The sequence below is a fragment of the Pseudomonas sp. GW821-FHT03E01 genome, assembly GCF_059420765.1.
Map to the genome: position 1 here is coordinate 113,211 of NZ_JBWKUI010000015.1, position 57,130 is coordinate 170,340.

The 57,130-nt window shown below is 59.4% G+C and carries 49 protein-coding genes (2 of these 49 only partly in view); 22 read left to right on the top strand and 27 right to left on the bottom strand.

Features of this window, described 5'->3' with window-relative positions:
• The 3 genes from preA to hydA all read right to left on the bottom strand — a co-directional run.
• Positions 1-918, bottom strand: the 5' portion of a protein-coding gene (gene preA / locus AC07VO_RS24225; RefSeq protein WP_086946242.1) for an NAD-dependent dihydropyrimidine dehydrogenase subunit PreA. It extends 357 nt beyond the left edge of the window; the window shows 918 of its 1,275 coding nt (coding positions 1-918); the start codon lies at positions 916-918; the stop codon falls past the left edge of the window.
• Entirely contained in the window at positions 919-2,286 is a 1,368-nt protein-coding gene (locus tag AC07VO_RS24230) for an NAD(P)-dependent oxidoreductase (RefSeq protein WP_086946253.1), read from the bottom strand.
• Between the two features lie 206 nt (positions 2,287-2,492).
• Positions 2,493-3,932 carry a dihydropyrimidinase gene (hydA, locus tag AC07VO_RS24235; RefSeq protein WP_086946243.1) on the bottom strand — a complete coding sequence of 480 codons (1,440 nt, stop codon included), beginning with the start codon at positions 3,930-3,932 and terminating at the stop codon, positions 2,493-2,495.
• A 621-nt stretch (positions 3,933-4,553) separates the two neighbouring features.
• Here hydA and AC07VO_RS24240 point away from each other — a divergent pair.
• Positions 4,554-6,038 (top strand): NCS1 family nucleobase:cation symporter-1, encoded by a 1,485-nt coding sequence (locus tag AC07VO_RS24240; protein WP_018929683.1) that lies wholly within the window; start codon positions 4,554-4,556, stop codon positions 6,036-6,038.
• A gap of 147 nt (positions 6,039-6,185) precedes the next feature.
• Complete coding sequence (locus AC07VO_RS24245) at positions 6,186-7,469, top strand: Zn-dependent hydrolase (protein WP_064618282.1); 1,284 nt, start codon at positions 6,186-6,188, stop codon at positions 7,467-7,469.
• 21 nt (positions 7,470-7,490) lie between these two features.
• Here the strand turns inward: AC07VO_RS24245 and AC07VO_RS24250 are convergent, their stop codons facing one another.
• Together AC07VO_RS24250 and AC07VO_RS24255 are read right to left on the bottom strand one after the other, a co-directional pair.
• Positions 7,491-7,904: a DUF6691 family protein gene (locus tag AC07VO_RS24250; protein WP_018929681.1), complete on the bottom strand. Its 414-nt coding sequence runs from the start codon at positions 7,902-7,904 to the stop codon at positions 7,491-7,493.
• A gap of 2 nt (positions 7,905-7,906) precedes the next feature.
• On the bottom strand, positions 7,907-8,341 hold the full coding sequence (locus AC07VO_RS24255) for a YeeE/YedE family protein (protein ID WP_064618280.1): 435 nt from the start codon (positions 8,339-8,341) through the stop codon (positions 7,907-7,909).
• Positions 8,342-8,512: 171 nt separating this feature from the next.
• Between AC07VO_RS24255 and AC07VO_RS24260 the strand changes: the two genes are divergently transcribed.
• Both AC07VO_RS24260 and AC07VO_RS24265 read left to right on the top strand, forming a co-directional pair.
• The gene (locus AC07VO_RS24260; protein WP_086946244.1) at positions 8,513-10,009 is read left to right on the top strand and encodes a helix-turn-helix transcriptional regulator; all 1,497 of its coding nucleotides are present in this window, start codon (positions 8,513-8,515) and stop codon (positions 10,007-10,009) included.
• Positions 10,010-10,203: 194 nt separating this feature from the next.
• On the top strand, positions 10,204-10,452 hold the full coding sequence (locus AC07VO_RS24265) for a DUF1652 domain-containing protein (RefSeq protein WP_064618276.1): 249 nt from the start codon (positions 10,204-10,206) through the stop codon (positions 10,450-10,452).
• Positions 10,453-10,906: 454 nt separating this feature from the next.
• On the opposite strand, the gene AC07VO_RS24270 is transcribed toward AC07VO_RS24265, so the two are convergent.
• A complete protein-coding gene (locus tag AC07VO_RS24270) occupies positions 10,907-12,022 on the bottom strand; it encodes a Gfo/Idh/MocA family protein (protein ID WP_086946246.1) in 1,116 nt (371 codons plus the stop codon).
• 542 nt (positions 12,023-12,564) lie between these two features.
• Here AC07VO_RS24270 and AC07VO_RS24275 point away from each other — a divergent pair.
• The 4 genes from AC07VO_RS24275 (at position 12,565) to tnpC (ending at position 15,234) form a co-directional block, all read left to right on the top strand.
• Entirely contained in the window at positions 12,565-12,873 is a 309-nt protein-coding gene (locus AC07VO_RS24275; protein WP_225609325.1) for a DUF2268 domain-containing putative Zn-dependent protease, read from the top strand.
• A gap of 99 nt (positions 12,874-12,972) precedes the next feature.
• A complete protein-coding gene (gene tnpA / locus AC07VO_RS24280) occupies positions 12,973-13,305 on the top strand; it encodes an IS66-like element accessory protein TnpA (RefSeq protein ID WP_086944210.1) in 333 nt (110 codons plus the stop codon).
• Positions 13,302-13,637, top strand: coding sequence for an IS66 family insertion sequence element accessory protein TnpB (tnpB, locus tag AC07VO_RS24285; RefSeq protein ID WP_140393644.1), 336 nt, complete (start codon positions 13,302-13,304; stop codon positions 13,635-13,637). Before tnpA ends, tnpB begins: the two co-directional genes overlap by 4 nt.
• 61 nt (positions 13,638-13,698) lie before the next feature.
• Positions 13,699-15,234 (top strand): IS66 family transposase, encoded by a 1,536-nt coding sequence (gene tnpC / locus AC07VO_RS24290; protein WP_086946247.1) that lies wholly within the window; start codon positions 13,699-13,701, stop codon positions 15,232-15,234.
• 195 nt (positions 15,235-15,429) lie between these two features.
• On the opposite strand, the gene AC07VO_RS24295 is transcribed toward tnpC, so the two are convergent.
• From AC07VO_RS24295 to choX, 3 genes are all read right to left on the bottom strand, one after another.
• A complete protein-coding gene (locus tag AC07VO_RS24295) occupies positions 15,430-16,014 on the bottom strand; it encodes an HD domain-containing protein (RefSeq protein ID WP_086946248.1) in 585 nt (194 codons plus the stop codon).
• A gap of 1 nt (position 16,015) precedes the next feature.
• The gene (locus AC07VO_RS24300) at positions 16,016-17,143 is read right to left on the bottom strand and encodes a TauD/TfdA family dioxygenase (RefSeq protein ID WP_245846328.1); all 1,128 of its coding nucleotides are present in this window, start codon (positions 17,141-17,143) and stop codon (positions 16,016-16,018) included.
• A gap of 107 nt (positions 17,144-17,250) precedes the next feature.
• Positions 17,251-18,195, bottom strand: a complete 945-nt coding sequence (gene choX, locus AC07VO_RS24305; protein ID WP_086946432.1) for a choline ABC transporter substrate-binding protein — start codon at positions 18,193-18,195, stop codon at positions 17,251-17,253.
• 178 nt (positions 18,196-18,373) lie between these two features.
• On the opposite strand from choX, the gene AC07VO_RS24310 reads away from it, so the two are divergent.
• On the top strand, positions 18,374-19,294 hold the full coding sequence (locus AC07VO_RS24310; RefSeq protein WP_086946431.1) for a LysR family transcriptional regulator: 921 nt from the start codon (positions 18,374-18,376) through the stop codon (positions 19,292-19,294).
• A gap of 171 nt (positions 19,295-19,465) precedes the next feature.
• Here the strand turns inward: AC07VO_RS24310 and AC07VO_RS24315 are convergent, their stop codons facing one another.
• Complete coding sequence (locus tag AC07VO_RS24315; protein ID WP_086946032.1) at positions 19,466-20,152, bottom strand: hypothetical protein; 687 nt, start codon at positions 20,150-20,152, stop codon at positions 19,466-19,468.
• A gap of 827 nt (positions 20,153-20,979) precedes the next feature.
• Here AC07VO_RS24315 and AC07VO_RS24320 point away from each other — a divergent pair.
• Positions 20,980-21,636 (top strand): VOC family protein, encoded by a 657-nt coding sequence (locus AC07VO_RS24320; RefSeq protein WP_086946034.1) that lies wholly within the window; start codon positions 20,980-20,982, stop codon positions 21,634-21,636.
• Positions 21,637-21,901: 265 nt separating this feature from the next.
• Positions 21,902-22,309, top strand: coding sequence for a DUF3224 domain-containing protein (locus AC07VO_RS24325; protein WP_086946035.1), 408 nt, complete (start codon positions 21,902-21,904; stop codon positions 22,307-22,309).
• Between the two features lie 279 nt (positions 22,310-22,588).
• Here the strand turns inward: AC07VO_RS24325 and AC07VO_RS24330 are convergent, their stop codons facing one another.
• Positions 22,589-23,356 (bottom strand): SDR family oxidoreductase, encoded by a 768-nt coding sequence (locus AC07VO_RS24330; protein ID WP_018929676.1) that lies wholly within the window; start codon positions 23,354-23,356, stop codon positions 22,589-22,591.
• A gap of 25 nt (positions 23,357-23,381) precedes the next feature.
• Positions 23,382-24,449 carry a phosphotransferase family protein gene (locus AC07VO_RS24335; RefSeq protein WP_086946036.1) on the bottom strand — a complete coding sequence of 356 codons (1,068 nt, stop codon included), beginning with the start codon at positions 24,447-24,449 and terminating at the stop codon, positions 23,382-23,384.
• Positions 24,450-24,637: 188 nt separating this feature from the next.
• Here AC07VO_RS24335 and AC07VO_RS24340 point away from each other — a divergent pair, with 188 nt between their 5' ends.
• Entirely contained in the window at positions 24,638-25,033 is a 396-nt protein-coding gene (locus AC07VO_RS24340; RefSeq protein WP_018929674.1) for a DUF4280 domain-containing protein, read from the top strand.
• A gap of 194 nt (positions 25,034-25,227) precedes the next feature.
• Here AC07VO_RS24340 and AC07VO_RS24345 read toward each other — a convergent pair whose 3' ends face one another.
• The 10 genes from AC07VO_RS24345 to tssB form a co-directional block, all read right to left on the bottom strand.
• Entirely contained in the window at positions 25,228-25,770 is a 543-nt protein-coding gene (locus tag AC07VO_RS24345) for a toxin-antitoxin system YwqK family antitoxin (protein ID WP_086946037.1), read from the bottom strand.
• A 12-nt stretch (positions 25,771-25,782) separates the two neighbouring features.
• Positions 25,783-27,792: a type VI secretion system Vgr family protein gene (locus tag AC07VO_RS24350; protein WP_086946038.1), complete on the bottom strand. Its 2,010-nt coding sequence runs from the start codon at positions 27,790-27,792 to the stop codon at positions 25,783-25,785.
• Positions 27,793-27,853: 61 nt separating this feature from the next.
• Complete coding sequence (locus AC07VO_RS24355) at positions 27,854-29,305, bottom strand: hypothetical protein (protein WP_064618264.1); 1,452 nt, start codon at positions 29,303-29,305, stop codon at positions 27,854-27,856.
• A 140-nt stretch (positions 29,306-29,445) separates the two neighbouring features.
• Positions 29,446-31,989 carry a type VI secretion system ATPase TssH gene (gene tssH, locus AC07VO_RS24360; RefSeq protein ID WP_086946040.1) on the bottom strand — a complete coding sequence of 848 codons (2,544 nt, stop codon included), beginning with the start codon at positions 31,987-31,989 and terminating at the stop codon, positions 29,446-29,448.
• 2 nt (positions 31,990-31,991) lie between these two features.
• On the bottom strand, positions 31,992-33,017 hold the full coding sequence (gene tssG / locus AC07VO_RS24365) for a type VI secretion system baseplate subunit TssG (protein ID WP_086946041.1): 1,026 nt from the start codon (positions 33,015-33,017) through the stop codon (positions 31,992-31,994).
• Positions 32,981-34,774: a type VI secretion system baseplate subunit TssF gene (tssF, locus tag AC07VO_RS24370; RefSeq protein WP_086946042.1), complete on the bottom strand. Its 1,794-nt coding sequence runs from the start codon at positions 34,772-34,774 to the stop codon at positions 32,981-32,983. Before tssF ends, tssG begins: the two co-directional genes overlap by 37 nt.
• The gene (gene tssE / locus AC07VO_RS24375; protein WP_086946043.1) at positions 34,758-35,201 is read right to left on the bottom strand and encodes a type VI secretion system baseplate subunit TssE; all 444 of its coding nucleotides are present in this window, start codon (positions 35,199-35,201) and stop codon (positions 34,758-34,760) included. Before tssE ends, tssF begins: the two co-directional genes overlap by 17 nt.
• A 15-nt stretch (positions 35,202-35,216) precedes the next feature.
• Complete coding sequence (locus AC07VO_RS24380) at positions 35,217-35,714, bottom strand: Hcp family type VI secretion system effector (protein ID WP_495007674.1); 498 nt, start codon at positions 35,712-35,714, stop codon at positions 35,217-35,219.
• Positions 35,715-35,789: 75 nt separating this feature from the next.
• Positions 35,790-37,277, bottom strand: a complete 1,488-nt coding sequence (tssC, locus tag AC07VO_RS24385; RefSeq protein WP_019648924.1) for a type VI secretion system contractile sheath large subunit — start codon at positions 37,275-37,277, stop codon at positions 35,790-35,792.
• Positions 37,278-37,306: 29 nt separating this feature from the next.
• Positions 37,307-37,855 carry a type VI secretion system contractile sheath small subunit gene (tssB, locus tag AC07VO_RS24390; protein WP_026331704.1) on the bottom strand — a complete coding sequence of 183 codons (549 nt, stop codon included), beginning with the start codon at positions 37,853-37,855 and terminating at the stop codon, positions 37,307-37,309.
• Positions 37,856-38,083: 228 nt separating this feature from the next.
• Here tssB and AC07VO_RS24395 point away from each other — a divergent pair, with 228 nt between their 5' ends.
• The 5 genes from AC07VO_RS24395 to tssA all read left to right on the top strand — a co-directional run bounded on the left by AC07VO_RS24395 (position 38,084) and on the right by tssA (position 45,714).
• Positions 38,084-38,533: a hypothetical protein gene (locus AC07VO_RS24395; protein WP_007937709.1), complete on the top strand. Its 450-nt coding sequence runs from the start codon at positions 38,084-38,086 to the stop codon at positions 38,531-38,533.
• A gap of 154 nt (positions 38,534-38,687) precedes the next feature.
• Positions 38,688-40,019: a type VI secretion system baseplate subunit TssK gene (gene tssK, locus AC07VO_RS24400; protein WP_086946044.1), complete on the top strand. Its 1,332-nt coding sequence runs from the start codon at positions 38,688-38,690 to the stop codon at positions 40,017-40,019.
• 18 nt (positions 40,020-40,037) lie between these two features.
• A complete protein-coding gene (locus AC07VO_RS24405) occupies positions 40,038-40,805 on the top strand; it encodes a DotU family type IV/VI secretion system protein (protein ID WP_086946045.1) in 768 nt (255 codons plus the stop codon).
• Positions 40,802-44,620: a type VI secretion system protein gene (locus AC07VO_RS24410; protein ID WP_192351779.1), complete on the top strand. Its 3,819-nt coding sequence runs from the start codon at positions 40,802-40,804 to the stop codon at positions 44,618-44,620. The genes AC07VO_RS24405 and AC07VO_RS24410 overlap by 4 nt, the downstream gene beginning before the upstream one ends.
• Positions 44,617-45,714 carry a type VI secretion system protein TssA gene (tssA, locus tag AC07VO_RS24415; protein WP_086946047.1) on the top strand — a complete coding sequence of 366 codons (1,098 nt, stop codon included), beginning with the start codon at positions 44,617-44,619 and terminating at the stop codon, positions 45,712-45,714. The genes AC07VO_RS24410 and tssA overlap by 4 nt, the downstream gene beginning before the upstream one ends.
• On the opposite strand, the gene AC07VO_RS24420 is transcribed toward tssA, so the two are convergent.
• Positions 45,711-46,682: a 2-hydroxyacid dehydrogenase gene (locus AC07VO_RS24420; RefSeq protein ID WP_018929656.1), complete on the bottom strand. Its 972-nt coding sequence runs from the start codon at positions 46,680-46,682 to the stop codon at positions 45,711-45,713. The genes tssA and AC07VO_RS24420 overlap by 4 nt on opposite strands.
• A gap of 520 nt (positions 46,683-47,202) precedes the next feature.
• Here AC07VO_RS24420 and AC07VO_RS24425 point away from each other — a divergent pair.
• Positions 47,203-48,483 (top strand): serine/threonine transporter, encoded by a 1,281-nt coding sequence (locus AC07VO_RS24425; RefSeq protein WP_064618247.1) that lies wholly within the window; start codon positions 47,203-47,205, stop codon positions 48,481-48,483.
• Between the two features lie 12 nt (positions 48,484-48,495).
• Here the strand turns inward: AC07VO_RS24425 and AC07VO_RS24430 are convergent, their stop codons facing one another.
• Both AC07VO_RS24430 and acnB read right to left on the bottom strand, forming a co-directional pair.
• Complete coding sequence (locus AC07VO_RS24430; protein WP_158245534.1) at positions 48,496-49,176, bottom strand: glycosyltransferase; 681 nt, start codon at positions 49,174-49,176, stop codon at positions 48,496-48,498.
• A gap of 148 nt (positions 49,177-49,324) precedes the next feature.
• Positions 49,325-51,934 carry a bifunctional aconitate hydratase 2/2-methylisocitrate dehydratase gene (gene acnB / locus AC07VO_RS24435; protein WP_018929654.1) on the bottom strand — a complete coding sequence of 870 codons (2,610 nt, stop codon included), beginning with the start codon at positions 51,932-51,934 and terminating at the stop codon, positions 49,325-49,327.
• 409 nt (positions 51,935-52,343) lie between these two features.
• Here acnB and AC07VO_RS24440 point away from each other — a divergent pair, with 409 nt between their 5' ends.
• Positions 52,344-52,814 (top strand): DUF1289 domain-containing protein, encoded by a 471-nt coding sequence (locus AC07VO_RS24440; RefSeq protein WP_007937731.1) that lies wholly within the window; start codon positions 52,344-52,346, stop codon positions 52,812-52,814.
• A gap of 110 nt (positions 52,815-52,924) precedes the next feature.
• On the opposite strand, the gene AC07VO_RS24445 is transcribed toward AC07VO_RS24440, so the two are convergent.
• Positions 52,925-53,788: a universal stress protein gene (locus AC07VO_RS24445; protein WP_064618244.1), complete on the bottom strand. Its 864-nt coding sequence runs from the start codon at positions 53,786-53,788 to the stop codon at positions 52,925-52,927.
• 159 nt (positions 53,789-53,947) lie between these two features.
• On the opposite strand from AC07VO_RS24445, the gene AC07VO_RS24450 reads away from it, so the two are divergent.
• From AC07VO_RS24450 to AC07VO_RS24460, 3 genes are all read left to right on the top strand, one after another.
• Complete coding sequence (locus AC07VO_RS24450) at positions 53,948-54,556, top strand: MiaE family protein (RefSeq protein WP_018929651.1); 609 nt, start codon at positions 53,948-53,950, stop codon at positions 54,554-54,556.
• Between the two features lie 160 nt (positions 54,557-54,716).
• Positions 54,717-55,424: a winged helix-turn-helix domain-containing protein gene (locus tag AC07VO_RS24455; protein WP_086946098.1), complete on the top strand. Its 708-nt coding sequence runs from the start codon at positions 54,717-54,719 to the stop codon at positions 55,422-55,424.
• Complete coding sequence (locus tag AC07VO_RS24460) at positions 55,425-56,711, top strand: ATP-binding protein (RefSeq protein WP_086946049.1); 1,287 nt, start codon at positions 55,425-55,427, stop codon at positions 56,709-56,711.
• Here the strand turns inward: AC07VO_RS24460 and AC07VO_RS24465 are convergent.
• Positions 56,708-57,130, bottom strand: partial view of a GFA family protein gene (locus AC07VO_RS24465; protein WP_086946050.1) — the 3' portion only. The gene runs 66 nt beyond the window's last position; only the last 423 of its 489 coding nucleotides appear in the window; the start codon falls outside the window, past its right edge; its stop codon occupies positions 56,708-56,710. The two genes, AC07VO_RS24460 and AC07VO_RS24465, sit on opposite strands and share 4 nt — an antisense overlap.

A 57,130-nucleotide genomic window follows, 5' to 3' on the forward strand; every position in this document is an offset into this window, starting at 1 on the left:
GTCCATCCAGCGTGACAAGCCGTCTTTCATCTCCTCGACAATCCGGAAGCCATGCAGCATCGCCGCCGTGCACACCTGCACCGAGCCGCTGCCCAGGGCAATGAATTCCGCCGCATCGCGCCAACTGCCGATGCCGCCAATGCCGCTGATCGGCAAGCCCTGGGTCTGCGGGTCGCGGGCGATCTCGGCGACCATGTTCAATGCAATCGGCTTCACCGCCGAGCCGCAATAACCGCCGTGGGTGCTTTGGCTGCCGACGGCGGGATTGGCGACCATGCGCTCCAGATTGACGCTGGTGATCGAGTTGATGGTGTTGATCAACGACACCGCATCGGCGCCACCACGGTATGCGGCACGAGCGGCGACGCGGATGTCGGTGATGTTCGGCGTGAGCTTGACGATTACCGGCAACGAGCAATAGGTCTTGCACCAGCGGGTGACCTGTTCGACGTATTCCGGCACCTGGCCGACCGCCGCGCCCATGCCCCGTTCCGGCATGCCGTGGGGGCAACCGAAATTCAGCTCGATGCCATCGGCGCCGGTGGCTTCCACCAGCGGCAGGATGTTTTTCCACGACTCCTCGACGCAGGGCACCATCAGCGACACGATCAGTGCGCGGTCCGGCCAGTCCTTTTTGACCTGGGTGATTTCCCGCAGGTTGATCTCCAGCGAACGGTCGGTGATCAACTCGATGTTGTTGAAGCCCATCACTTCACGGTTAGCCCCGAAGTGCGCCGAGTAGCGTGACGACACGTTGACCGCCGCCGGGTCTTCCCCCAGGGTTTTCCAGACTACGCCACCCCAGCCGGCCTCGAACGCACGGACCACGTTGTAGGCTTTGTCGGTCGGCGGCGCGGAAGCGAGCCAGAACGGATTGGGGGCCTTGATGCCGGCGAAGACAATCGAGAGATCGGCCATTTACGCAGCCTCCACATTGAGCATGAGTTGAGCGTTGATGGCCTCGGCGGCCAGCTTGCCGTGCTGCACGGCTTGCACGGTGAGGTCCTGATCGAGGCTGGTGCAGTCGCCACCGGCATACACGCCGGGAATGCTGGTGCGCAGCTGCTCGTCGACGAGGATGCGATCGCCCTGACGCTTGAGTTCACGGGCCAGCGGATCGGCGAGGGCGGAAGTGTCGAAGGTCTGGCCGATGGCTTTGAAGATCGCGTCGGCAGCCAGTTCAAAGGTTTCTCCGGTGGTTTGCAGGCGACCTTCCACCAATCGGGTACGGGCGAAGCGCATGCCGCGCACATTGCCCTGATCGTCGAGCAGCACCTCTTCGGGTTGCGCCCAGGTCAACAGCCGCACCTGATTGGCCTTGGCGATGTCCTGTTCGTGAGCGGTAGCGCCCATGTCCGCGACACCACGGCGGTACACCAGGTTCACGTCCCGGGCACCGAGGCGGGCCATTTGCACGGCCATGTCGATGGCGGTGTTGCCGGCACCGAGGACGATGCAGCGTTCGGCCAGCGGCAGTTGCGTCAGGTCATCGGCCTGGCGCAGTTCGCGGATGTAGTCGGTGGCGGGGAGCAGGCCGGGGGCATCCTCGTTGGGCAGGCCCAGTTGTTTGCTGGCGGCCAGGCCGAGGCCGAGGAACACCGCATCGAATTGCTGATGCAGTTCGCTGAGGGTCAGGTTGTCGCCGAGTTTCTGCCCGTGACGAATCTCGATCCCGCCAATCCCCATCAGGAACTCAAGCTCCTTCTGCGCGTAGTCGTCCACCAGCTTGTACTTGGCGATCCCGTATTCGTTGAGGCCGCCGGCCTTTTCCCGGGCCTCGAAAATCACTACGTCATGGCCGTGCATGGCGCTGCGGTGCGCGCAGGACAAACCGGCCGGGCCTGCCCCCACCACGGCAATGCGCTTGCCGGTTGCGGCGGCGCGCTGGAACGGGTGTTCGCTGAAGTGTGCGTTGTCCACGGCATAGCGTTGCAACAGGCCGATCAGTACCGGCGCGCATTCCTGGGCGTTGTTGCGCACGCAGGCTTGCTCGCAGAGGATTTCCGTCGGACAGACCCGGGCACAACTGCCGCCGAGGATGTTGGCCGAGAGGATTTTCTGCGCCGCACCCTGCACGTTGTCCTGATGGATATTGCGGATGAACGATGGAATGTCGATGTCGCTTGGGCACGCGTTCACGCACGGCGCGTCGTAGCAATACAGGCAGCGCGAGGCTTCCAGATGCGCCTGACGCTCGTTGAGCGGCGGCGCCAGGTCGGTGAAATGGCCGGCGAGGGCGGCCGCGTCCTCATGGGGATGCGGGAGGTGGTTCAAAGTCTTGATCACGGTGTTGGCCTCACGGTTAATTGAGGTACTGCCTCTGGTGGGCATTGGTTTTTTCGCATCATCCTGTGGCGAGGGAGCCTGCTCCCGCTGGGTGGCGAAGCCGCCCCACATCCTGCCAAATCGGTTGTCCTGACCCCCCGAGTCGACTGGCTTTGGGCCTGCTGCGCAGTCCAGCGGGAGCAAGCTCCCTCGCCACAGAGGGCAGATCAGCGTTTCACTGCGGTCGGCTTGTGCAACTCGGCCCGCTTGCTCAGCAAATCAAACACCGCCGGATACGCCGGCCGTTCGATATACCGGCCCGCGCCACGCTCGGCGCGCAAATCACCATCGGCCCACACCACTCGGCCCTGGCTGACGGTGTGGCTCGGTACGCCACGCACGGTCTTGCCTTCGAAGATGTTGAAGTCGACCTGCTGGTGGTGAGTCTTGGCTGAAATCGTCCGCGTGCCTTCCGGGTCCCACAGCACCAGATCGGCATCGGCACCGACACGGATCGAACCTTTGCGTGGGTAGAGGTTGAAGATCTTCGCGGTGTTGGTGGAGGTGAGCGCTACGAAGTGCTGCATCGACAAACGCCCGGTGTTCACCCCTTCATCCCAAAGCACTGCCATGCGGTCTTCGATACCGGCGGTGCCGTTGGGGATCTTGCTGAAGTCGTCACGGCCGGCGGCTTTTTGCTCGGCGCAGAAGCAGCAGTGGTCGGTGGCGGTGGTGTGCAGGTTGCCCGCTTGCAGGCCGTGCCAAAGGGCTTCTTGATGACCGCGCGGGCGGAAGGGTGGGCTCATCACGTAACCGGCGGCGGTCTGCCAGTCCGGGTGTTGGTAAACGCTGTCGTCCAGCAGCAGATGCCCGGCCAGCACTTCGCCGTACACCGGTTGGCCCTTGGCGCGGGCGTAGGTGATTTCGTCGAGGGCTTCCTTGGTCGAGACGTGGACCAGGTACAGCGGCGTGCCCAACGTTTCGGCAATGCGGATCGCCCGGCTCGCGGCTTCACCTTCCACCTGCGAAGGTCGTGATAGCGGATGCGCTTCCGGCCCGGTGATGCCCTGGGCCATCAACTTGCGTTGCAGGTGATAGACCAGCTCGCCGTTTTCCGCGTGCACGGTCGGCACCGCGCCCAATTCCAGGCAGCGCTCGAAACTCGCCACCAGCGTATCGTCGGCGGCCATGATCGCGTTCTTGTAGGCCATGAAATGCTTGAAGCTGTTGACCCCGTGCTGGCTGACCAGCTCGGCCATTTCCTCGCGGACTTGCTCGCTCCACCAGGTGATGGCGACGTGAAAGCCGTAGTCAGACGCCGACTTCTCGGCCCAGCCACGCCATTGATGAAAGGCCTCCATCAATGATTGCTGTGGGTTGGGTATCACGAAGTCGATGATCGACGTGGTGCCACCGGCCAATCCCGCTGCGGTGCCGCTGAAAAAATCTTCGCTGGCCACCGTGCCCATGAAGGGCAGTTGCATGTGCGTGTGCGGATCGATGCCGCCGGGCATCAGGTATTGGCCGCTGCCGTCGAGCACTTGAGCATCGGCGGGAACATCGAGGTTTTCACCGATGGCTTTGATCACGCCGTCGGCGCAATACACGTCGGCGCGATAACTTTCATCATGGGTAATAACGGTGGCGCCACGGATCAACAGAGACATTCCGAGTTCCTCGCAGGCATGACCGACTATTGCCGGTTCTAGATGTTTTATATGAAGCAGACGCCAATCGGTGTATTCCTGTCAGCGCTGTCAAGAATAGACGCTAGCTGCAGTTTGTGGATTGAGCAAGAATATTTTTTATAAGCTTATTATTGTTTTAACTGTTTGATAAATAACGATAAAAAATGAAAATCACCAAAATGGTGAGACCGCTCACCATTTTGACGCACTTGACAGGTTGGAAATATGGTCAAGATTTTCTATGTGAAATCAGCCGGTTGAGGATGGTCTATGGTTGATGCGCAACCTTACAAAAAAGATCGACGCACCAGATTGAGTCCTGACTGTTCGGACAACTTGCCTGGCATTCGGCCTGAGTGACAGGGCAACTGACCGGGGACTCGCTAGTTGGATAAATAAAGCTGATTAACATCAGTTGGTTAGCAAAGTTTTATGGCACTGCCCGAGGCGCAAGCGGGGCACCCGGCACGTTTATTGATGCCGCCGCTGACACCGTGGCCGGTCCGTAAAAGTTGTCAGTTTCTCCGGCCATCGTCCGGCTCGCGCGCATTGCGCCAGCCTCTGATGAGCAAAAATAATCAAAAGAACAGTGGAGCGGCCATGCAACAGATCAGATCGCAAGTGACCGAGCGCGACGGCTTGTTTGAGCTCGAAGCCGGCAGCGATGTCCTCGACAGTCCCCGATACAACCACGACATGGCACCGACCAAGGTGCGCGAACGAACCTGGAACAAATGGCACATCACTGCGCTGTGGGTCGGCATGGCGATCTGCGTGCCGACTTACACCCTCGGCGGTGTGCTCACGGCCTACTTCGGCCTGACCGTGGGCGAAGCGCTGCTGGCGATTCTGTTCGCCAATATCATCGTGCTGATCCCGCTGACCCTGAACGCCTTCCCCGGCACCAAGTACGGCATTCCGTTTCCGGTATTGCTGCGCTCGTCCTTCGGCATTCTCGGTTCCAACATCCCGTGCCTGATCCGCGCCCTGGTGGCGTGTGGCTGGTTCGGCATCCAGACCATGTTCGGTGGGCTGGCGATTCACCTGTTTCTCGGCTCGGTGTTCGATGGCTGGAAGGCCCTCGGCGGTACCGGCGAGGTGATCGGCTTCATGCTGTTCTGGGCCTTGAACCTGTGGGTGGTGATTCGCGGCGCGGACTCGATCAAGTGGCTGGAAACCCTCTCGGCGCCGTTGTTGGTACTGGTGGGCGTGGGCCTGCTGGTGTGGGCTATGCCAAACGTGTCGATGACCGAGTTGCTGGCGATCCCGGCCAAGCGTCCGGAAGGGGCCGGCGTGGCCAGTTATTTTGCCGCCGGGCTGACCGCCATGGTCGGCTTCTGGGCCACTTTGTCGCTGAATATTCCAGACTTCAGCCGCTACGCGAAAAGCCAGAAGGACCAGATCGTCGGGCAGATCATCGGTTTACCCCTGACCATGTTCCTGTTCGCCTCCCTCGGCGTGGTGATGACGGCCGCGTCGGTCAAACTGGTGGGTGTCACCGTCTCTGATCCGGTCACCCTGATCGGCCATATCCAGAGCCCGGTCTGGGTCGCACTGGCCATGGCGCTGATCATCATCGCCACCTTGTCCACCAACACTGCGGCCAACATCGTGTCGCCAACCAACGATTTCCAGAACGTCGCGCCCAAGTACATCAACCGCACCACAGCGGTGATGCTCACGGGGTTGGTCGGGTTGGCGCTGATGGCCCATGAACTGCTGAAAAAGCTCGGGCTGATTGTCTCGGATCTGAGCCTGGAGACGGTGTATTCCAACTGGTTGCTCGGCTATTCGAGCCTGCTGGGGCCGATCGCCGGGATCATGGTGGTGGACTATTTCCTGATCAAGAAACAGCAACTGGATCTGGCCGGCCTCTATCGTGATGACGTGTACCCGGCGTGGAACGGGTTTGGCTTCATCGCGTTCGGCGTGCCGGTGGTGTTGACGCTGCTGTCGCTGGGCAGCGATGCCTTCAGCTGGTTCTACAGCTACGGCTGGTTCACCGGCTCGGCCTTGGGAGGGCTGATTTATTACGGGTTGAGTTCGATGCGGCCGAGTCCGACTGTCGTGAAATCTCCGGTGTGATGAGTGATCGTTCCCACGCTCTGCGTGGGAACGCAGCCAGGGACGCTCCGCGTTCCAGGAGCGGACGCAGAGCGTCCAGGGATGAATTCCCATGCGGGGCGTGGGAACTAGCGAAGAAACCGATAACAACTGCCTGAGGAGATCACCATGAACGCTGCTGTAGACGTTCTGCAATCCACCCATCAGCACATCAATCGCGACCGTCTGTGGCAGTCGCTCATGGACCTGGCCAAGCTCGGCGCGACGGTCAAGGGCGGTGTCTGCCGGCTGGCCCTGACCGACCTCGACCGCCAGGCGCGCGATATCTTCGTCAAGTGGTGCGAGGAGGCCGGTTGCACGGTCAGCATCGACGCCGTCGGCAACATCTTCGCCCGTCGTCCGGGACGCAATCCGAATCTGCCACCGGTAATGACCGGCAGCCACATCGACACTCAGCCCACCGGCGGCAAGTTCGACGGTTGCTTCGGCGTGCTGGCCGGGGTCGAAGTCTTACGTACCCTCAACGACCTCGGCGTGGAAACCGAAGCGCCGCTGGAAGTGGTGGTCTGGACCAACGAGGAAGGCTCACGCTTCGCCCCGTGCATGATGGGCTCCGGCGTGTTCGCGGAAAAATTCACCCTCGAGGAAACCCTGGCCAAGGTCGATGCCGAGGGCGTGACTGTCGGCGAAGCCTTGAACGCCATCGGTTACGCCGGGCCGCGCCAGGTCAGCGGTCATGCTGTGGGTGCGTACTTCGAGGCGCACATCGAGCAAGGGCCGATTCTTGAGGACGAACACAAAACCATCGGCGTGGTGATGGGCGCGCTGGGGCAGAAATGGTTCGACTTGAAACTGCGCGGCGTCGAAGCCCACGCCGGTCCGACGCCAATGCACTTGCGCAAGGACGCGCTGGTCGGCGCCGCGGTGATCGTTGGCGCAGTCAATCGCGCAGCCCTCGGTCATCAACCCCACGCCTGCGGCACCGTCGGCTGCCTGCAAGCCTATCCCGGCTCGCGCAACGTGATTCCCGGCGAAGTGCGCATGACCCTGGACTTCCGTCATCTGGAACCGGCGCGACTCGACTCAATGATCGCCGAAGTCCGCGAGGTCATCGAAACCACTTGCGAGCAACACGGCCTGACCTTCGAACTGACACCCACCGCCGACTTCCCGCCGCTGTATTTCGACAAGGGCTGCGTCGAAGCGGTACGCGGTGCGGCTCAAGGGCTCGGTCTGTCGTACATGGACATCGTCAGTGGAGCAGGGCACGACGCAATCTTCCTCGCCGAACTCGGCCCGGCCGGGATGATCTTCGTGCCTTGTGAAGGTGGTATCAGCCATAACGAAATCGAAAACGCCGCGCCGGATGATCTGGCCGCCGGGTGCGCCGTGTTGTTGCGGGCGATGCTGGCGGCGTCGCAGGCAATTGCCAGTGGTAAGCAGGCGGCTTGACCACTGACCTGGCGGGGATGCTCAACGGCGGGTTTGCAGCGCTTTGAACATCAGCATCCCCGCCAGCATGGCGATGGCGAACACCCAGGCCTGCCAGTGCCCCGTCGGCAACAACACCAGTGCCGGGCCGGGGCAGATGCCGGCAATACCCCAACCGATGCCGAAGAGCAGGCTGCCACCGATCAGGCGTCGGTCCAGCTCACGGCTGACCGGCAATTGCATAGGCGCACCCAGCAAGGATGTCGGTTGTTTCATGGCCCAGTGAAACGGCCCCCAAGCCACGGCAATGGCGCCGATCATGACCAGCGCCAGTGACGGATCCCACAGGCCGGCAATGTCCAGAAAACCCAGCACTTTGGCCGGGTTCGCCATGCCGGCCAGCAACAGGCCGACGCCGAACAGCAGGCCGGCGAGGAAAGCGGTCAGTTTGCGCATGTTCAATACCCCAGCAGATGGCGCAGGACGAACACCGTCACGAAGCCTGTGAACATGAAGCTCAATGTCGCGGCAATGGAGCGCGGTGACAGGCGCGAGATACCGCACACGCCGTGACCACTGGTGCAGCCGGAGCCATAACGAGTGCCGATGCCGACGCACAATCCAGCGATGATCAGCCCCACCGTACCGGTTTTGAATTCGATGGTCGGCCACACATGAAACAGCGTCCAGACCAACGGTGCCGCCAACAGTCCGAGCAGGAACAGGGCTTTTTCACCTCGTCCTGAATCATTACGCTCAAGCAGGCTGCCCAACAGCCCGCTGATCCCGGCAACTCGCCCGTTGGCCACCACCATTACGCTCGCGGCGAGGCCAATCAGCGCTCCTCCCGTGAGGGCAGACCAGGGGGTGAAGTGAAGAGAATCAAACACCATGGCAACTCTCCGTATAGACAAAAAGCGGCACTAAACCACTCTTTCCCTATTGAGCATAGGGCTACTTTGGGAGGGCCACGGGTGCCGGGCTTTTTGCACTATCACAAACGTCTGCGGTCGTAATCTTCACTGGGCAGCGCGCAAAAGTGCCGCCGCAATTGTGGAGTTCCAATGAGCCAGGACGTCCTGAGCACTGAAACCAATCGCCGCCAGTTGCAGCAGATCATCGCCGGCCTGTCCGATGGGGTGATTCTGCTGGAGCTCGACCAGACCATTCTCTGGGCCAATGACGCCGCGCTGGCCATGCACGGTGTCAGCGAGATTGGCGAGTTGGGGGCCAATGCCGGGGAGTACGCCAAGCGTTTTGCCTTGCGTTATCGCAACAATCATCCGGTAGCGATCGAGAACTATCCGATCAGCCGCGTGGCCCGTGGCGAGACGTTCAGCGATGTGATGGTGGAGGTGACGCAGCTGGAAAATGAAGAGCGCACCTGGGTTCACAGCGTGCGCAGCATGGTGCTGGCGGACCGTGCCGGTGAGCCGGAGTCGTTGGTGCTGATCATGAACGACGTCACCGACTGGGCCAGCGCCGAGCAGCGTTTCGAAAGGACCTTCAATGCCAACCCGGCCCCGGCAGTGATCTGCCGCCTCAGCGATTTACGCTACATCAAGGTTAACCAGGGCTTCGTGGAAATGACTGGCTATGCCCGTGATCAGGTGATCGGCGCTTCGGCTTATGAGCTGGATGTGCTGGAGCGCGCCGAGAACAAGGACTTGGCCAAGCAGCGTTTGCGTGACGGCACCACCATTCCGCAGATGCAGGCCGAACTGCGATTGGCCGACGGTGGCAGCAAGCAAGTGATCGTTGCCGGCCAACCGCTTGAGCTCAACGACGAAGCTTGCATGCTGTTTTCCTTCGTCGACATGGAGCTTCGGCACAAGGCCGAAATCGCCCTGCGCCAGAGCGAGGAACGGTTCGCCAAAGCGTTTCGCCTCACTCCGGTGCCGATCCTGGTGTGCCGCGCCGCCGACCAAGTGGTGATGGACGTCAACGAAGCCTTCCTCGAGTCCCTCGCATTTCCCAATGATGAAGTGCTCGGCAAGACCGTGGCGCAACTCGGCTTCATTGATGACGCGGGCGCTCGCACGCGACTGTTTGCGACCCTGGAGAAAAGCGGGCGCGTGGATCGTGTCGATGTCAGGGTGCGCCGGAAGGATGCCGGGCTGATTGATTGTGCGGTCTCGGCGGACACCGTGAACATTCAGGATGGCTCTTGCTACCTGCTGGTGTTGATGGACATCACCGAGCGCAAACGCACCGAGTTGGAGTTGGTGTCGGCGATCGAAGAGGTGATGAAAGATGCGTCCTGGTTCAGCCGCACGCTGATCGAAAAACTGGCCAATGTGAAGAACGTCAATTCGCCGCAGTTACTCAGTGTGTCGTTCACCGACCTGACCACCCGGGAGCGCGATGTGCTCGGCCTGATTTGTGAAGGCCTAGCCGACAAGGAGATCGCCGCGCGCCTGAAACTCGCGCCCAATACAGTGCGCAATCATGTGTCGACGGTGTACTCCAAACTCGACGTGCATAGCCGTAGCGAGGCGATTGTCTGGGCTCGCGAACGAGGTCTGTTCTCCGGCGTGAAGCGGACCAAGGGGCAACGTTAAGGTGCAAATGCACTAGTGCGGGTGGTGCAATTTCATGTATTGATCAGATGGGGCTTTTTTCTAGGCTGTCGGGGTGCGAGACGTGGCTTGGGCCCGGTATCGCGTCCTCTTCGATGCAGCTGAAGGAGCAACCTCATGGGTGCGAAAAGAACAGGCGGGCAGTCGACTTTACGCTGTCGCCAAGGTGAGTCGGGATGAGTTACCTGGTGCAATTGCGTATGCGGTTGGAGCGGAGCTTTTTGCCGTTGGCCTGTGAGTGTGCGCTTGCCGGGGATAATTCGTTGACGGTGAAGCTTTACCATCCGGCGACAGGGCAGGTGGATCTGGTGGTCAGCGGGTTGAACGTGGCGACGCTCCGGACGCCGGAGGCAGTGGCGGCGTTGATTGAAGAGCTGCGCTATGAGCTTGAAAGCAGTGGCTTGAATCGATCCTCCGCTCTTTAGGCGTCATATCCCGCAGGCCTGCGGTAATGGAATGGTCGCTGTCTTTCTGGCATTGGCGGGTAGCTAAGCTATAAGGAATGCGAGGGTATTTCTTTTCTGTGACAGGGCCGCGGGTTCGCGGGATGGTTTTCGAGTCGCGGAAAATGTCGATTACTTACCGCGGGTCAGCCTATGAACAATTTTTGGAAATGTGCTTTTTCACCACTGTCGCTCGCACTCTGCATGGCGATTCTGGGTGGTTGCGCCAGTCCGCCGCCTCCACCCCCGGCCGTACCGCCACCGACACCGGTTCGTACCTGTTCGACCACCGAAAGTACCGATGTACAGGGTGATATGAGGGCTGAAGGGCAGGTGACCCGAACCACGACCCTGACCCGTTGCGTCACTCAGTAAACCGGGTCCGGTGTACCGCCAGTAGCACGTGCAACTGGCGGTGTATGACCTGAGCGTCGGTTCAGACTTCCTCGATCCTGACCCACCGCGACTCCCGTGCCGCCAGACGAATCGCCGTCGCCAGGCGTTCGACTTCCCACGCCTGCTCGAAATCGGTCCCGTCCTGGCCGAGACCGGCCAGCGCCATCACCAACTCATGCACTTCAAGGGTCTTGAGTTCGTTGTAACCCAACTGGTGCCCCGGCGCCGGGCTGAAGGCGGCGTAACCCGGCAAATCCGGGCCTGCCAGCAGCCGTTGGAAGCCGCCTTGCCCGGCACGATACAGCCGCAGTTCATTCAAGCGTTCCTGATCGAACGCCAGGGTGCCTTGGGTGCCGCTGATTTCAAAACTCAGGTGATTCTTGTAACCGTGTTTGAGCCAGCTGCTGCTGAACGTCCCTCGCGCGCCATTGGCGAACCGCAGCAACGCGTGGACCTGATCGTCGACCGCGACCTCGCGTCGTTCCTGGCCACCCGCCGTCACGGGGCGTTGCGCATGTACGGTCTGGGTATCCGCGCACACCGCCTCGACATCGCCCAGCAGATGACGGGCCATGGCCAGTAAATGACTGCCCAGGTCCGCCAGGGCGCCGCCGGCGTAATTGGCGTCGCAGCGCCAGGACCAGGGTGAAACGGGATCGGCCATGAAGTCTTCGCTGAACTCGCCCTGGAAACTGATGATCTGCCCCAGCGCGCCGTTTTGAATCAAATCCCGAGCCAGGCCGATGATCGGGTTGTGCTGATAGTTGTAACCCACCCGCGTCACCACGCCTGCGGCTTTGGCTGCAAGGCGCATGGTACTGGCCTGCTCGAGGCTCACCGCCAGCGGCTTTTCGCAATACACCGGTTTACCGGCGGCGATGGCAGCCATGGCCATGGGGTAGTGCAGATGATTGGGGGTGGTGATGGCGATCAGGTTGACCTTGGGGTCATCGATCAACTGTTGCCAGTCGTTGTGAGCAGCATCGAAGCCCCAGGCCTCGGCGCAGTGGCGGGCGCGCTGCGGGTCGGCGTCGGCAAGGGCGGCGAGTTTGAGCTTCAGCGGCAATTCAAAAACAGCGCTGACATTGCGAAAGGCCAGGGCGTGGGCGCGGCCCATGAAACCTGTGCCGATGAGTCCGATACCGAGTTCGCGCATAGCCGGGGTCCTTTGGATTTTTATTTTCAGGAGGGCTATTTATGGAATAAAAATTCGTAACATGCAATAAAGTGGAATAAATATTCTTTTTCTTGGCGAGGTCAGGAAGCGCTGAGAATGGCTACACTGCCTTGCGTCATTGCCTACAACAACGCCGGAATCTGCTGGCTTGTGCGTCGGCTAATTCGAAGGATCTCGAAAAAACGGCCTATGTTTTTGTTGATGGTGATCGTCACGAAGCAATGGTTGTACGTGATTCTGCAGGATTCCAGCACGGCGGCATTGTTTGGCTAACGAATGGTAAATTTGCAAGCCGCGTCACCGACTATCTGTGTTGAAATCCAGCACCCACATGGCCGCGTCAAAGTGAACTGGCCAACTGAAAATGCTGCTGTCTGCGCAACCTTTCTCCGAGACCTGCTGAGATGATTCGCATCGACTCCATCTGGCTCGCCACGGAGCCGATGGATATGCGCGCGGGTACCGGGCCATAGTTGGCAACCTATCTCGTTACGCAAGGCTTTATGCAAGGAGGCATAATAATGACATCCATAAATTTCCATTTCATCGACGCGCGCGGCGCGCTTATCGATCACCGTGATTGGCTTCACACCCGCCTGTTAGAAACCTACGCAAAAGCAACTGCGTTGATGCCGTTGCGCCCACTTGATGTGATAGTGAAAGCTGGCACTCATGTCATTCCAGAAAAGGGGCATCTAGGATATGCGTCGGAACCAGGTCTTATTTTTTTGACCGTAGATCCTGCAAGTGACATTTTCAGAGCAAACCAAGACGCGTCGCTCGAACGAATGTTTGCACATGAACTTCACCATGCCGCCCGATGGGAGTAACCGTCCGGCCAAGTCACCTACCGAACTTGAGCATTAAGGGCGATGGTGTCCGCGTATTTTAGGTGGACACCATTTCTAGCCTTTTAAGCGGGTCTTTCCATGCAGCCACAACGCCGATCCTATTCCAAATCATTCAAGGCCCAGGTAGTCCAAGAGTGCGCTCAGCCCGGCGCCTCGATTGCCCACGTCGCGCAACACCACAGCCTTAACGCGAACCTCGTCCATAAATGGATTCGGGTACAAACGAACGAAGTCACGGAGCTGCAACCTGCTTTCATTCCGCTACCTTTGCAGTTCGCCGGAGGGCATTCCCAGGCTGCGTCATCGAGCATCTGCGTTGAAATCCAGCACGCGCGTGGCACCGTCAAAGTGAACTGGCCGACCGAAAGCGCAGCCGACTGTGCCTCCTTTCTGCGAGACCTGTTGCGGTGATTCGAATCGATGCGATCTGGCTCGCCACCGAACCGATGGACATGCGAGCCGGCACCGAAACGGCGTTAGCCCGGGTCATTGCCGTGTTCGGTGCGGCAAAGCCGCACTGCGCTTATCTGTTCGCCAATCGCCGCGCCAATCGGATGAAAGTTCTGGTGCATGACGGCGTGGGTATCTGGCTGGCGGCGCGACGATTGAATCAAGGCAGGTTTCACTGGCCCGGCATTCGGCACGGATCGGAGGTCGAACTCGATAACGAGCAACTTCAGGCTTTGGTACTGGGCTTGCCATGGCAACGGGTCGGTGCTGGCGGCTTGATCACAGTGTTATAACGCCTGCCATTAGCCCATCGGTTTATCGCTGCTGACTTCCGGCTCTGGCACAATCAGCGGCATGACTTCCTCGCCCAATCTCGATCAAATGACACCGGAACAGCTACGTGCCTTGGCTGAACAGGCCTTGCAGTTGCTGTCTCAGGTTGACTCGATGGGCCAGAAAATCCACCGTCTTGAAACGGTCAACGAGCAACTAGCTCTTGAGATCGCCATCCTCAAGCGACACAAGTTCGCCAAGCGCAGCGAACAGCTAAGCCCTGACCAAGGTAGCTTGCTCGACGATCTGCTCGACACTGATATCGCGGCCATCGAGGCCGAGCTGAAGGCGGTCAATCCGCCACCTGCACCGGGTGAGCTACGTCAGACCCCCAAGCGTGCGCCGCTGCCGCCGCAGTTCCCACGTACAGTGATCCGTCACGAGCCAGAAAACACTCAGTGCGTCTGCGGCTGCCAACTTCAGCGCATTGGCGAAGACGTCAGCGAGAAGCTCGATTACACCCCGGGCGTGTTCACCGTTGAGCAGCATGTGCGTGGAAAATGGACGTGCCGCAAGTGCGAAACACTGATCCAGGCGCCTGTACCGGCCCAAGTCATCGACAAGGGGATCCCGACCGCAGGCCTGCTGGCCCATGTGATGGTGGCGAAGTTCGCCGACCATTTGCCGCTGTACCGGCAGGAGAATATTTTTGGTCGGGCCGGGCTGGCGATTGCCCGCTCGACACTGGCGCAATGGGTCGGACAGACCGGTGTGCAACTTCAGCCTCTGGTCGATGCGCTACGTGAACAAGTGTTGGCCCAGGGCGTGATCCACGCCGATGAGACTCCGGTTCAGATGCTTGCGCCAAGCGAGAAGAAAACTCATCGCGCTTACGTCTGGGCCTACTGCACCACGCCGTTTTCGGCGCTCAAAGCTGTGGTTTATGACTTCAGTCCCAGTCGCGCAGGCGAGCATGCGCGCAACTTCCTTGGGCGGTGGAACGGCAAGCTTGTATGCGACGATTTCGCTGGCTACAAAGCCGGTTTCGAGAAAGGCATTACAGAAATTGGCTGCATGGCCCACGCCCGTCGCAAGTTTTTCGATCTGCACGTGGCGAACAAAAGCCAGCTGGCTGAACAAGCGCTGTACTCGATTGGCGGCTTGTACGAAGTTGAACGCCAAGCTCGGGACATGTGCGATGAGGATCGTTGGCGAATACGCCAGGAAAAGGCGGTACCGATCATCAAAACACTGCATGACTGGATGTTGGCCCAGCGCGACCTGGTGCCCAACGGATCAGCCACGGCCAAAGCCCTGGATTACAGCCTGAAACGCTGGGTGGCGCTCACGCGCTACCTAGACGACGGGGCTGTGCCCATTGACAACAACCAAGTCGAAAACCAGATCAGGCCGTGGGCACTTGGGCGCTCCAACTGGTTGTTTGCTGGGTCGCTGCGCAGCGGCAAACGAGCGGCGGCGATCATGAGTTTGATTCAGTCAGCGCGTATGAACGGGCATGATCCGTATATGTATTTGAAGGATGTGCTAACTCGTCTGCCGACGCAGCGGGCGAGTGGGGTTACTGAGTTGCTCCCGCACAAGTGGGTGTCCGTTTAACTACGCAAGGCGTGCTTGCCGTAGCTTGAATTTTCTCGACCGTTGGATGGAGTTAAAGCGACAGAGCCATCCAAGCTCGCTTTCGCTCTTGTCGGAAAGGGCAAAAAACTTATCCCGAAAGATTAACTAAATGCATAGTTCCCGAGCCCAAAGCTTAAGGTACTTTCGGACTCGGGATAGACGATATCCAGTCGGTCAGCCAAGAGGGTACTCAGCACCTATCACTTCGGGATCAAACGGCTTGCGAGAGAATATTTTCCTGACCATTGGTGCGAAGTGCTCCAGATCTGGGGTAGGGAACGCTGGGTCAAAAGAGGCCTGATCCCAACGCTCGCAAAAATCTGCGCATAGCTGGAAGCATGGATGGTCTCTGTAGCGATCTCTCTCGTTACGGTCCCCGCCAAAGTAATGGGCATAGTAGAAGTTCTGGAACAGTCCATGATGATGCAGCACCCAGGCAACCTCGCCACGTACATAAGGTCGTATAATCGATGCCGCGTACTGAGAGTGGTTATACGGCGCGAGATCGTCACCGATGTCATGGATCAAGGCGCCTACGATCATCTCCTCATCTGCACCGTCTGCCTCAGCGCGAGCAGCCGTTTGTAAGGAATGCTCAAGACGGTTGATTTTGTAACCGCTTAGCGTAGTGGCCAACCCTTGCAGTGCATTCAGAATTCGATCAGCCAACCCTTTGTTGAACTCACTCTCCAGATGCTCAAGGAAATGGTATTCCTCGGACGTTCCATCTTTCATGCGGATGAACTCGACCTGCTCCATATCACGCGGCCTCTTCGGTTTGTTTGGATCCTTTGATAATTTCGCTCAAACGCTCACGCGGCCCGTCTAAGTCTATGTAGCATCCTTGCAGATGCCTTGCCCCTTCGGAAGGGTTGAAGCTTGTGCGGCCATGAAGGACTCGGCTGTTGTCGAAAAACATCAGCTCTCCGGCGGCTAACCGGAACCTCACCTCATAGTCTGGATGATTGAACAATTCGGCCAAACGCTTACGTGCTTTATGGAATGCCCGTACTTCGTCGGCCCTCAGCAGCGGTAAGCTGTCCAGACGTGGACTGTAGTGCACGCCAAGGGTCTGCCCAGTTTCATCGGTCTTGATCATCGGACGCCGGGTGGTCAGCTCTACACCTTTATCTACGAACCGAAAGCGAACCGGAGTGTTTTTGAGGAGCATGTAGCCTGCAAGGTCTTCTTGCATAAGCGCATCCACCACCTTAACGCTATCCACCATCGTCGAGAGCCCACCGGAGGTTTCGTTGACCAAGCAGTGCAAGAGCTGAATGCCCGGCACTGGGTCTCGGTAGGGATTATCGGTATGTGGGCCCAAGGCCACGGTGCTATAAGCTAAGTCGTTCGCCTTCGGTTTTGAACGAACTTCGAAATAAGTGCCAAAATTGGTTTCCTTGATGTACCCAAATTTTCGACCTACTTCGAGTACCTGCTCAGGAGTATTTGGGACGTTCGCAAGGACGATGTAGCCATATTGCAGGTAGGCCATAAGCGCTGCTTCGAATGCTTTGCTATCGCCCAGCGCTCGCCAGTCATGACGAATCAACCGCTGATCTAAACTGCTATCCCAAGCAATGGGCGCTGGGCTGTGATCGGCGTCAACAATTTCAGCCAGCAGATAGTCTGTTGTGTAGTGGGCACTATGACCGTCGCTGAAAGCAATTCGAACCCGCCCTTGTGAAAGGGGCTCAACCTCTGTCAATTGAACGTCTGGATCGATGAGGTGGGAATCGAACAGGCGCTGCTGCGTATTAGCGTCTGTCGACTCTGGATCCTGGGTTTTTTCACGGAGCCATAACGCAGGAATCTCGTACTCATCCTTGCCGGTGGAAAATTTGAGCGCGGGAGGAGTCTGTTGAATTTTCAATTCGGTGACTTGCATTTTTTGCAGATCCTGAGAGTGGAGGTGAACCCATTCTTTAGAGAAGTGTGCGTAATGAAAACGCGGGAAATCAGCATCTCTGCCATGCATTTTTCTAATGGTTAACGTCAGATGCCAAAGTAGGCGCGGGAAGCGCTCATGGCATCTTTCCCATCAAACGTCGTAACGCCGCCGAGCCATTTTTCCAGCCATGCGGGATTCCTCTTGATCCATTCTTTCGCGAGCATGACGGGGTCTTTTTTGTCTAGGACACCTACCATGATTTCGCTTTCCATATCGGTGTCGAAGCGCATATTGCTGATCAGCTTCGCAGCATTGGGGCAACGCGCGGCGTAATCGGGCGCCGTAACGGTGTACACAGTGGCTGCACCATAATCGGGGCCAAATACCTCGTCTCCACCTGAAAGGTAGGTCATTTTGAATTCTAGGTTCATCGGATGAGGCGCCCAGCCCAAGAACACGATTGGCCTTTTGCGTGCTATGGCGCGCGAGACCTCCAACCGCATTGCGGCTTCGCTGGACTCGACCAAGGTGAAGTTACCCAAACCATAAAGATTCTTTTCGATCATCTTCTTCAGGGATGAATTACCACCGCTTCCAGGCTCAATGCCATAGATTTTCCCACCCAACTGATCTTTAAATTTTGCAAGATCTTGGAAAGAATGCAGGCCCTGATCCGCTAGATAAGTGGGCACCGCCAATGTGTACTTGGCGCCAGTCATGTTCGGGGGCTGTTGCTTGAGCAGCTTGCCTTCTTTGACCAATGGCATGACGGTGGGATCGAGAGAAGGCGACCAATAATCGAGAAACGCGTCCAGTTTGTCCGCTTGGATCGACCCGAGAGCAATAGGCACTGCGACCAGCGTTTTGCTTGGGGCGTAGCCTAAGGACTCAGCCAGGGCCATCGTCACTCCATTGTTGGCAGCATTGTCCGCCCAGCCGAGATCGGCCAATCGAATAGACTTGCACTGTTCGGAATCACCTGCTGCGAAGGTGCTTAAAGAGGTGAATGCCAATCCAGAAAAAGCTAAGTAAAACAAGGCCTTGCGCATGAGTTGTCTCCGCGTACCAGTTAGGTCAACTAGGGTCAGTAGGTCTTGGCAGAGAACAAATTTGTGTGTGAGGATGACCGAGCTTTTTTGTTTTAGATTTCGGTTCAAGGCCAAGACTACTCAGTCCCCTGCGGATGAGATACACGTTTAAACCTTATACGGGGCATGCATAAATCTTATGGAAGGCCAGAGAAAAACTTTCCCTGCTATGAAGGCGCTGGTGGCTTTTGAGGCCGCAGTCAGACTCGGGTCTATGACCGCAGCAGCCAGGGAAATAGGCACCACTCAGCCTGCTATCTCGCAGCAAATCAGAAGCCTTGAGGAGACGGTAGGAGGGGCCTTGCTCTATCGCTCGGGCAATCACTTGCGGCCAACGGCCAGTGGAAAGCGCTTCTACGAAGACCTATCGCCCCTGCTTTCCAACTTAGACTCTGCGTTGGAAAGAGTCCAAGCAAGCCTTTCTAATCATCTACCATTGATTACCATTTCTGCGAATTTTGGTTTTTCCCATCTTTGGTTATTACCTAGGCTGCATCTTCTCCAGCTCGAATTTCCTGGCTTACGATTTCAAATTCTTCCTATGGACTCGCACGACACATCCAATTTGCATGACGTAGATTTGGCCATCAGCTTCGATCAACGTGATCCAAAAATGGAAAGCGAAATCATGCTCGCGCCGGAGAAGGTCTTTCCAGTATGCAGCCCGGCTTTTGCGCAGCAGCACGGTTTATGGACTGACGTAACACAGAGCGACTTGAAGTCGCTGGCGTTGCTTCATATGGATGAACGCAATCCAAGGTGGTTGGATTGGGCGAGATGGTCTGCCCTTGCTGGGTTTGGTTCAATTGATGAAAAAACCAGTTTCACTTTTAACAATTATCCATTGCTTTTGAACGCTGCAATTCAGGGAAAAGGCCTCACGCTCGCTTGGGGTGCACTTGTGGATCAGGCGATCCAGGATGGCCTATTGGTGCGGTTAGGGCCTACAGTAATTCGTGATGACCACGGTTACCTACTGCGCACTCGGCATCGTAACAACTCACTGATCACCCCTGTAATTGAGTGGTTTAGGTCGTCTATGGCTCATGCGAACTCCTGATTTTTATGGGTTTCGTGCTTACAGATACCTAAACGCGCGCAGTGCTAGGCGTACGTAAGGTGCGTTAGCCGGACGCTTACGGTGGGGATGACACCATCGCGGCTCCACGCAGCGCATTTATAGCGAATGCAATTCCACTCTTCGTAATCCACCCACCTAGGCATGTAGAGGTCATTGCTTATACGTGAGTTTCTGCACTTGCCCTGTAACACTTTTCAGGCCTGATTTCGGTAATTCAAGCGTATGGAACTCAACGCCCATTGAGTCAGCATGGTGTCGCTTAAGCAAGTAGAGCATGTCGCCAGACTCTGCTACCTGGCATCCCTCGTACTGGTCGAGATTTGCGTAAACCACTTGGCGAACAATACATTCTGAAGCGAGTTCCAGCGCCGCCGCCCGTCCTGCGTTCGATGGCACCCGCACCAAGAGATACCAAGCAGACATCAGCAGAAACGCGAGTATGCAAATGGAGCCGACAACCACAAACGCGCCTCGATTTTCAACAGCCCGGTCGCGCATGTTGGCCATCCATTTCGGCACTATGACGGGCTTGCCCGTGTCGTTTCCTGGTTTCTCAAAAAGTACCAAAAGAAGGGTTACTGTTCCGACCAGAGCCATTGCGAACACCAGAGCTGCAAGGAAGGACCCAAACCCGGCGGCTCCGTAGGCCACGAACTGCTGCGCGCTGATGCTCACCCGATCAATCGGCACATCCAGTGTTAGATAAAATTTCTCCAGGTGCGCAAAACCGCTAAGGGTAAAAGCTCCCACCATGCTCGCTATAAACAGGGCAGCGTCGATACGCAGATACTTTCTGAAGCTGCGGAGGCTTTCCTCTCTTGCGATGCGGTCCGTCAAAATGTTGATCTCCTTAAAGTAGTCAGGCTGAGCGTTGCCCCACGAGTATCATGGGGGACTTCCTGATGGTCGAGTTGAAGCCATTTCTCAGACGCTATGACCGGCCATCAAATCAGCTGCTGAGTAGACTTTCCATATCTGATTTTGTAGTGGGCGCGAGCGTAACTGGCTGGCCGAGAGCCGCCCATCCCGACACGAAGTTATTCAGCGATCACACCTATTCGGCTTGCAACGGCTAGCGTCGTTGGTCGATCCCGCTATCATGCATGGCGTAGATCACGAATGTAGATAACGCTATGCCAAAATTGTCATTCGCCGTCAGAATTTTGTTCGCATGCTGCCTTTTCATCGCAACCGCTAATCACATTCGTGCAGACGTTTCGCATGGGTTGCTCTGGGACTACGGATACGGGCCTAGCGCTTACTTGGCTAGCCGTATTTTCTGGGGGGCGCTTACGTTTTTTGACCCGCTCGCAGCATTGCTACTGTTCATCAAGCCAAGAGCCGGAATCGTGCTTACGTTAGCGATTATTTTGGTCGACGTGACCCATAACACTTTATACGTCGCGTTGAATCAACAATGGCTGGAGCCGTTTTACCTGTCCCAGGTAGCTTTCCTTGCCACAGTATTCCTACTCTCACCCATCGCTTGGAATCGCCCTATTCGAGGCGTAGCGCTCACCAATCCAGTCCGAATGTGATTCGCTCCATTTATGAAGTAGGAACTCTTCGATCTCACGCGGCTGCCTACGCATCGGGCGAGTGAAGTTGCTGACCTTCCGCCAAATAATTCGGCAATCAAATCACAGGATTAAAGGGAATTAACGATGGAAATAGATCACATTTTTATTTGTGTGAGTGATGACGGGCGAGGCGCTGACGCTCTGAAAGCCCTCGGGCTCGCTGAAGGGACGCCAAACGTACACCCAGGCCAAGGCACTGCCAATAGAAGGTTCTTCTTCCGAAATTCTTTCATTGAGCTTTTACATCTCACCGATGAATCAGAAGCTCAAAGTCAGTTAACGGCGCCAACCCAACTCTTTGACCGACTCAAGTGCGCAGATGGAGTCGCCGCGCCCTTTGGAATTTGCTTCAGACCATCCACCGTAGGCGAGAAGCCAATATTTCCGGTCTGGGAATATCGACCTGTTTACTTACCAGCTGCCCTGAAAGTCGACGTGGGGCGTGCGCCTGTATCCGAACCGATGTGGTTTTTTCTTTCGTTTGCCAAGAGACCAGATGAGGCTCCGATTGAGCGAGCGCAGCCGTTTGAACATCCCAACGGCTTTCGCGACATTACATCTGTGCGAGTTAGCACCCCCAACAGCCAAGCTTTTTCTACCCCTGCGAACTGCGCAAATCAGCTGAAAGGATTTGAAATTGTTCATGGTGATGAGCATCTGGTCGTATTGGAAATCGATCATGGCGCAAGTGGCCAGACACACGATTTCCGTCCTGGGTTGCCGATGATTATGAACTGGTGATGGATTGGCCTAACTATTCAGCCGACATCTCGTTCTGATCCCAACGCTGGGGGCGCTGGTGTGTACGTCATTGAAGTTTAGATTCAGCAGCGCGGTTGGCCGGGAGCTTATGAGTACGCTCCCCCCAAAAACCGATATGGCTCTGCGAAGTTGCTGCCACATAGATGGAAATATGCTTAGCTCCGTAGAGCGTTTTTTGGCTCAGTGCGTGCTGTGCTGTGGACTAGAATGAGAACCTCACTCATTTGGATAGGGACGGATGTGAATGGAAGCGTTAGCCACTTTTGCTACTAAGAATTTCAAACCAACAGGCCTGAGCCCAACCCCCGAGATTACTACCTCCTTACCAGTGTCTATCTGCACCATGGAGAAATGCTACTCAGGTGCTATCGACGGTGTTTCCTCAACAGTTTTTACTGCGGCGTTCGATCAGACGACCAGGACGGGCAGTTACATCGCTATTGAGAGCTTCAAAGGTGCGGTGAATGGAAAAGAAGGCGCCTTCAATTTCATCCACTCTGCCTCCACAACCGGCACTGATCGGGCAGATGAGTTTTTCTGCATAGTCGGAGGCAGTGGTACAGGTGATTTGAGAGGGATATCGGGATCAGGAGGGATCAAAGTCGATACCGATGGCACGCACCATATTTGGTTGAATTACCAACTCGAATAGGTCAGAAGTAAGTTTTGAGGTAATGCCGCAGAGGACCCCGTTGCCCTAGATGTTGCATCAGGGTGGGTGTCTTCACCGGATGCTTACGCTGGATTTGACTGGGAAGCCGGTTGAGTTTGTGCAGGGGGAATAGAGTCGTTCCTGGGTCCAGTCCCTCGAATACAAACCATTACCCGACACCCGATGCATCTCAGAAACAGGCGAGAGTCTTCCACGAGCCCTCCGATCAAACACCAAAGGCAGCCCTGAGGCTGCCTTCGGTTTATTCGCAAAACCGAATCAGGACAGGAACCCGCCATCCACATTCAGCGAAACCCCGGTCGTATAGCTGGAAGCATCACTCGCCAGGTACAACACCGCACCGGCCATTTCACTCGGATCCGCCACGCGCTTGAGTGGAATCTGCTGCAATGCGGTGTTCAAAATTGCCTCGTTCTTCACCAGCGCCGATGCAAACTTGGTGTCGGTCAAACCCGGCAGCAAGGCGTTGCAGCGAATGCCGAACTGCGCGCATTCCTTGGCGAACACTTTGGTCATGTTGATCACCGCTGCCTTGGTCACCGAGTAGATGCCCTGGAATATCCCCGGCGAGATGCCGTTGATCGAGGCGACGTTGATGATGCTGCCACCGCCGTGTTCGCGCATCAGCTTGCCGGCTTCCACCGACATGAAGAAGTAGCCGCGAATGTTCACGTCGACGGTTTTCTGGAAGGCGCTGAGGTCGGTGTCCAGCACGTTGCAGAACTGCGGGTTGGTCGCGGCGTTGTTGACCAGGATGTCCAGACGCCCGAATTGTTCGCGGATGGCGGCGAAGACCTGGGTGATCTGTTCCATCTCACCGATGTGGCAGGCAATGGCAGTGGCCTTGCCGCCGGCGGCGATGATCGCGTCGGCGACGTGCTGGCAGCCGTCGAGCTTGCGGCTCGAAACGATCACGTGGGCACCTTGCTGCGCCAGCAGTTTGGCGATGGCTTCACCGATGCCGCGACTGGCACCTGAGACGAAAGCGATCTTGCCGTCGAGGTCGAACAACTGAGTCTTGGACATGATTTTTCCTTGTTATGGGGCCCGATCAGAGGCTGGATTTCTGAATGACCTGCAAGCTCATCTGCTCCAGCAGTTTGTTCATGTGAATGAACTGTGCGAAGCGTTTGTCCTGGGTCTGACCATGGAAGAAGCGGTAGTAGATCTGCTGCACGATGCCGGCCAGACGGAACAGGCCGTAGGTGTAGTAGAAGTCGAAATTGTCGATCTGGATGCCTGAGCGCTCGGCGTAGTAATCGACGAATTCGCGGCGGGTGAGCATGCCGGGGGCGTGGCTTGGCTGGCGGCGCATCAGTTGCACCGGTGCCGGGTCGTCGGCTTCGATCCAGTAGGCGAGGGTGTTGCCCAGGTCCATCAGCGGGTCACCGAGGGTGGTCAGCTCCCAATCCAGCACGCCGATGATCTGCATCGGGTTGTTCGGGTCGAGGATCACGTTGTCGAAGCGGTAATCGTTGTGGACGATGCTCGACGTCGGGTGATCGGCTGGCATTTTGTCGTTGAGCCAGGCCTTTACCGCTTCCCACTTCGGCGCGTCCGGGGTCAGGGCCTTCTCGTAGCGCTCGCTCCAGCCTTTGATTTGCCGCGCGACATAACCTTCGGGTTTACCGAGATCACCCAGGCCATAAGCCTTGTAGTCGACCCGGTGCAATTCGACGAACTTGTCGATGAAGCTCTTGCACAGGGTTTCGGTCTTCGCTGAATCAAGACCCAGTTCCGGTGGCAGTTCGGAGCGCAGGATGATGCCCTTGACCCGTTCCATCACATAGAACTCGGCGCCGATCACCGATTCGTCAGTGCAGTGCACGTAGGCTTTGGGGCAATAGGGAAAACCGTCCCGCAGTTGATTGAGGATGCGAAATTCACGGCCCATGTCGTGGGCGGACTTGGCTTTGTGGCCGAATGGCGGCCGCCGCAGGACGAATTCCTGTTCGGGGTATTCCAGCAGGTAAGTCAGGTTCGACGCACCGCCCGGAAACTGGCTGATCACAGGCAAACCACTCAGACCCGGAATGTGCGCCTTGAGGTATGGATCGATCAGGCTGGCATCGAGTTCTTCGCCAGAGCGGATACGGGTGGACTGGTCAGTAAGCGCCATGCTTATCCCTTCTGCTTATTTTGGAGGCCAGACATCATTGGCTAATCTAATGGCGCGCCGGGGTGGCCACAAGCGCGGCACGGTCTTATAGGTTAGCGTGTTGCCGGATAATCAGCGTTCCTGATGTGCGCGAACAGGCGCGGCGGACTATGGTTCAGGGAGCGTCGCTTCCAGGAAGGAGATTCAACATGGGCTGTCCGCAAGTTTGCGCCACCGCGACCCTGCAATGCAGTTTCGGCGCGGCGCCGGCGGTACTCAACGTGCTGCCAGTGAACCGCACAATGACCGGGGGCATGCCGGCGGCGAACATCATGGACCACATTCCGTTGGTGAACGTCATGCCGTTCGGCACGTGCATGAGCATGGCCAACCCGATGGTCGCGGCCGCCACCGCCGCCGCACTTGGCGTGCTGACGCCGATGCCGTGCATCCCGGCCACCGCCACCCCATGGATCCCCGGCGGCGCGCCGACCCTGCTGCTGGGCGGCATGCCGGCCATCGATGCCAACAGCACTTTGATGTGCAACTGGGCCGGAGTGATCAAAATCGTGATGCCGGGGCAAATGCAGATGCTGATTCCCTGATCGCCACAACCTCTGTAGCAGCTGGCGAAGCCTGCGTTCGGCCGTAGCAGCTGTCGAGCTTGCGAGGCTGCGTTCGGCTGCGAAGCAGTCGTAAAACCTGAGACTGCGGTACATCAGGCAGACTGAGTCAGCCGGACTTGCGACTGCTTCGCAGCCGAACGCAGCCTCGCGCTGCTCGGCAGCTGCTACAGAACTTAGGCTTGAGCAGGATCGCTCCAGCGCCTGAACCACCAGCGCATTCGTGAGATCGGCTTGCCGTCGGCGTCCAATGGTCGTCCGTCGCTGGCGAAGCCCTGTTCCGGTTCCAGCAATTGACCGTTGAGATATCGAGCCTCGACGGCCGGCTTGCCGTTCGGATGAAAGCGTTGATAGCGCCCGTCGCGCACGCCGTCGCGGTAAAACTCGACCTCCGCCAGTTGCCCATCGGGAAAGTAATTGAACGCCTCGCCATGCAACAGCCCTCGGCGATAAGTCGCCTTGCGCTGCAGACTGCCTTCCGGGGCATAGAAACTGGCAACCCCCTGCAGCTTGTCATGGACAAATGGCAGCTGCGCCGAGACCTTGCCATTGGGGTGGTAGAGCAGGGTGGTGCCTTGCAGCTCGCCCCGGTTGTAGTGCAAATCAGCCTGCGCGCGCCCGTCATCCTTGATGTGCAGCGCACCGTCGAGCTGGCCATCGAGCAGGCGCCCTTTGAGCTGTTTATCGTTCTGCTGCAAATCCAGCGGCGTGATGGCCATGGCGTCTCCTCATCAGTTGACCTGCACCAGACCACCCTTGATGGTCAGCATGCCGCCACCATCCACGGTCTGCGAAGCGGCGCCCTTGTTGGTCAGGCTGATCCCGGCATCGTTGGTCATCGTCGTGCCGGCCTTGTTCTCCAATGAGGTACCAGCCTGGTTGCTCACAGAGGTCCCGGCCTTCTGGCTGATCGAAGTACTGGCCTCGGCCGCCAGATCGGCGCCGCTCTTGATCGCGAAACTGCCACCGCTTTGCAGGGTCAGGGTGCCGGTCACTTTGATGGTCAGGTTGCCGTCCACCGTCAGGCTGTAATCGCCGGTGACCTTGTGCGTGTAATTGCCGCCGGTACTGTGGGTCTGGTCAGCGCCCACGGTCACCGTGCGGCTGTCCTTCACATCGAGCGTGTCGCTGCCGGTCTGGATGGTCACGCTGCGTTTGCCTTTCTCCAGGGTCACGGTCTCGTCGCCGTCCTTCACCGTGCGCGTGCGAGCGTTCTGCACGGTCAGGGTTTCATCGTGGCCGACCGTGGCGGTGGTGTCGTTGAGCACGTTGATCTTCAGGTCTTTCTGCGCCTGCAAAAACACCTCTTCGGCGTCTTTCTTGTCTTCGAAGCGCAACTCGTTGAAACCGCCGCCGCCCTTGGACGATTGGGTCTTGATTCCCGACTGGGTCTGATTCGCCGGCAGCGCATAGGGCAGCGCGTTGTCACCGTTGTAGACGCAGCCGGTTACCAGCGGTCGATCCGGATCGCCATCGATAAAGGTCACGATCACTTCCTGGCCGATGCGCGGCACGAACTGCATGCCGAAGCCCTTGCCACTCCAGGGCAGTACAACTCGCACCCAACAGGAACTGGTTTCGTCGTTCTTGCCGTCGCGGTCCCAAGGGAACTGCAACTTGATCCGGCCGTATTCGTCGGTCCAGATTTCTTCGCCCGACTTGCCGACGACAATTGCCGTTTGCGGGTGCATGCGCGGTTTGGGGGTGATGCGTTCCGGGCGGTACGGCGTGGCCTTGGGGATTGCCTCGAAGCGATTGCGATAGCTGTCGTGACTGGCGTCATGTGTCACCGCCGTCACCACCCAATCGATGTTCAACGTTGAATCATCGTGCCCGGCGAGGGTGAACCAGTGCCCCGGCACCAGCCAGCGGCAGTCGCTTTCACCGACAAAGCGTTTCTCCTGACTGCGCAAGCCGTCGACCCGCTGCTTGGTCAATGCATCGCCGCGCGCCTTGGCGTTGTAGCCGCCCGGATGCTCATACATCGAACGCGGCCCGGCCACCGCTTCGGCCTGGCCGTACAGCGATGTGGTCGGGGTGGTGAACTCATAATCCGTCGACCGATACACACCAGCCACGGCCTGAACGCAGACCTGCCCGGAGCGAATGCCGTGCAGTTCACGTTCGCCCAGTTGCTGGCCGAGATAGCTGACCTTGGGTCCATTGGGAATCGGCACAAACGCATCGTTACTGTCACCCAGCACCAGCGTGTGCTTGCCGTCCTCATGGGTGAAAAACCAGAAAATCCCTTCTTCCTCCAGCAACCGCGAGACGAACGCGAAATCGGTTTCGCCGTACTGCACGCAGTATTCGCGCGGGGTGTAACTGCCGGTGAGTGAGAGCTTGAAGTCGGTGAAGGCGTGGGCCTTGAAAATCGTGGTGACGATGTCTGAAGTGCTGAGGTTCTGGAACACGCGGTTGTTGCTGGCAAGGGTCAGCCACCAGAGCCATGGCCGTAGTACAAGCTGATAGCGCTCGGCGGTGGCGTCGGCGGGGAGTTGTCGGATTTCGGCGACCAGCGCGTCCAGCGGGCGGGTGAGGGCGTCGTTGTGCAGGGTGGCGGTGATGTGGGTGGCGACGGCGGTGGTCAGGGTGAGCGAGGAGCCGTCGTTGAGGCCGTTGAGAATTTGCGAGCCGAGCTGGTTGAGGGCCTCTTCGCCGGAAAGGGATTCAGGGTAAAGCGCCGACAGCGAGGCGGCGGTGAGGGAAAGGCTGGTGGTGGCATCGACGGAGCGGGGCATCAAGTAGCCTCAGGTGGTCAATGAATCAGCTTCGCAGCGAACCATTCTTGGCGCGGCGGCATCAACTAAGCTTAAGTCCGGCCAATGAGCAGCGTTCATCTATTGAAGTGTCTGATATGAAACTAATTCTCGACTTGATAAGGTTGTAGAAGTCGCGTTTGCTGAGGCCGAATACCTCAGTGCTACCCTTGGTTTTTCTGCTGCGGGCCATGATGGTCCGAATCACAAGATCGTTGATCTGATTGGCCGATAACTCGTCAAACATTAAGGTGAACAATACGGCTAATTGGTTGGCGTCTGCCAGATTTATGTTGGTGTTGTTTTCAGTAATGGCATATTCCTGATAGGTGTTCTGATAGTTGAGTGTCAGACGCTGTTTGATGGGAATATAGTGGTTCAGGGCAGAAATACTGGCCACCACCACGGCGATACCATCGGGAACTTGAGCATTCCAGGGTAAATGGGCCATGGGTGCCGGTTTCTTTTTAGTGGGAACCGGTTTTCCTGAGGTAGGATTGACTGTCATGGCGGTGAAGTTGTAAGTGGCAGCACCGACAATCATCACTCCGTTGTCACTGGTGCCCAGTGCCAATACACTTTTGTATTGCGTGCCTAATGCACCGCTGGCGTCGAGGATAGGAGAAAGGTCATCCCTGATGTCTGGGTCCATTACCTGATAGATATGATCCGTAACAGTAGGGTTGTCGTCCCCGCCTAATGAATAAATGAACTGATCGGCGATATAACAGAAATCTTCGTCTTTGACGTGTATATGCAACCGTTCACCAACATATTCGACCTCGGTAACCTCTTTTAATAACTGCAGGTTGTGAGTTTCGCAAAGCTTGATGATCTTTGCATTCCTGGCCCCAGGCAGTACTGCTCCCGTGAATTCGGAGCCGCCGGGGCGGGCAAGCCAGTTCATCTTTGGCGAGTGTTTGCTGGCAATATCGACCACCCAGGCGGCGGTGGCGCTACCGCCGTAGATAGCGCGGTCAATATTGGGAACTTGTTGCTCCTCGTCTTCAAGAAATTCGATACCTTCGATAACTTGTGAGTATTCAACACCGGGCGCAGGTGTTCCTGTTATTTTGGGCGGTTTACGTTGGGCGCCAATGCCGGTGGCAATCACTATTTTTTCAACGATTAAGGCATGCGAGGTATCAAACCAGGCGACGTAATTTCCTGGTTGGGTGAGTGACTTGGATATCCGCCGTACCTTGCGTGAAGGATTGTGACCGTAGCGACTACCTTTGACGATTTCACTGACGCCTTGCTGAAAAACACCTGAGGAGAGGAAGTTGTCCAGGCTCATTTCACCATTGGCAACCGTGAACGACGGTGGTGGAGAACCCGGTAAGTGCAGGAGGTGGGCGGGCTGGCCCATGGGGTGTTCTACGAGTTTTGCCCATAGTCCATCCTCACCGACAACTACAGTTTTATAGCCATCGGATGAGGTGTTCAGGAACACTGCAGCGGAAACGCCTGCGCCTATTATCAGTCGGGTCGGCATGATGACTTACCTCATATTGGCTGCACTACCTTCATCGAAAAATAACCAGCACAGCACATGGCAACTGCTTCCTCTGCTATGCGACATCTTCGGGTTTACACTTTGCTCCTGTTTACACAAGAGAGTCAGTCGTCCGGGAGTTACTCCAACACCCACTCCGCCAACTTCCCCGTCACCTGCGTCATCAACACATTCTCGACATCCCTCGCACCCGCCGCACTGCACTTGGCCAACACCGCCTGCACAATCCCGGCATCGAACTCAAACTGTTTCCCGGTCGCAGCCTTGTACCGGCCGCGCAATTTCTCCAGCTTCGCCAGCACAATCCCTTCCAGCGTCGCTTCATCCAGTGGCCGATACGCCACCACCGTCATGCGCGCCAGAAACGCCGGGCGAAAGGCTTTCAGCAGCACGTGATGCAGCACTTCGTTGAAGGCATCGGTGCCCAGTTGAGCGGTCGGTGTGTCGAGCAGCAACTCAGCCCCGACGTTGCTGGTGGCGAGCATTACGGTGTTTTTGAAGTCCACCACCAGCCCGGTGCCGTCTTCCATCACGCCTTTGTCGAAGACGTTGTAGAAGGCTTCGAGCACGTCCGGATGGGCCTTTTCGATTTCGTCGAGCAGCACCACCGAATAGGGTTTGCGCCGCACCGCTTCGGTGAGTACACCGCCGCTGCCGTAGCCGACGTAGCCGGGTGGGGCGCCTTTGAGTTGGCTGACGGTGTGGGCTTCCTGGTATTCGGAAAGGTTGATGCTGATCAGGTTGCGTTCGCCGCCATACAGCGCGTCGGCCAGGGCGTAAGCGGTTTCGGTTTTGCCGACGCCGGTGGGGCCGACCAGCAGGAACACGCCGACCGGTTTTTGCGGGTCGGTGAGGCCGGCGCGGTAGGCTTGCAGGCGTTGGGCGATGGTGTTCAGCGCGGTGCTCTGGCCCATGACGCGCAGGCCCATGCGCTGGCCGAGGGTGCGCACGGCATGGGCTTCGTCGGCGAGCATCTTGCCCACCGGGATGCCGGTCCAGCCGGCGATCACCGCAGCCACGGTTTTGCCGTCGACCTGCTCCGGCACCAGCGGATCGTCCTGGCGAATGGCGTCCAGCCCGGCCTCCAGGCGCACCAGTTCGGCGGCCAGATGATCGATGCGGCTATCAGTCGCTTCGTCCGGTTTATCGTTGTCGGCGCGTTCGCTCAAGGTGAGTAATTCGCGACGGGTTTCCAGCAGTTCGCGCACGGCGATCCGTTCTTCGTTCCAGCGAATTTCCAGCTCGCGAATGGCCTGCACGTTACCCACGGATTCGGTTTCCAACAGGGTAATGCGTTCACGGTGATCGAGCCCGGTGGCCTGTTCGCGACGCAGGCGTTCGACTTCATCCTTGAGGCTCTGCTGGCGATGGCGCAGGCTTTCCAGCGGTGGCGGCACGTCGTGCTGGCCGAGGGCGACCCGGGCGCACGCGGTGTCGAGCACGCTGATGGCCTTGTCCGGTAACTGGCGCCCGGAGATGTAGCGGTGGGACAGTTTCACCGCTTCGTGGATCGCCGCGTCCAGCACCTGCACACCGTGATGCTGTTCCAGTTTCGCAGCCACGCCACGGAGCATTTCCACAGCGGTGATTTCGTCCGGCTCCTCGACTTGCACCAACTGAAATCGCCGGGCGAGGGCGGGGTCTTTCTCGAAGTATTTTTTGTACTCAAGCCAGGTGGTCGCGGCCAGGGTGCGCAACTCGCCACGGGCCAGCGCCGGTTTCAGCAGATTGGCCGCGTCGCTGCCGCCTTCCGCGCCGCCAGCACCAATCAGGGTGTGGGCTTCGTCGATGAACAGAATGATCGGTTTGTCGGCGCTGCGCACCGCGTCGATCACGCCTTTGAGGCGCTGCTCGAACTCGCCCTTGACCCCGGCGCCAGCTTGCAACAGACCGAGGTCGAGTACCCGCAGGCTGACTTCCTGCAACGACGGCGGCACATCCCCGGCGGCAATGCGCAACGCCAGGCCTTCGACCACCGCCGTTTTGCCCACTCCCGGTGCGCCGACCAGGATCGGGTTGTTCTGCCGACGGCGCAGCAGGATGTCGATGCACTGACGAATCTCGCCGTCGCGGCCGACGATGGGGTCGATGCGCCCGGCGTGGGCATCGGCGGTCAGGTCCTGGGTGAACTGGTCGAGCACCGAATCCTGTTTCGGTTGCGGATGGCCGGTACTGACCGGCCGCGTGCCGCCAACGTGTTCGCGCGAGTTTTCGGTCCACTCCAGCAAATTACTGCGCAAGGCTTCCCGTGGAATTTTCAACAGCGACGAGGCGCTATTGAGCAGCAGGCTGCGACGTTCATCACGGTCGAGCAGGGCCAGTAGCAGCAAACCGGAGCGGATGCTCTCCAGGCCAAGCACACTGGCCTGAACCACCGCGTCTTCAAGCAGGCCGATGGTGTGCGCCGAGAGCGCCGGGGTGCGGGTGCTGCCGGATTTGAACAGTTCCAGGGCCTTGTTGATTTCCGCCGTCAGAGCATCGCGCTCCAGCCCGAAGCGCGGCAGCAGCCAGGCGAAGTCGCCGCCCTCGATGTCCAGCAACTCCAGCAGCAAGTGTTCGATTTCGACGTAATGATGACCCCGTTGCAGGCAGCGCTGCGCGGCCCGTTCGAGGGCGCGGCGGTTGTCCGGGTTGAGGCGTCCGATCAGGCTGGCCAGTTCCATGTTCAGGTGATCTCCAGCTGACGAAGGCGGGTTTCGATCCGTTGCACGGCAAGGCTGGTCTGGCGTTGCAGGCCGCCGTTCCAACTGAGCAGGGGCGGGGCCTGGCGACCGAGTTTCATCGGACTCGCACCGCGCACCAACAGCACCAGTGTGCAATCCAGGTCGGGGCCGAAATACAGCGCGCTGAGACTGGCCAGCGCCGGATGGGCTTCACCGTCCGGCAGAAACCGCGCCGCCTGCGCCGAGGTCAGCGGGCCGAGGGTCAGGCGGATGCCGGCGTGTTCATCCCAGACCCGAGTGCCGGCCACCGCGCTACGACCCAGTTGCAGGTTGCGCCCACCCGGTTGCAGGCGACTGCGACTGGCCGGCGGAATCTCCCGCCAGGCACCTTCATAGGCGCTGAGTTCTACCGGCAGTTCGAAGTGCTCGCGCACGATCGCGGCGAAACCGGCCAGGGAACGACGACCGTCGGCAAATAGCGCGCTGCACGCCAGTACCGCAGAGTCGGGTACGGCCTGGCGTTCCTGCAAGGCTTTGGGCAACAGCCCGGTCAGCGCTCGCAGTTGCGCCTGCACCGGCGACGCGCCGGGGGCTGTGAAGCCAACGGCGATCCGGTGTTTGCGCATCACCTTGTACAGCAGGCTGAGCAAGCGATGCTGGAACAGGTCGAGGAATTCGGCCGGAGCGTGATCCTTGGCCCGGGCCCGTTGTTGCAGCCATTCCTGATAGGCGTAGGGCAGGGGGCCGTCCGGCCCGCCGAGGCCAAACACTGGTGTCGTGAGCGTCGGTGGCTGGTCAGCTTCCTGAGTCAGACTTTCGATTTCACTGGCGGAAAACAGCGGCGTCAACGGCCCGCGCAGGCGCAAGGCTTCTGCTTGAGGGGCGGTGCCGCTGCCCAGGGATTCGGCTTGCGGGTGTTCGCGTTCCAGCAGCAACAACGCCTGCAACAACTCGAACGCCTGCGGATCGCGCCGCAGCTTCTGACTCAGACTCAGAGGGACAGCGGCATGCCGGCTTGGGGTTGCCATGTCTTGACCTCCTTGTCTGACTGGACCAGAACCGTGCGCACGAAGCGATTGGCCGTGGCATAGAGTGAAAAGAACTGCGCCAGCACCGCTGAGAACAGCACGGCGCTGCTGCCGACGAAATGCTGTGGGTCGAGTTGCAGCCGGACCTCCAGCCCATTGCGCCAGCCGCGCCACGCGTCTTCACCAACATGGGCGATCACCCGTTCGCAGCCGAGGCTTAACAAACCGTCGATTTGCCGCAAGGCGCTGGCCTCGTCACGCAGGTTGTGCAACTGGAGGATTTCCTTGAGGGCATCCAGCGCTTGCGGCCCCTCGACCAGTGACAAATGATTGAGGGTCAGTTGCGACACCAGCCGCCAACGGGATTCGCCATCCAGTCGCGGCAAACTCTGCGGGCTCGGCGGGTTACGCAAACGGGCCCAGGCCACCGGCCCCGGTCGTTCGAAACCCAGGGGGGTGCCGGCCGGCAGGCTCTGGGCCAGATGCCGGTTGGTGCACAGCAGTTCCCCGGTGAGGCTGTATTCGCTGGCCTCGGTCAGCGGGTCGAGCCGGGTGTCCACCAGACTCACCATCAGGTCGGTGCCCAGACGATTCGGGGTCATGCCGCTGACCCGTCGCGTATGCCAATAGCATTGTTTGTCGCCGCCGATATGCTGACTGCCGTAATACGCTGGCACCCGTTGCACGCCCTGGCTTGAGCTGGCGCGCATGGCGCGGATGCTGTGGATCTCGACGCTGTTTTCCCGGTGACTGTCGGCGACCAGGCGATACTCGCTGCGGGTGCCGTCCGGGCGCAGTGGTTCCGAGGTTCGTGGAAACAGGTTGATCACCGGTGCGCAGCCCAGGGCGAAGTCGCTGGCCTGAAGGTGCAGGCGGTTGGCCGGGGCGCGGTCGAACACGATGTACAGGTACAGCGTCTGGCTGTCGCTGGAGGCGCCGGCCAATGGAATGTCGAAGAAGTTGAATTTGTCCGGGAACGCAAAGTACTCGGCGAGCAGGCGCATGCCCGGATGCACGCCGTCCTCGTCCGGCAACAGCACTTCGTCGCTGGCAAAACCGACGATTTGCGGTAACCCCGCCAGCATGACCGGCACGCTGCCGACCGGTCCGGCCAGCACCTTCACCGCGTGGGCGCCGAGCAGGTCATACAGGCAGGCGTTGATCACCGGTGAGGCGGCCAGGTGCACGCGCAATTGTTTGATGGCCAGCGTCGACCACTGGCTCTCACCCAGGCAACGCAGGCTCAGGCGCAAGGCCGAGCGTGCTTGCTCCACACCGGTCAGGGCCTGGGCTTCATCGCTGCCCAGCAGCAGCGCTTCGTTGATTTCCACCGGCCACAATCGAACCGCGGCGCTGGTGCGAAAGTGGATGCTCTCGCCTTTGCTGGTGGTGACGAATAGCGGTGTGTCGCGGGGCAATGGATAACCATCGTTCAGGTTGCCCTTGCTCGGGTCCGGCTCGAACTGCACGATCGCGCAGGACGGCAGCGGCCGCATGGCCAACGGGTAAAGCTGTTCGAGCAAGGCGTCGCTGAACTCGGCGTAATCGTCATCGAGCCGCCGTTGCAAGCGTGCGGCGAGCAGGGCGAAACCTTCGAGCAGTCGTTCGACATGTGGGTCGGGGCATTCACCGGGGGACAGTTCCAGGCGTCTGGCGACCTTGGGATATCGCTCGGCAAAAATGCTCCCGGCGTGGCGCAGCCAGGTCAGTTCGCGTTGGTAGTAATCGAGCAGTTGCGGGTCAATCGAGTCGCTCATGACGCACCTCAAGACCATGGCTGGCCTTCTCGATGACAAAGGCCACGGGCCAGTGCTGCTGGCCGCTGCGTAACTCGCCCACCAGCCGAATGCTCAGTTGCTGCGGATGGCCGGGGACCGGATTGACCTGGACCTCGCCCAGTTGCAGGCGCGGTTCGAAATGGCTGATGGCCTCGCGCACTTCCCGCGCCAACTGACGACGGTCATCGCTGCGCTGCTGTTGCAAGGCCGTCCAGTCAGCGATGCCGTAGTCGAGAATGCTCGGTGGGGAGGTCAGCGGACGTGAGCCGCGTCGGGTGTTGAACAGGCGCAGCAACTCCGTGTGCACCGAGTCGAGCAGCCCCTGGCGATCGAACACCTGCACGGTGTCGACCTCGCTGGCGGCGAGGCGCTCGAACAACGGTGGGAGCATGCAGGTGCCTGCCATGGCCGACGCGTCCGCTTACTTGACGAGCTTGTTGGCGGCCATGTCCCAGGTCGAGGCGGCCGTGCCTTCCTTGGTGCCGTCGTCTTTCTGGGCGGTGAGCTCCCACTTGATCTTGGTGAAGTTCAGGGAAATGGTTTCCACCGGTTTGCCACCCGTACCACCACTGACGCTGACATTGGACAGCACCACGTTGGTCAGTGTGTAGATGATGAACGGCATCAGCTTACCGCTGCCTTCGGCGGCGTTACGGCCGATGGTGATCTTGGCTTCGGGGATCGGTTTGCCGGCGCAGCAATATTCGTTGAGGGAAGGCGTCGAGCTGTCGACGAACTTGGTCAGGGTGAACTCGCCGATGTGCGGCTTGCCGGAGGTGCGCTCCGAGTTGCTGACGTCATTGGTCACCTGCATGGCCACGTTGTGGCTGTAGGACATGACTTCGATCTTGTCCTTGTAACCCTCAAGCAAGCTATCGCCTTTGATGTCGCCGCCGAGGTCGAGAATGGTTGCATCCATCGCATGAAACTCCTGAAAGTAATCGTGCTAGATAAGCAGGGGAATCCCGCCGGGTTGACCCCGACGGGAGGCAGGTCAGGCGGCTACCGGTGGCGGCAGGGTCGCGACCAGGCGGATCGACGCGGTCAGTTCCTCTAGCTGGAAGTGCGGCCGCAGGAACACCGTGGCCTTGTAGGCTCCGGGCTTGCCGGCGACCTCGGTCACATCCACCCGGGCTTCACGCAACGGGTACTGCGCCTTGATCTCTTGCGGCGCGTTGTCGTTGATCAGCACGTAGTCGGCGATCCAGTTGTTGAGGTAGGTCTGCACATTGTCGCGGGTCATGAAACTGCCGACTTTGTCGCGCATGATCACCTTCAGGTAGTGCGCGAAACGCGAGGCCGCGAGCACGTACGGCAGCATCGCCGAGATCCGCGCGTTGGCATTCGCCTCGTTGGTGTTGTAGACCTTGGATTTGTTGGTGGTCTGGCCGCCGAAGAACACCGCCACGTCGCTGTTTTTCTTGTGGCACAGGGCGATGAAACCGAGGTCGTTGAGCTCTTTCTCGCGACGGTCGGTGATCGCCACTTCGGTCGGGCATTTGAGCGACAGGTCACCGGAGGTTGTACGGAAGGTATGGGCCGGCAAGCCTTCCACCGCACCACCGCCTTCGGCTCCGCGAATCGCCGCGCACCAGCCGTATTTGGCGAAGGCTTCGGTGATCCGTTGTGACAAGGCCCACGCGGCGTTGCCCCACAGGTATTTGCCGTGGTCGCTGCCGTTGACGTCTTCGACGTAGTTGATGCCTTCCACCGGCGACGTGTCAGGACCGTAAGGCAGGCGCAGCAGGAAGTGCGGCAGCACCAACGATACGTAGCGCGAATCTTCGCTTTCACGGAACGAGCGCCACTTGATCAGCTCCTGGCTCTCGAACACTTTCGACAGATCCCGTGGCACGGCCAGTTCGGTGAAGCTGTTCATGTCGAACAACCGAGGGCTGGCGGCGGCAATGAATGGCGCATGGGCGGCCGCCGCGACGTTCGACAGTTTCTCCAGCAGGCCGATGTCCTGCGGGTGCCGGCCGAAGGTGTAGTCACCCACCAACAGGCTGAACGGGTGGCCGCCGAAGGTGCCGTATTCCTCTTCGTAGATCTTCTTGAACAGCGCGCTCTGGTCGAACTCGACGGCTTTTTCCAGGTCGTTCTGCAGCTCTTTCTGGGTCACGTTGAGCAGGCGCAATTTCAGCCGGGAACTGGTCTCGGTGTTCTTAACCAACAAGTGCAGGCCGCGCCAGGAGGCTTCAAGTTTCTGCAGGTCCGGGTGGTGCAGCACTTCGTTCAGTTGAGCGCTGATCAGCTCGTCGATCTGGCTGATGCGGTCGTTGATCATCGCCACGGTGTCCTTGTCGACGGCCATGCCTTCATCGAGGACCTGAGTGGCGAATTCCGCGAGCATGTCGCGGGCGTAATCCTGTTGGCTGTCGTCATGGGCCATGCGGCCTTTGGCGATTATTTCATCGAGCAAGGACAAGGTCTCGCTTGCACTGTCACTGGCTTGGGTCTGGGCGGCGGATGAGGCGGGCATGGCAAAATTCTCCCTGGGTGGATGAGCGATCAGGCTTGCGGTTCAGCCGGTGCTTCGCTGTCGCCAGCAGGAGCGGGAGCGGCGGTGTCCGGACGAGCCGACTTGATCTCTTGCAGTCCCTCGGTGTTGGCAATGACGTCACGCAACAGCTTGTCCAGATCATCGTTGCCGTCGAGTTTGGTCAGCAGGTCGCGCAGACGCTGGCGAGCTTCGAACAGACGCCGCAGCGGAGTGACTTGCTCGACCACCTTGACCGGGTCGAAGTCATCGATGTGTTTGAAGTTGAGCTCGATGTTGAGCTTGCTGTCGTCGCCGCTGAGGGTGTTGTTGACCTGCAAGGTGGCGCGCGGGCCGATCGAGGCGAGGACTTCATTGAAGTTGTCGCGGTCGATTTCGGTGAAACGCCGTTCATTCAATTTCGGGAGTGGTTCGAGAGGTTTGCCGGAGAGGTCGGCAAGAATACCGACAACCAATGGCAATTCTTTCTTCTCGATCGCGTTGCCGATTTCGACGTCGTAGGTGATTTGCACCCGGGGTGGGCGAACCCTGTCTAGCTTGTGCTGAGTACTTTCTGCCATGGTGGCTGACTCCGATGCATGAGGCGGGAGCAATGCATCGGGAGGCCCGTTTCATCGCATTCCCTTACTGGACCGTAGGTTAGAAAGGGAGGGCAGAGGACCTGTCATTCCTTTGACGAACCTTCCGAATTCGTCGTGCCGACCGAACTACCCAAGACGCTAGAACAGGTCTATAAAAAAGCAAACGAAAAACGTTTTTGGACCGTGTCGAGAAAAGGAAAATTCATTTTGTACGCACGTCTCTTTTCTTTGGTTCTGCTCCTCTCACTCGCCGGGTGTTCGTTGTTCGGTCCTCGCGTCGATCTCGATAACCTGACGCTGGACGTCGCGCCCCGCGCCAACGACGACACCCCGATTGCGGTGGACTTCATTGCGGTGAACGACGCAGATCTGCTCAAGCAATTGTCGGGTATCACCGCCCGCCAGTGGTTCGCCGAGCGTGAGCAGTATCAGCGCGACTACCGACAGCTGATGACAGTCTGGGGACTGGAGCTGGTGCCGGGTCAATTCATCGACAAACAACCCTTTCCGCTGGGGGGGAAGCGGGCGGCTGGACTTTTAGTCTTCGCCAGCTATACCACTCCCGGGGCACACCGGTTGCGGCTGGACGATCAAAGCAACGCCTGGCTCAAGTTCGACAGTCGCGAGATGACACTGGTCAGCGACCACCCGAACTGAACACCGGGGGATTAAGGCGCGTAAACAGACATGTAGGAGCCAGGCTTGCCGGCGAAGGCGTCCTTGCGAGCGCCTTCGCCGGCAAGCCTGGCTCCTACGAAAAGCGGGCCAGGCCGCCATTGGTGCGGCGTCACGAGAGGTCGAAGGGAATCGTATGAGTCTGCTTCCTGACGCGGTTTGCTGGCATGAGGGCATGCAGTTGCTGCCCCAGCATTTTCAGTTGCAAGGGCTGCGGGCCGAGGCGTTGGTAGCGCATTTCGCCCAAGCATGTAATCCGTGGTTCTGGGGCGTGGCCCGCGTTGAATTCGATCCCTCGGCACTGAGCGCCGGGCTGGTGCGCCTGCTCAATTTGCAGGCGACGTTGCCGGACGGTTTGCCGGTCAATTTGCAGGCCGGTGTCGGGCCGATGCTGGAGCTCGACGTCAGTGAAGCGATCGACGCCACGGACAACGCCACTGTCACCGTTTACCTGGCGGTCAGTCCGCTGTGGCGTGCCGGTCAGTTACTGCCGCTCAAGGGGCGATTGCAGTCTGTCGTCGGCGATGCGCTGCCGGATCTCACCAGCGGCGAGTACCCCGAATCGATCACGGTGTGGCGCCCGAATCCGCGTTTGTGCACGCAACTGAACAAGGCCGATTCGGTCTGCCTGCCGCTGCTGAGAATTCGCAAGGAAGGCGGCGGTTTTCTTGCGTTGCCTTACACACCGCCGACGCCGTGCCTGTTGCCCGAGTCGGTGGTGGGCCGGCGCGTGGCGGGACTGTGTGCCAGGGCGCGGGAGAAATGCATGTTCCTCGCCGGTCGCTTGCGTCAGGCGCAGCAGGCCGGCAATCAGGATGATTCGATGGAAATCCGGCGTCAGTTGACCGCGCTGTGGGCGCGGTTGCCGGAAGTCGAAGGTCTGCTGAACAGTCGCGTGGCCACGCCGCAGGCGCTGTATGGCTCGCTGCTCGGGCTGACCGGCGCCTGGTCGGCGCTCGATCCATTGGCGGGTGTTCCGGCGTTCGCCCCGCTGGATTTTCTGGAGTTGCAGCGCGGCTATGAAACGGTGCTCGACTGGCTGGAAAAGACCCTCGAACTGATCCGCGCCGGCTATCGCAGCCTGGCGTTCGAGCGCAACGAACAATCCTTCTCGATTCAATTGCCCGACGACCAGCCGAGCCAACGGCTGGTCATCGGTTTGCGCATGCCCAATGGCGCCAGCGAGCAGGCCGCCAGCGAATGGTTGAGCGGCGCGATCATCGCCTCGCAGCCGCACATCCCGTTGCTCAGCCGCCAGCGCATGAGCGGTTTGTCCCATCAGGCCATGAGTCGCAATGAGCAAGTGGCCTACGGCGTCGGTGACGATACGCGGTTGTTCGTGGTGACGGCCGAAGGCCAATGGTTCGACGGGCAGTTGCCGTTGCTGATTGCCGCACCGGCTTCCAGGCTGGCCAGCAGTCCATGGCAAGTGGTGTTGTTTGTGGCCCAGGCGAGTGAAAGTGCTTGATCGAGGAAGGAACGTCATATGTCTGAGGGGAATGCCGGGACAGGTACACGCGGCCTCAACGAAGCGCCGCTGAGCAGTGCTTTTCGCCAGGCCTGGCAGCAATGGTCCCAGGACTGGAGCCAGTTGCCCAAGGACAGCGAAGACGAAGCGCTGGTGGAAGCGGTGGTCGAACTCTCCACGCAAATCTCCCAACGCCTCTGGCGAACGGCCTTCGCCAAAGTCGGTGACGCCGCCACTGAACAAGTCAAAGCGCTGGTCTATGCCTTTGTCGCGCTGGTCGATGAAACCTTGCTGTTCACGCCGTGGCCGGGCCAGTCGGCCTGGCAGGATAAACCCCTGGAATCGCGGATGTACTCCAGTCGTCAGGCCGGCGAGCGGATACCGTTGGCGATCAAGGAACTGCTGGATGAGCAAATCCCTACCACTCGCGATCTGGCCAATGTCTATTTGCAGTGCCTGGTGCTGGGCTTTCAGGGGCGTCTGCGGGGTGAACAGAATCAGGCCCAGCATGAAAAATGGCGCCTGGCGCTGTTCACCTTTGCCTGGCAGCACGAGGCGGATTATGCCGATGTCAGCGCCCGGCTCGAACAACCTTCGGCGGTGACGCCGCTGCAATTGCCGGTGCGTCTTTCGTTGCCCGATGGCTTTCGCCTGGGGTTGGGAATTCTTGCCGTGGTCCTGCTGCTGACCGGGTTGGGGCAGTTGTTCTGGCGTGACATTCGCCAGGAGCTCGAACCGGTCTTGCAACTGACCGATTCGGTGGTCACCTCGGAGCAAGACTCATGAGCACGCTGGGGATTATCGGCCTGATCATCGTCGTGCTGTTGGTGCTGGCGATTGTCGCCGTGGCGGTCTGGTGGTTGCGCACGCAAAGCGGCGCGGCGATCCGCAGTTTTTACCTGGCGGTGCGGCAGATGGAGCAGGAGCAGGGCACCCGGGATCGCTACCAGATTCCCTGGCTGCTGATGCTCGGCAACGAGACTCAGGGCACGCAGTTGTGCACCCAGTGGCGCTTGCAGCCCACCGACAAACCGGGCTGGTTCGGTCGCTGGTGGTCGGACCCCGAAGGTGCCGTATTGGTGGTGCCCCAGGCGCTGTTTTTGCCGGATGAAGGCATGCACCTGCAACGGGGTGGCTGGTGGCGCTTGCTGGGTTTGATCCTGCGCTTGCGCAGTCAGCGTCCGCTGGACGGCGTGATCTGGACGGTGCCGATCAGTCGGCTGGGCAATGCCGAGCAGGCGGCGGCCCTCGGCCTGGCGGCGCGTCGACGTTTTATCGATCTATTGCAGCGCTTCGGTTTGAGTCTGCCGGTGTACGTGGTCGTTACCGGCATGGAAGAGTTGCCGGGTTTTCAGGAGTTGATTAGCGCGCTGCCGGTCGAGGCTCGCGAACGTACGCTCGGCTGGTCCTCGCCCCACGGGCCCGATGCGGTGTGGCAGGCGCAATGGAGCGATCAGGCGCTGGATCAGGTCAACCGGGCCCTGGCGGAATCGATCATCGAAATCGGCGCCTTGTCCGGGCAATTGAGCGTCGATCTGTACGGCTTGCCGGAACGCTTCGAAGCCTTGCGGCGCAATCTGCAATCCTTGCTGGAACCGGTTTTCCAGGGTAATGCGCAAGGCGAAGCACCGCGTTTTCGCGGGGTTTATTTCACCGCCAGCCAGCCCTCGGATGACAGCGCCGACGGGTTTTCGGCCTACGACACCGGCTTGCAGCAGAGCGCTTTCGCCCGGCAACTGTGGCAGCGGCGGGTGGTCGCCGAGCGCGGTCTGGCTCAGGTGGTGCCGCGTCTGTTACGCCTGCGTCAGCGCTGGCAGCGCGTGACCGGTGGGGTGGCGCTGGTGGTCGCGCTGCTCTGGGGCGCTGGCATGCTGTGGGTGTGGCAGGACTCGGAAAAGGATGCCCATGAGTTGTCGCGCCTGATGCAAGGGGCGCAGAAAAATTACGTGGCGGTCACGGATGAATCTCATCGGCGGGAGGCGACCCGGCGCAACGTCCAGGGTTTCTGGCGGGTGCTGGAGAAGGCGCAGCGCTGGCGCTTCACCTCGGTGGTGTTTCCGACCTCCTGGTTCTCCTCGCTGGATGCGCAGTTGGAGAACGAATTGCGCCTGACCGCACAAAGTCACTTGTTGTTGCCGCTGCGCGATCTGTTGAGCGCGGATCTGGCGCAACTCAAGACCATTCGCAACACCGAACGACGGGGCAACGTCGAAAGCGAAGACCCGGCCCAATGGCAAAACTACGTCAAGGCCACGGAGCTGGTCGAGCGTGCGGTGAGTCTGGAGCAGCAGAACCAGTGGTTCAGTCAAGCGCTGAACAACACCAAGGCACCGCTCGAAGACCTGGTGTTGCTGAGCAACAACGCCCTGTCGCTGAACCTCAACGCAGGCACTCTGCACCGCGCCGGCTTTTACAACCGGGCGCTGCTGGATGCCGACAACAGTGAGTTGAAGCCGCTGGACCTGACCGTCGAGCGCGCGCAGATCGAGGAAAACTTCCTCGGGCTCATGGAGCGCTGGCTGGACCAGTATTTCCTTGCCGATAACTTCGTGCGTCAGGCCGGTTATCTGAGATTGCACCTGGAGCGACTGGAGGCCGGCAGCGGCAATTCCCTCACCGAACTGGAAGATCTGCGGGCGTTGATCGACGACCTGCAAGCGCTGGTCGGCTTGACCAACTCGGCGTGGAGCCGGGGCAAGGGACAGGATCTGGTGCCCGGTTACCGGGCGATGATGGACAAGGTGCGCCAAAGCACATTGCTTGGTCCGCAGGTCGAACAGCAACTGGATCAACAGGCGTCGAAGTTGCAGCAGAGCTTTCGTGACCAGTGGATCACCCAGGCCGGGGCCAGGGACAATTTGCTGATTCAGCAAGGCAGCGGGCAACTGGTCTTGCAGGAGCATGTGGTGCAGTTGAACAACGCGGTGCAGGCACTGTTCAAGCGTGATTTCGTCGCCATCGCCTTGCAGGCGGATCAGTCCGACGTCCCGGATGGACAGGGGCGCGGTGTTGATGGCGACGACCTCGACAGTGCGCTGAACTACTTCGCCAGTTACAAGAGTTATGCCGCCGAAGAGCTGCCGCGCATCCCCCCGGCGTATCGCGGCGCGTTGCTGCAAGCGGCCGAAGGCGCGGTGGTCAAGGCCATGTTGTCGAGCCTGCGCGAGCACAATGCGCAGGTCCAAAGTGGTGTCTTCAATGTGCAGGCCTCTCAGGCGATTGCCTTGCAAAAGGCTTTTGTCGAAGTGCGCCGCAGCGATCTGGCTACGCGTTTGCAAACCGCTTTGAACCGCCGCGCCCTGGCCGATATCGTCAGTGGCCTCGATGAAATCGTCGCCCAGCCACTGTTCAGCGGGCGCACCGAAATCAGCCAGTGGGACGGCTCGAAAAACTTCGGCCTGCAACTGTACGGCGCCAATGACGTTCAGGATCTGAAACTGAGCCTCAAGCAGCAGTTCAACACCATGCTCGGCATCACCGAACGCCGCACTTCGGCGCTGGAATGGCTGAAAGTCCAGCAACAGAACCTCTCGGCGCTGGATTACGAACGGGTGACGCAGTTCAGTGCGCTCAACGATGAACTGCTCAAATACAAAGAACAGAACCCCGCCAGTTCGCCAGCGCAGATCGAGCAGTTGGTGAGCCGCGACTTCATCGAAATGGACGTCGCGTCCTGTGGCCAGATCCTGCAAACCGCCAACCTGTCCGGTGGGCGCGGAACGTTGGCATTGCGCGCCGTGGATCTGCAACAAACCGCCATGCAACGCTGCCAGTTCCTGCAACAGCAGCAGGCTGCGGCGGCCTGGAATGAGCTGGCTAATTATTTCAACCAGTACCTGGCAGAGCGCTTTCCGTTTGCCAATGGCTTGCAGGCCAGCGACGCCGACCCGGCCCGGGTCCAGCATTTGCTGGAGCTGATCGACAAGCGTTTGCCGGTGGCGCAGGCCGGATTGGCTCTGAGCCAGACCCCGGAACGCCTGGCCGCCGAGGACTTTCTCAATCGTCTGAAGCAAGCCAGCACCTGGCTGGGGCCGATGTTCGTGCGCGACAAGAGCGGCGTGCTGGGGGTGGAGATGGATGTGCGCTGGCGTACCGATCGGGAGGAAGAGCGCGGTGCCGACCAGGTGATTGCCTGGGGCTTGAATGCCGGGAATCAACAGATCAACTACCCCGGCGAAGCTCAGCAGAACCTGCGCTGGATGGTCGGCCAACCAGTCCGGCTGACCTTGCGTTGGGCCAGAAATGGCTATCAGCGTCCGGCCAACGATCCGTTACAGCCGAGCCTGGTGGTGCGTGATCTGGAAGCGGGTTGGGAGTACAGCGGTCCATGGTCGCTGTTGCGCTTGATGCGTTCGCACGTGTCGGTGCAGCGCCAGCCGAACCTGGACTACACGGACTTTCCGTTGACCTTGCGCCTGCCCGTGACCACGCAGGCCAGCGCAGCGGAGCAAACCCTGATGTTTGTGCGCCTGTCGTTGATGACCCAGGGCTCGAAATTGCCGTTGTCCATTCAGCCCTTGCCGACCCGGGCTCCGCGTTCACCGTTCCTGGTGACGCGCTCGACCGCGGCGATTGAATCCCATGAGGAGGAGGGCCTGTGAATCAACCATCAACACCGTTGCCGGAACTGATTGCGCAACTGCTCGAACCGATCAGCAAGGAGGCGCCTTGTGGTCAGGATTTGCGTTATGAACCCGAGTTCGACCGGTTGCGCGAACTGCGCCGCGAGGATGACACCAGTTTGCCGACGGGGGTGTGGCAGTCGTCGATCAAGCGCGCCCAGTGGCCGGAGCTGGAAAAACTGGCCACGAGCCTGCTGCTCGAGCGCAGCAAGGATTTGATGCTCAGCGCTTGGCTGGGGGAGGCCTGGCTGCATCAGGACGGGCTCGATGGGTTGCCGGGCAGCCTGGCGCTGGTGGCCGGGTTGTGCGAACGCTATCCCGAACACCTGCACCCACAGGCTGAGGATGGCGACCTGTCGTGGCGAGTGATACCGCTGGAATGGTTGGCTCGACGCTACGCTGAAGTGTTGCTGACCCGAGTGCCGTTGTTCGAACCGCAAAACCACGAATTCGACGGCTTCTGTCTGGACGCCTGGCGCCGGTTGCAGTTGCAACAGGTGCAGGGCAGCGACAGTAAAGCGGCCAAGACCTCGGCCGAGAACGCGCGCAACGAACAGAAAAAAATCACCGAACAGATTCGTGCCACACCGTTGTCATTCTGGTTGCGCAGCCAGGGCAGTCTGCTGCTCAGTCAGCAGCACTTGCAGCGCCTGGAGGTGTGGAGCGACGCTTTTCTCGGGAATCAGGCCCCAGGCTTCAAGGCGCTGCAGGACGTGATCGACGCGTTGTTGACCCTGGTTCAGGAGTTTATCGCCATGCATCCACGAAAACCGACCCCGGCGCCTCCGGTCGAAACGCCAGTGGTGGCTGCATCGAGCCCCAGCCCGACCGCCGCGCCTGAAGTCCTTGCAGTGCCCCAGGTGTTCAGCGAACCGGCGAATCGTGAAGAGGCGTACCGGCAATTGCTGCTGATCGCCGAGTACCTGGCGCGCACCGAACCCCACAGCCCGGTGCCCTATCTGATCAAGCGGGGTGTGGAGTGGGGCAACAAGCCCCTGAGCGAGCTGCTGGGCGAACTGATCAGCGCCGATGCCGAATCCCGACGACTCTGGACACTGTTGGGCGTTCTTTAGTGATTGAGCCGGGTGGTTGTCGACGGCGGCGGTAACGCAATGGGCGTCAGTACCGGTTGACCGGAAAAAAACGCCGTCAGGTTTTTGCCGGCCAGCTCGACGGTGCCTTGGGTGGCCTCCGGGGACAATCCGGCGACATGCGGAGTCAGAATCACGTTGGCCAACCCCTTGAGGGCGTCCGGTACCTGGGGTTCGTGGTCGAAGACATCCAGCGCGGCACCGGCGATCCGCCGCTGTTCGAGCGCGGTGATCAGGTCTGCCGTGACGACCACGCTGGCTCGGGCGATGTTGACGAGGAAACCGTTGGGCCCCAGGGCGTCGAGCACTTGCCGGTTGATCAGGTGTTGGGTGCCGATCCCGCCCGGGGTGGCAACTATCAGAAAGTCTGATTGGCGTGCCAGCTCGGTAGGCGTCGAGCAATAGCTGTACGGCACATCGCTGCGATGCTGGCGGTTGTGGTAACTCACTCTCATATCGAAGCCGTTGGCGGCACGTTTGGCGATAGCGAGGCCAACGGCACCGAGGCCGAGGATGCCTATGTGTTTGCCGGCCAGCGAAGGACGCATGATCTTCGGCCACTCGCCCCGACGGACGGCAGCATCTGCCCGAGGGATGTCACGAACCAGTGCCAGCAGCAACGCCATGGCGTGATCGGCAACGGAGGAGGCATTGACGCCGGCGCCGTTGGTGACAGTGATGCCCCGGTTGACGGCGGCCTGCAGGTCGACGTGTTCGTAACCGGCGCCGATCACGCAGATGATCTTGAGGTTGGGCAGGGCGGCGATTTCATTGGCATACAGGCCCAACGGGCCACGCGTCAGCACCGCATCGATCTGGCTGCCCTGCCGGGCAATGGCGGCAGCGCGCTCGGCCGGGGTTGGGGCCAGGATCAAATGAAACCCCTGATGTTCGAGAATCGGCAGGTATTCATTGATGGTTTCAACCAGTACCAGAACGGTTGCGGTCATGCTGGGCTCCTGTGGGCAGCGGAGTGTGGGGCTCGAACGTCGCGTCAGATTGCTGACTCCAGAGCAGATTGGCAATGGTCCGAGATCATAGGCTATTGGTTGGCAAGCACCTGTGCAGGCGTTGGCGATACCGGCGAGCTTCTTAGATACAACACTAGATCAGTGCGCGGCAGGTGGAGAGGATTTGTCCGCGATGAAATTGCCGCAGCAGTTGTCGAGCCTGCGTTCGGCTGCGCAGCAGTCGTAAAGTCAGGCGCTGCGGTTCGTCAGGCACACCGTACATTAGGGTTTACTAAAGCGTGTCAGAAAACGACACATCGCATACCCGCTGCCGACAATTATTTTTCTAAAAGCGACAGGCCTTTGATCTGCTCCGCACAACCATTGCTCAGCTAAGCCTTTGCTTCTGCTCGTTTATCGCGGAGAATCCCGCCCCTGTTTCGGCCGGAGCATGTCTGTCGGTTTTTTCCGACGCGTCCTGACCGAGTGGCAAGTGACCGGAAAGCGGAGATCCGACCGGATGAATGATCAGGCCAATAGCGTCGACGAACGCTATGTAGCGGCGACACCAGCGAGCCTCGAAAGCTGGAATCGCCATGACACCACCTGGATGCTGGGCCTGTTTGGCACGGCAATCGGGGCCGGTACCCTGTTTTTACCCATCAATGCGGGGCTGGGCGGCTTTTGGCCGTTGCTGATCCTGGCATTGCTGGCGTTCCCCATGACGTTTTACGCGCACCGTGGCCTGACCCGCTTTGTGCTGTCCGGTCGTGAAGGTGCAGACATCACCGAAGTGGTGGAAGAACATTTCGGCATTAAGGCCGGCGCGCTGATCACCTTGTTGTATTTCTTCGCGATCTTCCCGATCCTGCTGATCTACAGCGTGGCCCTGACCAACACCGTGGGCAGTTTCCTCGAACATCAGCTGCACATCATGCCGCCACCGCGCGCCGTGCTGTCGTTCGTGCTGATTCTCGGCCTGCTGGCGGTGGTGCGTTGCGGTGAGCAGGTGATCGTCAAGGCCATGAGCCTGATGGTGTATCCGTTCATCGTCGCGCTGCTGTTCCTGGCGGTGTTCCTGATTCCTCACTGGAATGGCGGCATCCTCAGCACCGCGTCCACGCTGCCTGAGTCGTCGGCGCTGCTGCACACCCTGTGGCTGGCGATTCCGGTGATGGTGTTCTCGTTCAACCATTCGCCGATCATTTCGGCGTTCGCGGTGGACCAGAAACGTCGCTACGGCACGCATGCCCAAGAGCGCAGTTCGCAGATCCTGTCCCGCGCCCACCTCTTGATGGTGGTGATGGTGCTGTTCTTCGTCTTCAGCTGCGTGCTGACCCTGTCGCCGGCGCAACTGGCGGAAGCCAAGGCACAGAACCTGTCGATCCTGTCGTACCTGGCCAACCACTTCAGCAACCCGACCATCGCCTTCGCGGCGCCGTTGATTGCCTTCGTGGCCATTTCCAAGTCATTCCTGGGCCACTACATCGGCGCCAGCGAAGGCTTGAAGGGCTTGATCGTCAAGAGCGGCAAACGCCCGGCGCCGAAGACCCTGGACCGCATGACCGCAGCGTTCATGCTGGTGGTCTGCTGGGTCGTCGCGACCCTGAACCCGAGCATTCTCGGCATGATCGAAACCCTCGGTGGCCCGGTCATCGCGGCGATTCTGTTCCTGATGCCGATGTACGCGATCCGCAAAGTACCGGCGATGGCGCGTTACCGTGGCCAAGCCTCCAACGTCTTCGTGACGCTGGTGGGCCTGGTGGCCATTTCGGCGTTGATCTACTCGCTCAGCGCCTGAAACAGCGGGCGATCAATCGGAGCTGCCCCGGTTGATCGCCCCCTTCGAATGCCCGGCCAGACGACCTTTGGTTCGCTGGCGGCAATGCTCGATAGCCGCAACGGCTTTTTCGCAGGCCTTGCACAGCGTGGCCGGCGCAGAAGCTTGCTGCGGTGCGAACCACTCGGGGCAGAAGCTGATCACGCCGTCCGGCGAATGCATCCATTGGCTCATAACGTGCTGAACCGTCCCGCTCAGGCCCTTTCTGGCGCGCAAGGCGTTAAGTGATGGCGCACAGAGCTGGTCCAGCGCCAGCCGATGGACCTCGCGCAAGAACGGTGAAATCTGTACCGAAAGGTAGGCAATGCCGAACGTCTCCTGGGCCACACGTGCGCCCAACGCCCAAAACGAGCCCACCACCACGATATCCTCATGGCGCCGCGCTGCGATGTAGTCATAGGTCGGTTCGAGCAGGTGCGAGACTGCGTTCCACTGCTCTGCCAAAGCGCTTTTCGAGTCTCGCGGGCGGGGCGTGTCGTCGCAGGCTTGCTGGCCTAACGGCTCGAATTCCAGCCCGTACTGTTCGACGGTGGCTTTGAACGCCGGCAGGCTGCACAAGGTCGCGCGATGACCGCGCAGGTTCAGCGCATTGGCCAGGCCAATGAAGGGGAAAACGTCACCGGGCGAACCGATGGCGATCAGGATGACCCGCATGACTCCTCCTTGAGATAAGGCCCGTGGGGCCTCGTGGCACGCCGTCCTGGTGCCGACATCAGGCAAAGATAGCTGGGTAATCGGCGTCAGGCATAAAAAAACGCCGCTCATCTCACGATGGGCGGCGTTTTTTCATGGCTTTGTAGCGTTAGGCTTGAACGACCGGGATGTTGGCGTTCGCAGCAGCTTCACGGAACTCGGCGATCTGGTCGAAGGACAGGTAGCGGTAAACGTCGGCCGCCATGCTGTCGATCTTGCCAGCGTATTCCATGTACTCCTCGACGGTCGGCAGGCGACCCAGGATGGACGCAACGGACGCCAGCTCGGCCGAAGCCAGGTAGACGTTCGCGCCGTCACCCAGACGGTTCGGGAAGTTACGGGTCGACGTCGACACCACGGTGGAGTTCGGCTCTACACGTGCCTGGTTACCCATGCACAGCGAGCAGCCCGGCATTTCCATGCGTGCGCCGGCCTTGCCGTAGATGCCGTAGTAGCCTTCTTCGGTCAGCTGGTGAGCGTCCATTTTGGTCGGCGGCGACAGCCACAGACGGGTTGGCAGCTGACCTTTGACCTGTTCCAGCAACTTGCCGGCAGCGCGGAAGTGACCGATGTTGGTCATGCACGAACCGATGAACACTTCGTCGATCTTCTCGCCAGCAACGCTGGAGAGCAGACGGGCGTCGTCCGGATCGTTCGGTGCGCAGAGCACAGGCTCATTGATGTCCGCCAGATCGATTTCGATGACTTCGGCGTATTCGGCGTCGGCATCGGCTTCCATCAGTTGCGGGTTGGCGATCCAGGCTTCCATCGCTTGAGCGCGACGCTCCAGGGTACGTGCATCGCCGTAGCCTTCGCCGATCATCCAGCGCAGCAGGGTGATGTTGGACTGCAGGTACTCGGTGATCGACTCTTTCGACAGCTTGATGGTGCAACCGGCAGCCGAACGTTCGGCCGATGCGTCGGACAGCTCGAAAGCCTGTTCCAGCGTCAGGCCTTCCAGGCCTTCGATTTCCAGGATGCGGCCGGAGAAGGCGTTTTTCTTGCCTTTCTTCTCGACGGTCAGCAAGCCATTCTGGATGGCGAAGTAAGGAATGGCATGAACCAGGTCACGCAGGGTGATGCCAGGTTTCATTTTGCCTTTGAAGCGCACCAGGATCGATTCCGGCATGTCCAGCGGCATGACGCCGGTGGCTGCGGCGAACGCGACCAGACCGGAACCGGCCGGGAACGAGATGCCCATCGGGAAACGGGTGTGCGAGTCGCCACCGGTACCCACGGTGTCTGGCAGCAGCATGCGGTTCAGCCACGAGTGGATGATGCCGTCGCCCGGACGCAGGGAAACGCCGCCGCGGGTCATGATGAAGTCAGGCAGGGTGTGGTGGGTGGTCACGTCGATCGGCTTTGGATAAGCCGCGGTGTGGCAGAAGGACTGCATCACCAGATCAGCGGAGAAGCCCAGGCACGCCAGGTCTTTCAGTTCGTCACGGGTCATTGGACCGGTGGTGTCCTGGGAACCCACGGTGGTCATCTTCGGTTCGCAGTAGGTGCCAGGACGAACGCCTTTGCCTTCTGCCAGGCCGCAAGCCTTGCCGACCATTTTCTGCGCCAGGGTGAAGCCCTTGGTGCTTTCGGCCGGTGCTTCAGGCTTCTTGAACAGGTCGAACGGTGGCAGACCCAGTTCGGCGCGAGCCTTTTCGGTCAGGCCACGGCCGATGATCAGCGGAATACGGCCGCCGGCACGGACTTCGTCCAGCAGAACCGGGGTCTTCATTTCGAAGGTGGTCAGGACTTCGTCGCTGTTGTGCTTGGTGACTTTGCCAGCATGCGGGTACAGGTCGATCACATCGCCCATGTTCATGTTGGAAACGTCGAACTCGATTGGCAGTGCGCCGGCATCTTCCATGGTGTTGTAGAAGATCGGAGCGATTTTGCTGCCGAAGCAGAAACCGCCAGCGCGCTTGTTAGGCACGTAAGGAATGTCGTCGCCGAAGAACCACAGTACCGAGTTGGTAGCGGATTTACGCGAGGAACCGGTACCGACCACGTCACCGACGTAGGCGATAGGGAAGCCCTGGCCGCGCATTTCTTCGATCTGCTTCATCGGGCCGGTCTTGCCTTGCTCGTCCGGAACGATGCCGTCACGGGCCATTTTCAGCATGGCCAGGGCGTGCAGCGGGATGTCTGGACGCGACCAGGCGTCTGGAGCAGGGGACAGGTCGTCGGTGTTGGTTTCGCCGGTCACCTTGAAGACGCGCAGGCTGATCTTGTCGGCCAGCACCGGGCGCTTCTTGAACCACTCGCCGTCAGCCCAGGACTGCAGCACGGCTTTGGCGTGAACGTTGCCGTTCTTGGCTTTTTCAGCCACGTCGTGGAAGGCATCGAACATCAGCAGGGTGTGCTTGAGTTCTTCGGCAGCCACTGGCGCCAGTTCGGCGTCGTCCAGCAGGTTTACCAGGGTCACGATGTTGTAGCCGCCCTGCATGGTGCCGAGCAGTTCAACAGCGCGCTTCTTGTCGATCAGAGGGGATTTCGCTTCGCCCTTGGCGAGGGCAGACAGGAAACCGGCCTTTACATAGGCGGCTTCGTCCACTCCTGGCGGAACGCGATTGGTGATCAGGTCAACGAGGAAAGCTTCTTCGCCAGCCGGGGGATTCTTCAGCAGCTCGACCAGGCCTGCAGTTTGTTCGGCGTTAAGCGGCTGGGGAACGATACCCAGTGCTGCGCGCTCTTCGATATGTTTGCGGTAGGCTTCAAGCACAGTTATTACCCTCATCAGTGGTCCCAAATGGGTGTCCGGGACGCTCATCCCGAAATTACCGTACTCATGCGCTGCGTGGCGTTGTGGGCCGCTTAGCCAGAATTACCGGCAATTCCTTACAGAAGCTGCTTTCAAAGTTTTACGCCTGCAGAACGGGGAGCTGATGAGGGTTGGCGTTGGGCTTTTCCCCGCTGGAAAAACCCTTCGCCAACACCGCTCTGAAGGAACGACTGTGCTCGTGACGCTTTGAAAACAGCTTCTTAACGGACATTGGCGCCTTAAAAGGCTGGCTGATTCTACGGCAAAAAAATTTGAAAGGTAAGTTAGGTCCAAAACTTTGAGGGGTGATGAATGTTAGACAAAGGGCTAACATGCCGACCTGTTCTGCTTTCCCGTGTTTTGTCTACCTATGCCCAATCAGACCATCAAGACCCCCTGCGTCGGCCTCTGCTCCACTGTTTACGGTGATTTGGTGTGCCGTGGCTGCAAGCGTTTCCATCACGAAGTGATCCACTGGAACGGTTACAACGAGGAAGAAAAACGCGCGGTGTGGTTGCGGCTTGAGCAGCTGTTGTCGCAGGTGATGGCTGCCAAGGTAGAAATTTTCGATCCCGCGCTGCTGAGAATGCAGCTGGAACAGCGCAAGATCCGCTTTGTGCCGCATCAGTCGGAGTATTGCTGGGCTTATCAGTTGATCGCCCGGGGCGCGCGGGTCATCAATAATCTGGAAGCCTACGGAATGGTGCTGCTGCCGGAGTTCCGCGACTGGAACCTGCCGGAATTGCGCGATGCCATTGATCGGGAATTTTTCCTGCTCTCGGAAGCGCATTACCAGCGCTACATTGCGCCGGGGTTTCTCAAGGACGCCTTCGGCGGATAGCCTTTGAAGGCAAAAGATCGCAGCCTCGTTTCACTCGACAGCTCCTACAGGGAAACACGATCCATGTAGGAGCTGTCGAGTGAAACGAGGCTGCGATCTCTTGATCTTGCTCAATGCCGGGTCACGATCTCTTCCAGATGATCCATGATCTCGTCCGGCTTGAGCACCAGCACATCGCTTTCCAGCGCATCGAGCACCACTTCCGCCGTATTGCCGATCAACGCCCCGGACAACCCGGTCCGCGCCACCGTGCCGATCACCGTCACGGAGGCCCCCAGCTTATGGGCCATGAATGGAATCAATACATCCGCCGGGCCTTCCTCGATGTGCAGGTGGTCGTCGTCGATGTCGAACTCGGCCTGGAACGCCTGGCACTGCTCGCGGTAACGGGCCTCGATGGTTTCCTTGAGCTGCATCGTCGGGTCGGCCGCCGACAGCATCGGCGACGGATGGGCGCTGATGACATGCAAGTGGGCTTTGGCCAGGCTGGCAATGTCGTAGCCATGATCGATGATGCTGGCATGCAAGGTGCGGTGTTCGCCGTCCATGTTGCCGACATCGATGGCCGCCAGGATCACTCCACCGGTCCAGGGTTTGGCGGTTTTCACCAGCAGCACCGGAGTCGGGCAGTAGCGCAGCAGTTTCCAGTCCGCCGGAGTCAGCAGGGCCTTTTTCAGTGGGCTGTCGGGATAATGCTGCTTGACCACCAGCCCGCAACCTTCAGCCTGCTGCACATCGATAATGGTGTCGTGCAGGCTTTCGTTCCAGGCTTGCTCGGTGGTGACGTTGTACCCGTCCGCCAGCAGAGCCGCCTTGAGCACGCCGAGCATCGCGCTGTGATCATGCTTTTTATCGCAGACCAGCAGGTGCAGATGAGCCTGGGTCACGCCAGCGATCAATTTGGCCCGTTTGAGCGCCAGGCTTTCCGAGTGTTCGGGTTCGATGACCACCAGAATGCTGCGAATGGCTTGCATGATCGGGATCTCCAGGAAGGTAAAAACACTGCGTTGGACAACTATAGTTGCTGGTCGGGCATTCGCGACTTGATGCATATCAACGGTGGCGACTGGTGGTCTGTCGGCAGGCCGGTATAATCGGCGCCCTTCGTTTTGAACCTTTTATCCGTGAGCCCCATGATCCTTCCCGAAATTCACGAGTTCCTCGGCTGCCGCACGCCCGACGGTTGGGTCCAGGCCGCGCTGGCCGATCAGGAAACGCTGCTGATCGACCACAAAAACTGCGAATTCAAGGCGGCCAGCACGGCGTTGAGCCTGATTGCCAAGTATCACTCCCACGTCGATCTGATCAACCTGATGTCGCGTCTGGCCCGGGAAGAGCTGGTGCACCACGAGCAGGTCATGCGCCTGATGAAAAGGCGCAAGATTGAACTGCGCCAGCTGTCCGCCGGGCGTTACGCCTCGGGGCTGCGCAAAGTGGTGCGCAGCCACGAGCCGGTGAAACTGGTGGATACGCTGGTGGTCGGCGCGTTCATCGAAGCCCGCAGTTGCGAGCGTTTCGAGGCGTTGGTGCCGCATCTGGATGAGGAGCTGGGCAAGTTCTATTTCGGCCTGCTGAAAAGCGAGGCCCGGCATTTCCAGGGGTATCTGAAACTGGCCTATCAATACGGTGACGCCAAGGACATCGCCCAGGTGATCGACAAGGTGCGCGACGCCGAACAGGCGTTGATCGAGTCGCCGGATGTGGAGTTCAGGTTTCACAGTGGTGTGCCGGTCGCGGCGTGAAAACGTGTCATCTTCAATAATTGTAAAAAACTCTTAAAAGAATGAAACATCGCCAAAAACCGGCTCTCGTGGCCGGTTTTTGCTGTCTGCGATAACCGTCCCTTCACCGATTGGCGCCATAATGCCGGCCATTTCATTCAAGGGTTGGCAGACGGTCATCATGGAGAGTCTGGGTTTTGGCAAAGTATTGCTGGTGGAAGACGACGAGAAGCTCGCCGGGCTGATTGCGCATTTCCTGTCCCAACACGGTTTTGAAGTCCGCGAGGTGCACCGCGGAGACCTCGCGGTAGCCGCTTTCCTTGAATTCAAACCGAAAATCGTCGTACTCGACCTGATGTTGCCGGGCCAGAGCGGCCTGCACGTGTGCCGCGAAATCCGCAGCGTATCCGACGCCCCCATCGTCATTCTCACCGCCAAGGAAGACGACCTCGATCACATTCTCGGCTTGGAATCCGGTGCCGACGACTACGTGATCAAACCCATCAAGCCCCCCGTGCTGCTCGCTCGTCTGCGTGCCTTGCAACGCCGTCAGATGCCGGACAGCAGTGTGTGCAGCTCACTGGAATTCGGCCATCTGAGCATCGATCGCAGTTGCCGCGAAGTGCGCCTGGCGGGCGAGGGCATCGAGCTCACCACCATGGAATTCGAACTGCTGTGGTTGCTGGCCAGCGCTGCCGGCAAGACGCTGTCCCGCGACGACATCCTCAACCGCATGCGCGGTATCGCCTTCGACGGCCTCAACCGCAGCGTCGACGTGTACATCAGCAAACTGCGCGGCAAGCTCAAGGACAACCCGCGCGAACCGGTGTGCATCAAGACCGTGTGGGGCAAGGGTTATCTGTTCAATCCGTTTGCGTGGGAGCTGTAAATGCTGCGGTTATTTTTGGGACTGTTTCTGGTGATGACGGTTGGCCTGGTACTGGGGCTGCAAACCGTCGAGCGCACGTTCGATGCGCTGCTCGACGGTCAGATGCGCAGCTACAACCAAGAGGCGGTGCGTGGTCAGGCCTGGTCGCTGGTCGAGCAATTGCGCGGCCTGGACAGTCCGGCCCGGGAGCGACAGCTGGAAGCCATACGCCCTCACTACGGTTTGGGCCTGGCTCTGGTCGAGACCGATCAATTGTCTCTGACCGATCAGGAACAAGCCGAGTTGGCCCAGGGCCTGCTGGTGATGCGCGACAAGTACACGCAGTTCATCTCGCGCATTGACGACGGTTCGCAACTGCTCAGCATCAAGCTGCCGGCCGAGCCGAGTCTGATGCCGTTCTACATTGCCGCGGCCTATCTGATGATCGCGGTGATGATCGGTTTTGTATTGTTTTTCTGGGTGCGCCCGCACTGGCGCGATCTGGAGACACTGCGCCTGGCCGCCGAACGCTTTGGCGATAACGACCTGTCGGCGCGCATCCAGCTGTCCAAGCGCTCGAACATTCGTGACCTGGCCGAACACTTCAACCTGATGGCCGCGCGCATCGAGGGGCTGATCGCCAACCAGCGCGAGCTGACCAACGCGGTGTCCCATGAGCTGCGCACACCCATCGCGCGGTTGTCGTTCGAACTCGACCAACTCAAGCAACAGCCCGACCCAACCCAGAGCCGCGAGTTGATCGCCGACATGTACGCCGACCTCGGCGAGCTGGAAGAAATGGTTTCCGAGTTGCTGACGTACGCCAGCCTTGAACGCGGTGCTACGGTGATTACCCGGGAGAACATTCAGGCCAGCCATTGGTTAGACAGCGTGGTGGGCAGCGTGACGCTGGAGGCTGAAGCCGCCGGGGTGCAATTGCTGATTGTCGAATGTCAGGTTGACGAAGTTCGTATCGAACCGCGCTTCATGGCCCGGGCAGTGATCAATTTGCTGCGCAATGCCATTCGTTATGCCGACCAGAGGGTAGAGGTGTCGTTGGTGCGCACCGGTGATCACTACGAGGTGCAGGTCAATGATGATGGGCCGGGCGTGCCGCTGGACGGGCGGGAGAAAATCTTCGAACCGTTCTCGCGCCTCGATGCCAGCCGCGACCGCCGCACCGGTGGTTTCGGCCTGGGCCTGGCGCTGGTGCGGCGGGTGTCTCAATCCCATGGCGGGCAAGTGGAAGTGGCGGATTCGCAGTGGGGTGGGGCGTCGTTTCGCATGACCTGGGCGCATCTGGATTAGCGGCTCAAGCCCAGGCGTTCATGCCACTGGGCAATGGACTCTACGGGGTAGACCTCGAATTGCTGGTCCCCCGGATGCACCTCGACTTCCACCCACGGCGCCTTGGAGCCGAGCATCAGGTGCGTGTGCTCGGGCGGCACCGGCAACGGGGTGTCGATGGCCGAGGAAAACGGGTGAATCAGCTCCGGCCATTCAGGGCTGAACAGCCATAATCCCGAGCCGCACCGGGAACAGAAATGCCGCTCGGCGGTGCTGCGCCGGGCGCGCTTATCGCCTTCGTCCTTGAGCCGCGCATGGTAAATCGAGATGTGCTTGCGACCACGCACCTTGAGGCTCTGGGCGTCGCCCGCCAGGTTGATCGCATAACCGCCACCGCCCTGGGTCTTGCGACAGATGGAGCAGTAGCAACGCTGATAAGG

What these genes read in the sequence shown, in the direction of transcription:
- hydA (WP_086946243.1), bottom strand. Translation starts at nt 3,932, where the DNA reads ATGTCTCTGTTGATCCGTGGCGCCACCGTTATTACCCATGATGAAAGT.
- AC07VO_RS24240 (WP_018929683.1), top strand. Translation starts at nt 4,554, where the DNA reads ATGCAACAGATCAGATCGCAAGTGACCGAGCGCGACGGCTTGTTTGAG.
- AC07VO_RS24245 (WP_064618282.1), top strand. Translation starts at nt 6,186, where the DNA reads ATGAACGCTGCTGTAGACGTTCTGCAATCCACCCATCAGCACATCAAT.
- AC07VO_RS24250 (WP_018929681.1), bottom strand. Translation starts at nt 7,904, where the DNA reads ATGCGCAAACTGACCGCTTTCCTCGCCGGCCTGCTGTTCGGCGTCGGC.
- AC07VO_RS24255 (WP_064618280.1), bottom strand. Translation starts at nt 8,341, where the DNA reads ATGGTGTTTGATTCTCTTCACTTCACCCCCTGGTCTGCCCTCACGGGA.
- AC07VO_RS24260 (WP_086946244.1), top strand. Translation starts at nt 8,513, where the DNA reads ATGAGCCAGGACGTCCTGAGCACTGAAACCAATCGCCGCCAGTTGCAG.
- AC07VO_RS24265 (WP_064618276.1), top strand. Translation starts at nt 10,204, where the DNA reads ATGAGTTACCTGGTGCAATTGCGTATGCGGTTGGAGCGGAGCTTTTTG.
- AC07VO_RS24270 (WP_086946246.1), bottom strand. Translation starts at nt 12,022, where the DNA reads ATGCGCGAACTCGGTATCGGACTCATCGGCACAGGTTTCATGGGCCGC.
- AC07VO_RS24275 (WP_225609325.1), top strand. Translation starts at nt 12,565, where the DNA reads ATGACATCCATAAATTTCCATTTCATCGACGCGCGCGGCGCGCTTATC.
- tnpA (WP_086944210.1), top strand. Translation starts at nt 12,973, where the DNA reads ATGCAGCCACAACGCCGATCCTATTCCAAATCATTCAAGGCCCAGGTA.
- tnpC (WP_086946247.1), top strand. Translation starts at nt 13,699, where the DNA reads ATGACTTCCTCGCCCAATCTCGATCAAATGACACCGGAACAGCTACGT.
- AC07VO_RS24295 (WP_086946248.1), bottom strand. Translation starts at nt 16,014, where the DNA reads ATGGAGCAGGTCGAGTTCATCCGCATGAAAGATGGAACGTCCGAGGAA.
- AC07VO_RS24300 (WP_245846328.1), bottom strand. Translation starts at nt 17,143, where the DNA reads ATGCAAGTCACCGAATTGAAAATTCAACAGACTCCTCCCGCGCTCAAA.
- choX (WP_086946432.1), bottom strand. Translation starts at nt 18,195, where the DNA reads ATGCGCAAGGCCTTGTTTTACTTAGCTTTTTCTGGATTGGCATTCACC.
- AC07VO_RS24310 (WP_086946431.1), top strand. Translation starts at nt 18,374, where the DNA reads ATGGAAGGCCAGAGAAAAACTTTCCCTGCTATGAAGGCGCTGGTGGCT.
- AC07VO_RS24320 (WP_086946034.1), top strand. Translation starts at nt 20,980, where the DNA reads ATGGAAATAGATCACATTTTTATTTGTGTGAGTGATGACGGGCGAGGC.
- AC07VO_RS24325 (WP_086946035.1), top strand. Translation starts at nt 21,902, where the DNA reads ATGGAAGCGTTAGCCACTTTTGCTACTAAGAATTTCAAACCAACAGGC.
- AC07VO_RS24330 (WP_018929676.1), bottom strand. Translation starts at nt 23,356, where the DNA reads ATGTCCAAGACTCAGTTGTTCGACCTCGACGGCAAGATCGCTTTCGTC.
- AC07VO_RS24335 (WP_086946036.1), bottom strand. Translation starts at nt 24,449, where the DNA reads ATGGCGCTTACTGACCAGTCCACCCGTATCCGCTCTGGCGAAGAACTC.
- AC07VO_RS24340 (WP_018929674.1), top strand. Translation starts at nt 24,638, where the DNA reads ATGGGCTGTCCGCAAGTTTGCGCCACCGCGACCCTGCAATGCAGTTTC.
- AC07VO_RS24345 (WP_086946037.1), bottom strand. Translation starts at nt 25,770, where the DNA reads ATGGCCATCACGCCGCTGGATTTGCAGCAGAACGATAAACAGCTCAAA.
- AC07VO_RS24350 (WP_086946038.1), bottom strand. Translation starts at nt 27,792, where the DNA reads ATGCCCCGCTCCGTCGATGCCACCACCAGCCTTTCCCTCACCGCCGCC.
- AC07VO_RS24355 (WP_064618264.1), bottom strand. Translation starts at nt 29,305, where the DNA reads ATGCCGACCCGACTGATAATAGGCGCAGGCGTTTCCGCTGCAGTGTTC.
- tssH (WP_086946040.1), bottom strand. Translation starts at nt 31,989, where the DNA reads ATGGAACTGGCCAGCCTGATCGGACGCCTCAACCCGGACAACCGCCGC.
- tssG (WP_086946041.1), bottom strand. Translation starts at nt 33,017, where the DNA reads ATGGCAACCCCAAGCCGGCATGCCGCTGTCCCTCTGAGTCTGAGTCAG.
- tssF (WP_086946042.1), bottom strand. Translation starts at nt 34,774, where the DNA reads ATGAGCGACTCGATTGACCCGCAACTGCTCGATTACTACCAACGCGAA.
- tssE (WP_086946043.1), bottom strand. Translation starts at nt 35,201, where the DNA reads ATGGCAGGCACCTGCATGCTCCCACCGTTGTTCGAGCGCCTCGCCGCC.
- AC07VO_RS24380 (WP_495007674.1), bottom strand. Translation starts at nt 35,714, where the DNA reads ATGGATGCAACCATTCTCGACCTCGGCGGCGACATCAAAGGCGATAGC.
- tssC (WP_019648924.1), bottom strand. Translation starts at nt 37,277, where the DNA reads ATGCCCGCCTCATCCGCCGCCCAGACCCAAGCCAGTGACAGTGCAAGC.
- tssB (WP_026331704.1), bottom strand. Translation starts at nt 37,855, where the DNA reads ATGGCAGAAAGTACTCAGCACAAGCTAGACAGGGTTCGCCCACCCCGG.
- tssK (WP_086946044.1), top strand. Translation starts at nt 38,688, where the DNA reads ATGAGTCTGCTTCCTGACGCGGTTTGCTGGCATGAGGGCATGCAGTTG.
- AC07VO_RS24405 (WP_086946045.1), top strand. Translation starts at nt 40,038, where the DNA reads ATGTCTGAGGGGAATGCCGGGACAGGTACACGCGGCCTCAACGAAGCG.
- AC07VO_RS24410 (WP_192351779.1), top strand. Translation starts at nt 40,802, where the DNA reads ATGAGCACGCTGGGGATTATCGGCCTGATCATCGTCGTGCTGTTGGTG.
- AC07VO_RS24420 (WP_018929656.1), bottom strand. Translation starts at nt 46,682, where the DNA reads ATGACCGCAACCGTTCTGGTACTGGTTGAAACCATCAATGAATACCTG.
- AC07VO_RS24425 (WP_064618247.1), top strand. Translation starts at nt 47,203, where the DNA reads ATGAATGATCAGGCCAATAGCGTCGACGAACGCTATGTAGCGGCGACA.
- AC07VO_RS24430 (WP_158245534.1), bottom strand. Translation starts at nt 49,176, where the DNA reads ATGCGGGTCATCCTGATCGCCATCGGTTCGCCCGGTGACGTTTTCCCC.
- AC07VO_RS24440 (WP_007937731.1), top strand. Translation starts at nt 52,344, where the DNA reads ATGCCCAATCAGACCATCAAGACCCCCTGCGTCGGCCTCTGCTCCACT.
- AC07VO_RS24445 (WP_064618244.1), bottom strand. Translation starts at nt 53,788, where the DNA reads ATGCAAGCCATTCGCAGCATTCTGGTGGTCATCGAACCCGAACACTCG.
- AC07VO_RS24450 (WP_018929651.1), top strand. Translation starts at nt 53,948, where the DNA reads ATGATCCTTCCCGAAATTCACGAGTTCCTCGGCTGCCGCACGCCCGAC.
- AC07VO_RS24455 (WP_086946098.1), top strand. Translation starts at nt 54,717, where the DNA reads ATGGAGAGTCTGGGTTTTGGCAAAGTATTGCTGGTGGAAGACGACGAG.
- AC07VO_RS24460 (WP_086946049.1), top strand. Translation starts at nt 55,425, where the DNA reads ATGCTGCGGTTATTTTTGGGACTGTTTCTGGTGATGACGGTTGGCCTG.